The organism is Pseudomonas taiwanensis DSM 21245, assembly GCF_000425785.1.
Taxonomy (GTDB): domain Bacteria; phylum Pseudomonadota; class Gammaproteobacteria; order Pseudomonadales; family Pseudomonadaceae; genus Aquipseudomonas; species Aquipseudomonas taiwanensis.
The window spans coordinates 57672-113488 of the sequence record NZ_KE384450.1; the positions used below are offsets into that span (position 1 = coordinate 57672).

General features: G+C 62.9%; 52 protein-coding genes and 1 tRNA gene (2 of these 53 cut by a window edge). 31 read left to right on the forward strand and 22 right to left on the reverse strand.

Annotated elements, in window-relative coordinates; translation table 11 throughout:
* From H620_RS0119195 to H620_RS0119215, 5 genes are all read left to right on the forward strand, one after another.
* On the forward strand, positions 1-419 hold the 3' portion of the coding sequence (locus tag H620_RS0119195; RefSeq protein WP_023378124.1) for a uroporphyrinogen-III synthase. It extends 349 nt beyond the left edge of the window; only the last 419 of its 768 coding nucleotides appear in the window; the start codon falls outside the window, past its left edge; its stop codon occupies positions 417-419.
* A 45-nt stretch (positions 420-464) separates the two neighbouring features.
* On the forward strand, positions 465-1565 hold the full coding sequence (locus H620_RS0119200; protein WP_027907884.1) for a uroporphyrinogen-III C-methyltransferase: 1101 nt from the start codon (positions 465-467) through the stop codon (positions 1563-1565).
* Positions 1562-2800: a heme biosynthesis protein HemY gene (locus H620_RS0119205; RefSeq protein ID WP_023378126.1), complete on the forward strand. Its 1239-nt coding sequence runs from the start codon at positions 1562-1564 to the stop codon at positions 2798-2800. The genes H620_RS0119200 and H620_RS0119205 overlap by 4 nt, the downstream gene beginning before the upstream one ends.
* 221 nt (positions 2801-3021) lie before the next feature.
* Positions 3022-3525 carry a disulfide bond formation protein B gene (locus H620_RS0119210; protein ID WP_023378127.1) on the forward strand — a complete coding sequence of 168 codons (504 nt, stop codon included), beginning with the start codon at positions 3022-3024 and terminating at the stop codon, positions 3523-3525.
* A gap of 231 nt (positions 3526-3756) precedes the next feature.
* Positions 3757-4227 carry an Rsd/AlgQ family anti-sigma factor gene (locus tag H620_RS0119215; RefSeq protein ID WP_023378128.1) on the forward strand — a complete coding sequence of 157 codons (471 nt, stop codon included), beginning with the start codon at positions 3757-3759 and terminating at the stop codon, positions 4225-4227.
* A 9-nt stretch (positions 4228-4236) separates the two neighbouring features.
* Here the strand turns inward: H620_RS0119215 and H620_RS0119220 are convergent, their stop codons facing one another.
* A complete protein-coding gene (locus H620_RS0119220) occupies positions 4237-4902 on the reverse strand; it encodes an FKBP-type peptidyl-prolyl cis-trans isomerase (RefSeq protein ID WP_023378129.1) in 666 nt (221 codons plus the stop codon).
* 225 nt (positions 4903-5127) lie between these two features.
* Between H620_RS0119220 and H620_RS0119230 the strand changes: the two genes are divergently transcribed.
* Positions 5128-6270 (forward strand): AlgP family protein, encoded by a 1143-nt coding sequence (locus tag H620_RS0119230; protein WP_027907885.1) that lies wholly within the window; start codon positions 5128-5130, stop codon positions 6268-6270.
* On the opposite strand, the gene H620_RS0119235 is transcribed toward H620_RS0119230, so the two are convergent.
* A complete protein-coding gene (locus tag H620_RS0119235) occupies positions 6246-6728 on the reverse strand; it encodes a TIGR02444 family protein (protein WP_023378131.1) in 483 nt (160 codons plus the stop codon). The genes H620_RS0119230 and H620_RS0119235 overlap by 25 nt on opposite strands.
* A 50-nt stretch (positions 6729-6778) precedes the next feature.
* On the opposite strand from H620_RS0119235, the gene H620_RS0119240 reads away from it, so the two are divergent.
* The 3 genes from H620_RS0119240 to H620_RS0119250 all read left to right on the forward strand — a co-directional run bounded on the left by H620_RS0119240 (position 6779) and on the right by H620_RS0119250 (position 10030).
* Entirely contained in the window at positions 6779-8689 is a 1911-nt protein-coding gene (locus H620_RS0119240) for an ATP-binding cassette domain-containing protein (protein ID WP_023378132.1), read from the forward strand.
* The gene (locus tag H620_RS0119245) at positions 8689-9276 is read left to right on the forward strand and encodes a mechanosensitive ion channel family protein (protein WP_023378133.1); all 588 of its coding nucleotides are present in this window, start codon (positions 8689-8691) and stop codon (positions 9274-9276) included. Before H620_RS0119240 ends, H620_RS0119245 begins: the two co-directional genes overlap by 1 nt.
* 121 nt (positions 9277-9397) lie before the next feature.
* A complete protein-coding gene (locus tag H620_RS0119250) occupies positions 9398-10030 on the forward strand; it encodes a LysE family transporter (protein ID WP_023378134.1) in 633 nt (210 codons plus the stop codon).
* A gap of 58 nt (positions 10031-10088) precedes the next feature.
* Here the strand turns inward: H620_RS0119250 and H620_RS0119255 are convergent, their stop codons facing one another.
* The gene (locus tag H620_RS0119255; protein ID WP_023378135.1) at positions 10089-10841 is read right to left on the reverse strand and encodes a slipin family protein; all 753 of its coding nucleotides are present in this window, start codon (positions 10839-10841) and stop codon (positions 10089-10091) included.
* Positions 10842-10843: 2 nt separating this feature from the next.
* Positions 10844-12193 (reverse strand): NfeD family protein, encoded by a 1350-nt coding sequence (locus H620_RS0119260; RefSeq protein WP_027907886.1) that lies wholly within the window; start codon positions 12191-12193, stop codon positions 10844-10846.
* 173 nt (positions 12194-12366) lie between these two features.
* Between H620_RS0119260 and H620_RS0119265 the strand changes: the two genes are divergently transcribed.
* The 3 genes from H620_RS0119265 to H620_RS0119275 all read left to right on the forward strand — a co-directional run bounded on the left by H620_RS0119265 (position 12367) and on the right by H620_RS0119275 (position 13839).
* Complete coding sequence (locus tag H620_RS0119265) at positions 12367-12825, forward strand: aminoacyl-tRNA deacylase (protein ID WP_023378137.1); 459 nt, start codon at positions 12367-12369, stop codon at positions 12823-12825.
* A gap of 62 nt (positions 12826-12887) precedes the next feature.
* Positions 12888-13130: a DUF2789 domain-containing protein gene (locus tag H620_RS0119270; RefSeq protein ID WP_023378138.1), complete on the forward strand. Its 243-nt coding sequence runs from the start codon at positions 12888-12890 to the stop codon at positions 13128-13130.
* Positions 13131-13200: 70 nt separating this feature from the next.
* Positions 13201-13839, forward strand: coding sequence for a hypothetical protein (locus H620_RS0119275; protein WP_023378139.1), 639 nt, complete (start codon positions 13201-13203; stop codon positions 13837-13839).
* A 12-nt stretch (positions 13840-13851) separates the two neighbouring features.
* On the opposite strand, the gene H620_RS0119280 is transcribed toward H620_RS0119275, so the two are convergent.
* Both H620_RS0119280 and H620_RS0119285 read right to left on the reverse strand, forming a co-directional pair.
* On the reverse strand, positions 13852-14289 hold the full coding sequence (locus H620_RS0119280; RefSeq protein WP_023378140.1) for a CBS domain-containing protein: 438 nt from the start codon (positions 14287-14289) through the stop codon (positions 13852-13854).
* A gap of 207 nt (positions 14290-14496) precedes the next feature.
* A tRNA-Arg gene (locus H620_RS0119285) sits at positions 14497-14573 on the reverse strand.
* 275 nt (positions 14574-14848) lie between these two features.
* On the opposite strand from H620_RS0119285, the gene gabD reads away from it, so the two are divergent.
* The 3 genes from gabD to H620_RS26000 all read left to right on the forward strand — a co-directional run bounded on the left by gabD (position 14849) and on the right by H620_RS26000 (position 19185).
* Positions 14849-16291 (forward strand): NADP-dependent succinate-semialdehyde dehydrogenase, encoded by a 1443-nt coding sequence (gabD, locus tag H620_RS0119290; RefSeq protein ID WP_023378141.1) that lies wholly within the window; start codon positions 14849-14851, stop codon positions 16289-16291.
* Between the two features lie 177 nt (positions 16292-16468).
* Positions 16469-17746: a 4-aminobutyrate--2-oxoglutarate transaminase gene (gene gabT / locus H620_RS0119295; protein ID WP_023378142.1), complete on the forward strand. Its 1278-nt coding sequence runs from the start codon at positions 16469-16471 to the stop codon at positions 17744-17746.
* A gap of 137 nt (positions 17747-17883) precedes the next feature.
* Positions 17884-19185: a response regulator gene (locus H620_RS26000; protein WP_081669737.1), complete on the forward strand. Its 1302-nt coding sequence runs from the start codon at positions 17884-17886 to the stop codon at positions 19183-19185.
* Positions 19186-19230: 45 nt separating this feature from the next.
* Here the strand turns inward: H620_RS26000 and H620_RS0119305 are convergent, their stop codons facing one another.
* Entirely contained in the window at positions 19231-20208 is a 978-nt protein-coding gene (locus tag H620_RS0119305) for a GGDEF domain-containing protein (protein ID WP_027907887.1), read from the reverse strand.
* Positions 20209-20349: 141 nt separating this feature from the next.
* Positions 20350-21534: a delta-9 fatty acid desaturase DesA gene (desA, locus tag H620_RS0119310; protein WP_023378146.1), complete on the reverse strand. Its 1185-nt coding sequence runs from the start codon at positions 21532-21534 to the stop codon at positions 20350-20352.
* Positions 21535-21677: 143 nt separating this feature from the next.
* Between desA and dibA the strand changes: the two genes are divergently transcribed.
* Positions 21678-23573, forward strand: a complete 1896-nt coding sequence (gene dibA / locus H620_RS0119315; protein WP_027907888.1) for a phosphodiesterase DibA — start codon at positions 21678-21680, stop codon at positions 23571-23573.
* Between the two features lie 51 nt (positions 23574-23624).
* Here the strand turns inward: dibA and H620_RS0119320 are convergent, their stop codons facing one another.
* The 7 genes from H620_RS0119320 to rpiA form a co-directional block, all read right to left on the reverse strand.
* On the reverse strand, positions 23625-24269 hold the full coding sequence (locus H620_RS0119320) for a methionine ABC transporter permease (protein ID WP_023378149.1): 645 nt from the start codon (positions 24267-24269) through the stop codon (positions 23625-23627).
* The gene (locus tag H620_RS0119325) at positions 24259-25368 is read right to left on the reverse strand and encodes a methionine ABC transporter ATP-binding protein (protein WP_027907889.1); all 1110 of its coding nucleotides are present in this window, start codon (positions 25366-25368) and stop codon (positions 24259-24261) included. Before H620_RS0119325 ends, H620_RS0119320 begins: the two co-directional genes overlap by 11 nt.
* Position 25369: 1 nt before the next feature.
* The gene (locus tag H620_RS0119330) at positions 25370-26170 is read right to left on the reverse strand and encodes a MetQ/NlpA family ABC transporter substrate-binding protein (RefSeq protein WP_023378151.1); all 801 of its coding nucleotides are present in this window, start codon (positions 26168-26170) and stop codon (positions 25370-25372) included.
* Positions 26163-27551 (reverse strand): LLM class flavin-dependent oxidoreductase, encoded by a 1389-nt coding sequence (locus H620_RS0119335; protein WP_027907890.1) that lies wholly within the window; start codon positions 27549-27551, stop codon positions 26163-26165. Before H620_RS0119335 ends, H620_RS0119330 begins: the two co-directional genes overlap by 8 nt.
* The gene (locus H620_RS0119340; RefSeq protein WP_023378153.1) at positions 27551-28732 is read right to left on the reverse strand and encodes an SfnB family sulfur acquisition oxidoreductase; all 1182 of its coding nucleotides are present in this window, start codon (positions 28730-28732) and stop codon (positions 27551-27553) included. The genes H620_RS0119335 and H620_RS0119340 overlap by 1 nt, the downstream gene beginning before the upstream one ends.
* Before the next feature lie 88 nt (positions 28733-28820).
* On the reverse strand, positions 28821-30062 hold the full coding sequence (locus H620_RS0119345; protein ID WP_023378154.1) for an SfnB family sulfur acquisition oxidoreductase: 1242 nt from the start codon (positions 30060-30062) through the stop codon (positions 28821-28823).
* 252 nt (positions 30063-30314) lie between these two features.
* The gene (gene rpiA / locus H620_RS0119350) at positions 30315-30989 is read right to left on the reverse strand and encodes a ribose-5-phosphate isomerase RpiA (protein ID WP_023378155.1); all 675 of its coding nucleotides are present in this window, start codon (positions 30987-30989) and stop codon (positions 30315-30317) included.
* 132 nt (positions 30990-31121) lie between these two features.
* Here rpiA and ilvA point away from each other — a divergent pair, with 132 nt between their 5' ends.
* Together ilvA and H620_RS0119360 are read left to right on the forward strand one after the other, a co-directional pair.
* The gene (gene ilvA, locus H620_RS0119355; protein WP_023378156.1) at positions 31122-32636 is read left to right on the forward strand and encodes a threonine ammonia-lyase, biosynthetic; all 1515 of its coding nucleotides are present in this window, start codon (positions 31122-31124) and stop codon (positions 32634-32636) included.
* Positions 32637-32674: 38 nt separating this feature from the next.
* Positions 32675-33100, forward strand: a complete 426-nt coding sequence (locus H620_RS0119360; RefSeq protein ID WP_027907891.1) for a DUF2269 domain-containing protein — start codon at positions 32675-32677, stop codon at positions 33098-33100.
* Positions 33101-33167: 67 nt separating this feature from the next.
* Here H620_RS0119360 and H620_RS0119365 read toward each other — a convergent pair whose 3' ends face one another.
* Positions 33168-33824 carry a histidinol-phosphatase gene (locus H620_RS0119365; protein ID WP_023378158.1) on the reverse strand — a complete coding sequence of 219 codons (657 nt, stop codon included), beginning with the start codon at positions 33822-33824 and terminating at the stop codon, positions 33168-33170.
* 140 nt (positions 33825-33964) lie between these two features.
* Here H620_RS0119365 and H620_RS0119370 point away from each other — a divergent pair, with 140 nt between their 5' ends.
* Both H620_RS0119370 and ptsP read left to right on the forward strand, forming a co-directional pair.
* Positions 33965-34444, forward strand: coding sequence for an RNA pyrophosphohydrolase (locus tag H620_RS0119370; RefSeq protein WP_003249017.1), 480 nt, complete (start codon positions 33965-33967; stop codon positions 34442-34444).
* A gap of 22 nt (positions 34445-34466) precedes the next feature.
* Entirely contained in the window at positions 34467-36740 is a 2274-nt protein-coding gene (gene ptsP, locus H620_RS0119375) for a phosphoenolpyruvate--protein phosphotransferase (RefSeq protein WP_023378159.1), read from the forward strand.
* 69 nt (positions 36741-36809) lie between these two features.
* Here the strand turns inward: ptsP and H620_RS0119380 are convergent, their stop codons facing one another.
* On the reverse strand, positions 36810-37556 hold the full coding sequence (locus H620_RS0119380; protein WP_023378160.1) for an NRDE family protein: 747 nt from the start codon (positions 37554-37556) through the stop codon (positions 36810-36812).
* A gap of 130 nt (positions 37557-37686) precedes the next feature.
* Here H620_RS0119380 and H620_RS0119385 point away from each other — a divergent pair, with 130 nt between their 5' ends.
* From H620_RS0119385 to H620_RS0119395, 3 genes are read left to right on the forward strand one after another with little or no spacing between them, the layout of a single operon-like run.
* Positions 37687-38469, forward strand: coding sequence for a sulfite exporter TauE/SafE family protein (locus tag H620_RS0119385; protein ID WP_023378161.1), 783 nt, complete (start codon positions 37687-37689; stop codon positions 38467-38469).
* Between the two features lie 16 nt (positions 38470-38485).
* Positions 38486-39295 carry a prolipoprotein diacylglyceryl transferase gene (gene lgt / locus H620_RS0119390; protein ID WP_023378162.1) on the forward strand — a complete coding sequence of 270 codons (810 nt, stop codon included), beginning with the start codon at positions 38486-38488 and terminating at the stop codon, positions 39293-39295.
* A 48-nt stretch (positions 39296-39343) separates the two neighbouring features.
* Entirely contained in the window at positions 39344-40315 is a 972-nt protein-coding gene (locus tag H620_RS0119395) for a thymidylate synthase (RefSeq protein ID WP_027907892.1), read from the forward strand.
* 38 nt (positions 40316-40353) lie between these two features.
* Here the strand turns inward: H620_RS0119395 and cadR are convergent, their stop codons facing one another.
* Positions 40354-40797 (reverse strand): cadmium resistance transcriptional regulator CadR, encoded by a 444-nt coding sequence (cadR, locus tag H620_RS0119400; protein WP_023378164.1) that lies wholly within the window; start codon positions 40795-40797, stop codon positions 40354-40356.
* 83 nt (positions 40798-40880) lie between these two features.
* Between cadR and H620_RS0119405 the strand changes: the two genes are divergently transcribed.
* From H620_RS0119405 to H620_RS0119430, 6 genes are all read left to right on the forward strand, one after another.
* Positions 40881-43133 carry a heavy metal translocating P-type ATPase gene (locus H620_RS0119405; RefSeq protein ID WP_023378165.1) on the forward strand — a complete coding sequence of 751 codons (2253 nt, stop codon included), beginning with the start codon at positions 40881-40883 and terminating at the stop codon, positions 43131-43133.
* 9 nt (positions 43134-43142) lie between these two features.
* Positions 43143-44012: a LysR family transcriptional regulator gene (locus tag H620_RS0119410; RefSeq protein ID WP_023378166.1), complete on the forward strand. Its 870-nt coding sequence runs from the start codon at positions 43143-43145 to the stop codon at positions 44010-44012.
* Between the two features lie 124 nt (positions 44013-44136).
* Positions 44137-45195 carry a putative 2-aminoethylphosphonate ABC transporter ATP-binding protein gene (locus H620_RS0119415; RefSeq protein ID WP_023378167.1) on the forward strand — a complete coding sequence of 353 codons (1059 nt, stop codon included), beginning with the start codon at positions 44137-44139 and terminating at the stop codon, positions 45193-45195.
* A 1-nt stretch (position 45196) separates the two neighbouring features.
* The gene (locus H620_RS0119420) at positions 45197-46921 is read left to right on the forward strand and encodes a putative 2-aminoethylphosphonate ABC transporter permease subunit (protein WP_027907893.1); all 1725 of its coding nucleotides are present in this window, start codon (positions 45197-45199) and stop codon (positions 46919-46921) included.
* Positions 46922-46939: 18 nt separating this feature from the next.
* On the forward strand, positions 46940-47965 hold the full coding sequence (locus H620_RS0119425; RefSeq protein WP_023378169.1) for a putative 2-aminoethylphosphonate ABC transporter substrate-binding protein: 1026 nt from the start codon (positions 46940-46942) through the stop codon (positions 47963-47965).
* A 76-nt stretch (positions 47966-48041) separates the two neighbouring features.
* Positions 48042-48590, forward strand: coding sequence for a phosphonate degradation HD-domain oxygenase (locus tag H620_RS0119430; RefSeq protein ID WP_023378170.1), 549 nt, complete (start codon positions 48042-48044; stop codon positions 48588-48590).
* A 107-nt stretch (positions 48591-48697) separates the two neighbouring features.
* Here the strand turns inward: H620_RS0119430 and H620_RS0119435 are convergent, their stop codons facing one another.
* Positions 48698-50062 carry a GTPase/DUF3482 domain-containing protein gene (locus H620_RS0119435; protein ID WP_023378171.1) on the reverse strand — a complete coding sequence of 455 codons (1365 nt, stop codon included), beginning with the start codon at positions 50060-50062 and terminating at the stop codon, positions 48698-48700.
* Complete coding sequence (locus tag H620_RS0119440; RefSeq protein ID WP_027907894.1) at positions 50055-51446, reverse strand: DUF2868 domain-containing protein; 1392 nt, start codon at positions 51444-51446, stop codon at positions 50055-50057. Before H620_RS0119440 ends, H620_RS0119435 begins: the two co-directional genes overlap by 8 nt.
* Positions 51447-51500: 54 nt before the next feature.
* Here H620_RS0119440 and H620_RS0119445 point away from each other — a divergent pair, with 54 nt between their 5' ends.
* Positions 51501-52019: a dihydrofolate reductase gene (locus H620_RS0119445; protein ID WP_023378173.1), complete on the forward strand. Its 519-nt coding sequence runs from the start codon at positions 51501-51503 to the stop codon at positions 52017-52019.
* 103 nt (positions 52020-52122) lie between these two features.
* On the opposite strand, the gene H620_RS0119450 is transcribed toward H620_RS0119445, so the two are convergent.
* Positions 52123-53514: an L-cystine transporter gene (locus H620_RS0119450; protein ID WP_023378174.1), complete on the reverse strand. Its 1392-nt coding sequence runs from the start codon at positions 53512-53514 to the stop codon at positions 52123-52125.
* Between the two features lie 241 nt (positions 53515-53755).
* Here H620_RS0119450 and H620_RS0119455 point away from each other — a divergent pair, with 241 nt between their 5' ends.
* Positions 53756-54811 (forward strand): HAD family hydrolase, encoded by a 1056-nt coding sequence (locus H620_RS0119455; protein WP_023378175.1) that lies wholly within the window; start codon positions 53756-53758, stop codon positions 54809-54811.
* Positions 54812-54932: 121 nt separating this feature from the next.
* Here the strand turns inward: H620_RS0119455 and ilvD are convergent, their stop codons facing one another.
* Positions 54933-55817 carry the 3' end of a dihydroxy-acid dehydratase gene (gene ilvD, locus H620_RS0119460; protein WP_023378176.1) on the reverse strand. 957 nt of this gene lie beyond the right edge of the window, so 885 of the gene's 1842 nt are visible here — the last part of the coding sequence; the start codon falls outside the window, past its right edge — the gene reads right to left on this strand; it ends in the stop codon at positions 54933-54935.

The window sequence follows — 55817 nt, forward strand, 5'->3', positions numbered from 1 at the left end:
TGGCGCTCCCTGAATTGCGTGAAGCCATCGAGGCGTCTGCGCCGCGGGTTCTGATCGTTCGTGGCAAGGGAGGTCGCGAACTGCTCTGCGAGCGTCTTGGAGAGCAAGGTGCTAGTGTCGATTATCTGGAACTGTATCGTCGATGCCTGCCAGAGTATCCGGCGGGCACGTTGCTGCGTCGCATCGAAGCGGAACGCCTCAATGGGCTGATGGTCAGCAGTGGGCAAGGTCTTGAACATCTGCGGCAAATGGCGGGCGCCGACTGGGCCAAGCTCGCGCAACTGCCGCTGTTCGTGCCAAGCCCCCGAGTCGCCGAGCAGGCCAGGGCCGCTGGGGCTCAACAGGTTGTGGATTGCCGTGGCGCCAGTGCCGCGGCCTTGCTGGCAGCCGTGCAGCGCAGCGCTGCACCTGCCTCTTAAGGCGCTAAGCTCAGAGCGATGCGCCCCCATGCAAAGGATGGATACGTGAGCGAAACTGTCTTGTCCAACAATGATCAACCGTCGGCACAGGCGTCGGCGGATCCTGTCAGCACGACACCCACCAAACGTTCCGGTAATGGCCTGGCCCTGCTTGCTCTGCTGCTGGGTGCGGCCGGTGTGGCAGTGGGCGGCTGGGGTGTCTGGCAAGTGCGGCAGCTGCAAGGCAGCGAGCAAGGCCAGGGACAGCACCTGGAGGCACTGACCTTGCGCGCCGAGGCATTGCAGCAGCGCGAGCAGCAGATCAGCGCGCAGCTGGCCAGCCTGCCGGCAGCCAGCGAGTTGGAAGACCGCCGTCGTCTGGTGGCCCAGCTGCAAAGTGATCAGCAGCGCCTGAGTCAGCGTCTGGAGACCGTGCTCGGTGAGAGCCGCAAGGAATGGCGCCTGGCCGAGGCCGAGCACCTGCTGCGTCTGGCTACCCTGCGTCTGTCGGCGTTGCAGGACATCACCAGCGCCAAGGCCCTGGTCGAAGGGGCCGACGAAATCCTCCGCGAGCAGAGCGACCCGGGTGCCTTCGCGGCTCGCGAGCAACTGGCACGCAGCCTCGCGACGCTCAACAGCACCCAGCAGCCGGACCGCACCGGGCTATTCCTCAAGCTTGCCGCCCAACGTGAACTGGTGCAGCAGCTCAGTGCCCAGTCCCCAGAATTCGATAGCAACGCCGATGCGCTGGGCGCCTTGACCTCCGACGGCGATGGCGCCAGTCGCTGGTCGCAGTGGTGGGCAGAGATATCCAAGTATTTCCAGATCGACTTCAACGCCGATGAAAATGTGCGGCCCTTGCTGGCCGGGCAGTCGCTCAACCAGCTTCGCCTGGCCCTGAGCCTGACCATCGAGCAGGCCCAATGGGCGGCGCTCAACGGCGAGGCCAAGGTGTACGACCAGGCTCTGGACGATGCTCGCAGCGTGCTGCTGGCCAACTTCAATGCCGACAACCCACAAAGCAAGGCGATGCTCGAAAGCCTCAATGAACTGGCCGCACAGCCGGTCTCGGTCGTTACCCCTGACCTGAGTGAAAGCCTTGCTGCCGTGCAGGCCTACATCCAGCGCCGCCATCTGCCCGCCGAGGCTGAAGGGGGCAAACCATGAAGCGCGTCTACTTGCTGGCGGTGCTGGCCATCGTGGTCGCAGCAGCGCTGGGCATTGCTGTCGCCAAGCACAGCGGCTATGTGCTGATCTCCTACGGCAGCTTCCGCTATCAATCGGGGCTCTGGGCGGCTTTGGCAGCATTGCTCGTGATCGTTGCGCTGCTGTGGTTGCTGCGTTACCTGGTTGGCCTGGTGCTGACGTCTTCCGGTGTAGTCAACCCATGGTCGCGGCGCAATCGTAGTCGGCGTATCCGCCTGGCGGTCGAACAGGGTCAACTCGACCTCGCCGAGGGACGCTGGGCCAGTGCGCAGCGTCACCTGCATCGAGCCGCCGAGGCCGAGCGCCAGCCTTTGCTGTACTACCTCGGCGCTGCCCGCGCCGCCAACGAGCTTGGGCGTACGGAAGACAGCGACAACCTGCTGGAGCGCGCTCTTGAGCGTCAGCCCCAGGCTGAGTTGGCGGTGGCCTTGACCCATGCCCAGCTGCAGATGGACCGTGGCGACAGTGATGGCGCCCTGGAAACCCTGCTGGCGATGCACGAGCGCCACCCGCACAACGGCCAGGTGCTGCGTTTGCTGCAACGCCTGTATCTCGAGCGTGGCGACTGGTCGGCGCTGATCCGTCTGCTGCCTGAGTTGCGCAAGGGCAAGGTGCTGCCCGCCGATGAACTCGCCGCGCTGGAGCAACGCGCCTGGGGCCAGAACCTGAGCCTGGCAGCGACCCGCGGTGAAGATCCAGGCAGCGCGCGCCAGTCACTGGAACGGGCCTGGCAGCAACTGACCTCGGCACAGCGTCAGGAGCCGCAGTTGGTGCTGGCCTACGCCGAGCAACTGCGGCAGGTGGGCGCCCAGGGTGAAGCCGAGCAGGTGCTGCGCAACGCTCTGAAGCGCGAATACGAAAGCCACCTGGCCCGCCTCTACGGGCTGGTACGTGGCGATGACCCCGCGCGGCAGCTGCAAACTGCCGAGGGCTGGCTCAAGGCCCATCCACAAGACCCAAGCTTGTTGCTGACATTGGGGCGCCTGAGCTTGCAGAACCGCCTCTGGGGCAAGGCGCGCGATTACCTGGAGAGCAGCCTGCGGATGGAGCGCAACCCTGAAGCCTGTGCTGAACTGGCCCGTCTATTGGCAGGCCTGGGTGAAACCGAGCGCAGCAATCAGCTGTTCCAGGAAGGCTTGGGTCTGTTGGACGAGCGCCTCTTGGCCTTGCCGCTGCCGGAGAGCGTTCGCGCTTGACCGCCCCATGGGCCCGCGCCAAGGCGCGGGTTCACGGGCCGGGTAACTTATCTTCTTCTGTAAGCTGGTTCTGCAGTCCATTTCTTCGGAGTTTTCCTACTGCACGACTGGAAAATTCTCTGCTATTCAGCGACTTGTCACGCCTGTAGCGCCTTGAAACAAAGCGCGCGTTTCCTCTACCGTTTCAGGCCATGTCACTGACCCTGGGACTCTCACTGCCCATGCTGCCGGCCCGTTTGCGCACCTATTTCGTTCCTGCATGCCTTGCATCGTTGGCCGTGCTGCTGGCGTCTTTCCATCTGGAGCACGCGCTTGGGCTGGTTCCTTGCCCGCTGTGCTTCAGCCAGCGTCTGCTGCTTGGCCTCTATTCGCTCGCGGGCCTCTGCGCGGTGTTGCATTTCCCTGGGCCATCGGGGCAGCTTCGCTACTCACGGGCGATGCTCGCTTTCGCTGGCAGCGGGGCCTTGCTCGCCGGGCGGCATGTCTGGTTGCAAGGTGATGAGACGGTGCACGGTTGCCCGCTGCCGTTCCTGCAGGTGCTGGAGCGGTCCTGGAGCGAGGCTGCACGGCAGTTGCTGCTGGGAGGCCCTGACTGCAACTCGCTGACTTGGAGTTTTCTCGAGCTGACGCTGCCAGAATGGAGCCTCTTGGCCTTCCTGCTCCTGGCGGCGCTGCCCTTGAGCTGCCTGCTGGCGTATCGTTTCCGCACACTGAGCAAAGCTTGATCCAGAGCAAGGCCGACCCTGCAGCGCGACCAATGGTGCTGAGAAAGGGTATTAAACACTTGTATGAACTTTGTCCGCTGCGTACCTTGAAGCTCAGCACGCGCGGGAATAATCTCCCAGCACGCATACCGAAAACACAACTGCTCGATGCCGTCCTGCTGATGTCACCTTTGTGCTGCACGGTCGTGGTGCGAGGTGCAGCGGCATCTACCCAGAAGGGATGAGAACGCCATGCTCGATAGTTGTCAGAACGCTCAGGAACGCTGGGGTGGGGTTCACAAGCTGATCGACCGCTGGCTGAAAGAGCGCCAGGACCTGGTGCAGGCTTTCCGCAATTTGCGGGACGTCAAGCCAGCTTTTGCCGACAAGGACAAGAACCGCGATTTCTGCGCGATCCTGGTCGATTACGTTTCGGCGTGGCACTTCGAAGTGTGTGAGCAACTGGTCAGCGAGGCGAAGGCCTTCGGTGATGAGAAAGCGCTGAAGCTCGCCGAAGAAATCAACCCGCGGATCAACGACATCACTCAGATCGCCATCGCCTTCAACGACCACTGCGAAAAGGGCGAGTGCAAGGACACCGAGCGCTTTGCCGAGAAACTGGGCAAGCTGGGCAGCCTGTTGCACGAGCGCTTCGAACTCGAAGACTGCCTGATCGAAGTGCTGCATAACGCGCACAGCCAAGAGGATGTTGTCCAGGCCTGATGGCCTGGATCAGTTAGCCACCGACAGCAACTCGATTTCGAACACCAGTGGTGTGTAGGGCGCAATCAGATCACCTGCGCCCTCGGCACCGTAAGCTTTTGCCGAAGGGATCACCAAGCGCCATTTCGCACCTGTCTTCATGTGCGGTAATGCCACCTGCCAGCCTTCGATCACCGAGTCCAGGCTGAACCATTGCGGCTGCTGGTTCTGGTCGAACACAGAGCCATCCGGCAATCGGCCTACGTAACGCACCTGTACCTTGCCCCCGGCCTTGGGTTGAGCGCCTGTACCGCTTTGCAATTCACTGTAGAGCACGCCTTCTGGCAACTCGTGCACGCCAGCGCGTGCCCGTTCGTTGGCCATGAAGCGCGTTTCCACTGCCTGCAGTTTGTCCGCTTCAGCCTGCTCGACGGCGCTGCCTGCCTGTTCTTCATGCTGCTGGAGGATGGCCTGCATCCGCGCTTTGTCGAGCTTCAGCGGCTGGCCTTGATAGGACTGGCGCAGGCCTTCGATCAGGGCATCCAGCTGCAACCCGGGCATTTCCTGGCGCAAGCGCTCACCCAGGCTGGCGCCAAGGCTGTAGGCGAGATCCTGGTCGTTGGCAGGAGGGGTGTCAGGGTTGGCCAGGGCAGCGGTGGCCAGAAGGCAAAGGCCGAATAAAAGATGACGAGACATGCTCAACTCCTGCTCCAATGAGCGGGGAAGTATGCCAGCCCTGTTGTCGATGGATGTGTAAATATCAGCAACGATTTATTAAGCAACTACACTTGCACGGAGCTGCAAGATAACAACTTTGCCCAGGCATGCAACGCGGCGCCATCGATACTGTCAACATGCCCTAGCGGCGGTAGCAGCAGAAGCATAGTATGAGCCGCAATCTCGTCAGCCAGGAGGTAAACCATGTCGGCTAAGAAGAAGCCAGTCAGTACGCCGTTGCACCTGCTCCAGCAACTTTCGGGCAGCCTGCTCGAACATTTGGAAGACGCCTGCTCCCAAGCGCTGGCGGATGCTGAGAAACTGCTGGCCAAGTTGGAAAAACAACGCGTAAAGGCCCAGGAAAAACTGCATAACGGTCGCCTGAAGTTGCAGGACGCGGCCAAGGCAGGCAAAGCCAAGGCCCAGAGCAAAGCGCACAAAGCCATTGGCGAACTTGAAGAGTTGCTCGATTCGCTCAAAGACCGTCAATCGCAGACACGTACTTATATCCAACAACTCAAGCGCGATGCTCAGGAAAGCCTGAAACTGGCCCAGGGTGTTGGCAAGGTTCGTGAAGCCGTGAGCAAGGCGCTCGACCAGCGTGCAGTGGCCACTAAAGCCAAGCCTGCGGTTGCCAAGGCGCCGGCGAAGGCTGCCGCTAAACCAGCCGCTGCCAAATCTCCTGCCAAAGCGGCTGCTGCGAAAACCCCAGCCAGGACTGCTGCCGCCAAGCCAGCTGCTGCGAAAGCTCCAGCCAAGACTGCTGCCGCCAAGCCAACTGCTTCGAAAGCTCCAGCCAAGACAGCTGCCGCCAAGCCCGCCGCTGCGAAAGCCCCAGCCAGGACTGCTGCTGCCAAGCCCGCCGCTGCGAAAGCCCCCGCCAAGGCTGCTGCTGCCAAGCCCGCCGCTGCGAAAGCCCCCGCCAAGGCTGCTGCTGCCAAGCCCGCCGCTGCGAAAGCCCCCGCCAAGGCTGCTGCTGCCAAGCCAGCTGCTGCGAAAGCCCCAGCCAAGACTGCTGCTGCCAAGCCAGCTGCTGCGAAAGCTCCAGCCAAGGCGACTGCTACCAAGCCAGCTGCTGCGAAAGCCCCCGCCAAGGCAACTGCTGCCAAGCCGGCGGCTACCAAGGCGCCAGCCAAAGCCACTGCTGCCAAGCCAGCCGCTGCCAAAGCTCCCGTCAAAGCTGCTACCGCCAAGCCAACTGCTGCCAAGGCGCCAGCCAAGCCAGCCGTCAGCCAGGCACCTGAAGCCAAGCCGGCCTCACCCGCACCCGCGACCAATTCGGCCGCTCCCGCCCCATCGCCGGCACCTGTGAGTACTGCTGTTCAGGCGCCGTCCTCGGCGTCCTGAGTCCCTGCGGCCGCGACGCGCAATCGAACCAGCGCGTCGTGGCTTCGGGCCTGGTCCGGCACGAGCAGGGCCAGCCAATCCTCCGTACGCTCACCAGCGTCCGCGGGCCATTGTTGCGAACGCTGCTGCAAGCGTTCGAGCAGCGCCTTCTCTGCCTGCAGTTCCAGCCCCTTGACCTGTTCGCGCAGCGCCAGCAACTGCGGGTCGCTCGTCGCCGCTTCACGCCATTGCTGGCGAAGGTGGCGCAGTGGGGCCACTACCTCGCGTTGCCAGGGGGCGGCCAATTCACGCAAGGCACCCACGCGCGCGCGACTGGCTGCCACTCCACGTATTTGCAGCCAGGTGCCACACAGCAACAGGCAGACATCGGCCCCTGACGCTTGCAGTGCCAGGCAGGCCTGTTCCACACCAGGCCGGGCGTACAAAGCGAGGGCGTGATTCCATAGGTCGGTGTACATGATTCCACTCACGCCACGGGCCGAGGAAGCTGGTAGACTCCGCGACCATCATGATCAGACTATCCAACCTCACTTTACAGCGTGGTCCGCAGCGCTTGCTAGAAGGCGCCGAGATGACCCTGCACGCCGGTCACAAGGCCGGCCTGATCGGCGCCAACGGTGCCGGAAAATCCAGCCTGTTCGCCCTGCTGCGCGGTGAGCTATCGCCCGATGCCGGTGACTGCCAGCTGCCGGGCGACTGGCGCATAGCCCACATGCGCCAGGAGGTCGATACCCTCGACCGGGTTGCCGTGGACTATGTGCTCGATGGCGATGTCCGCCTGCGCAAGGTCCAGGCTGAACTCGCCGCCGCCGAGGCTGCCCACGACGGCACCGCGCTGGCGCGCCTGCACAGTGAGCTGGACAGCGCCGACGGCTATACCGCCGATGCCCGTGCGCGCAAGCTGCTTGCCGGCCTGGGGTTCACCAACGAGCAGATGGACCGCCGCGTAGGTGATTTCTCTGGTGGCTGGCGGATGCGCCTCAACCTGGCCCAGGCACTGATGTGCCCATCCGACCTGTTGCTGCTCGACGAACCGACCAACCACCTGGACCTCGATGCGATCCTGTGGCTGGAGGACTGGCTCAAAGGTTACCCCGGCACACTATTGCTGATTTCCCATGACCGCGATTTCCTCGACGCCGTGGTCGATCACGTTCTGCATGTCGAGCAGCGCAAGCTCAACCTGTACAAGGGCGGCTACACGGCTTTCGAGCGCACCCGTGCCGAACGCCTGGCGCAGCAGCAGCAGGCCTATGAGAAGCAACAGGCCCAGCGTGCGCACATGGAGAAGTACATCGCTCGTTTCAAGGCCCAGGCCACCAAGGCTCGCCAGGCGCAGAGCCGGATCAAGGCCCTGGAGCGCATGGAAGAGCTGTCGGCGGCACATGTCGATTCGCCGTTCGACTTCGTCTTCCGCGAGTCGGAGAAAATCTCCAGTCCGTTGCTGGACCTGTCCGAAGGGCGTCTGGGCTACGGCGACAAGGCGATCCTGGAAAAGGTCAAGCTGCAACTGGCGCCGGGTGCCCGCATCGGTCTGCTCGGCCCTAACGGTGCCGGTAAGTCGACCTTGATCAAGAACCTCGCCGGTGAGTTGCAGCCATTGGGCGGGCGCCTGGTGCGCGGCGAAAACCTGGCCGTCGGCTACTTCGCCCAGCACCAACTCGACTCCCTCGACGACAAGGCCAGCCCGCTGCTTCACCTGCAGCGGATTGCCCCGACCGAGCGCGAGCAGACGTTGCGCGACTTCCTTGGCGGCTTCGACTTCCATGGCGACCGTGTCGACGAGCCGGTGGTGAATTTCTCCGGTGGCGAGAAGGCGCGCCTGGCCCTGGCCCTGATCGCCTGGGAACGCCCGAACCTGTTGTTGCTCGACGAACCGACCAACCACCTCGACCTGGAAATGCGCCTGGCTCTGACCATGGCGCTGCAGGAGTTCGCCGGTGCCGTGGTAGTGGTCTCCCACGACCGTCACCTGCTCAAGAGCACCACCAACGATTTCCTGCTGGTGGCCGATGGCAAGGTCGACACCTTCGATGGCGATCTGGACGACTACAGCCGCTGGCTGGTCGATTACCGCCAGCGCAGCGCGCCGGTCAACAGCACGGTGGCCAACCCGGACAAGACCGACAAGAAGGCCCAGCGCCAGGCAGCAGCGGCCCTGCGTCAGCAACTGGCGCCGCACAAGCGTGCGGCCGAGAAGCTCGAGGCCGAGCTCAATCAGGTGCACAGCCAGCTGGCCGAAATTGAGACCGCGCTAGGCGATGGCGGACTGTACGACGCAGCACGCAAGGACGAGTTGCGTGACCTGCTGGGTCGTCAGAGCAAGCTCAAGCAGCGCGAAGGCGAGCTGGAGGAAGCCTGGATGGAAGCCCTGGAGACTCTGGAAAGCATGCAGGCCGAACTCGAGGCGCTGTCCTGATGGAGGAGCTGCGCTCGCTGTTGCCGGGGCAATGGATGGATACCTTCTGGCTTGGGCTGCAGATACTGCTGATTCTGGTCGTAGCGTTCGTCCTTCAGCGTATCGTGGCCCGTGGCCTCAGCCGCCTGGGCCAGCGTTACCCCTTGCCGCCGGAGCTGCTGATGCCTGTGCGTGGTGGTCTGCGCTGGCTGATCATGGGCAGTGCACTGCTGTTCGTGCTGGAGCGCATGGGGGTATCGGCGACGGTGTTGTGGACGGCGTTGTCCGGCTTCGTCGCCGTCGCTGCGGTGGCGTTCTTCGCCATGTGGAGCGTGTTGTCCAACCTGCTGTGTGCGGTGTTGATCTTCACCGTCGGGCCGTTTCGCATCGGTGATGTGGTCGAACTGGTCGATACCCTCGACAAACCTGGCGTCAAAGGTCGGGTGATCGCTATCAACCTGCTGTTCACCACGCTGATGGAAATGCCCGAGGCCGGTGGTGCGCTGGTGCAGGTACCCAATAGTCAGTTCTTCCAGAAGTCGGTACGTCGCTGGCGGGGAACCGAGGTGCAGTCCCTCCAGCAAGACGCTTCGGTCGAGGCGGACTGAGTTGTCCGAGGCGGCCGTGTCGTTGTGTTCCGGCGATACAAATCCTTCAGAAAGCACTGGTTATTTTTTCGCCAACACCTTAGCTTAATGTTTTGCAACAAATGTTCGAGCGAGGTGTGTGATGTCGATGGAAGTGTGGTTGGGCTTCTTTGCCGCGTGCTGGGTCATCAGCCTGTCGCCGGGTGCGGGGGCGATCGCCTCCATGTCCAGTGGGCTGCAGTACGGTTTCTGGCGCGGTTACTGGAATGCCCTGGGCCTGCAACTGGGCCTGATCATGCAGATCGCCATCATTGCCGCCGGTGTCGGCGCCATCCTTGCCGCCTCTGCCACCGCCTTCCAGGTCATCAAGTGGTTTGGCGTGTTCTACCTTGTCTACCTGGCCTATCGGCAATGGCAGGCGTTGCCGATGGACATGTCCGACGAGTCGGGAGTGCGCCCCATCGGTAAGCCGCTGAGCCTGGTGTTCCGTGGTTTTCTGGTGAACGTCAGCAACCCCAAGGCACTGGTGTTCATGCTGGCGGTACTGCCGCAGTTCATCAATCCGCACGCGCCGCTGCTGCCGCAGTATGTGGCGATCACCATAACGATGGTCACCGTCGACATGCTGGTGATGGCCGGATACACCGGATTGGCTTCGCGGGTGTTGCGCCTGCTGCGTACGCCGAAGCAACAGAAGCGCCTGAACCGCACCTTTGCCGGGTTGTTCATCGGCGCGGCGACTTTCCTGGCCACCTTGCGTCGTGCGCCGCTCTGATTGAGCGTGGGCTGCCGTGCAGCCCATCTCCTTGCACCGACCCGCGACTCGACCGTGTCTATTTCTGCCGGTCCATCAACCCCTTGAGCAGGTCCAGCGGCAAGGGGAAGACGATGGTCGAGCTCTTGTCTCCAGCAATCGTCCCCAGGGTCTGCATGTAGCGCAGTTGCATGGCCCCTGGCTCCTTGCTGAGCATCTGCGCGGCCTGCATCAGTTTTTCCGAAGCCTGCAACTCCCCTTCGGCATGGATCACCTTGGCCCGCCGCTCACGCTCGGCCTCGGCCTGGCGGGCAATGGCCCGGACCATCGACTCGTTCAGGTCGACATGCTTGATCTCGACGTTGGCTACCTTGATGCCCCAGGCATCGGTTTGCGCGTCCAGCACTTGGCGAATGTCCGAGTTGAGTTGCTCGCGCTCGGCCAGCAACTCATCGAGCTCATGTTTACCGAGCACAGCGCGCAGGGTGGTCTGGGCCAGCTGGCTGGTGGCGACGAGGAAATCCTCCACCTGGATGATCGCCTTTTGCGGGTCCAGTACGCGGAAGTACAGCACGGCGTTTACCTTGACCGAGACGTTGTCGCGGGTGATCACGTCTTGCGGTGGAACGTCGAGTACCACCGTGCGCAAGTCGACCCTGACCATCTGTTGTATCACTGGAATCAACAGGATCAGTCCAGGCCCTTTGACCTGCCAGAAGCGCCCCAGCTGAAACACCACACCACGCTCATACTCGCGCAGGATGCGAAACGCCGAGAGCAGCAAAACCGCCAGCAACATCAGCAGGGCACCGAAGCCCAATTGCATGAACATCATCATTCCCCTTGCGCCCCGGGTGCTGCAGCGCTCACATCCAGCATGACACCGTGACGGGCCATCACCCGGACGGACTGGCCGACTTGCAGCGGTGTCTTGCACTGGACTTGCCATTGTTCGCCCTGGGCCTGTACCGAGCCGCAGAACGGGTTGTCCGCCATCACTTGGGTAACCTTCACCAGGCTGCCGACCAGGCCGGCATCACCGCTGACCAGCGCCCGTCGTCGCGCCCTGAGGGCCATGCCCACCACGCCGCCGAGCAGCAGTGCCGAAGCCACTGCGAGCGTGACGATCAACGCCAACGGTATGCCGAAGCCAGGGGCGTCGGTATCCATCAGGATCACAGCGCCGACGACAAAGGCGACGATGCCGCCAAAACCGACCACGCCGAAACTGGGTAGGAACGCTTCGGCGATCATGAACGCAAGGCCGAGCAGGATCAGCGCCACCCCCGCATAGCTCACCGGTAGCAGCTGCAGGGCATACAGCGCCAGTAGCAGACATATCCCTCCCACCACTCCGCCTACCCCCGAGCCGGGGTTCATGAACTCGAACAGCAAGCCGTACACACCGATCATGATCAGAATGAGCGCTACGCTCGGGTTGGTGATGACCGCGAGCAGCCGGGTGCGCCAGTCCGGCAAGTGCTCGACAACGCGAGCTCCATCGGTTTGCAACGGGCGTGGCTGGTCAGCAGCCGTAAGTGTCTTGCCATCGAGCTGACGCAGCAGATCGGGCAGGTCACTGGCGACCAGGTCGACCACCTTCAGACGCAGCGCTTCACTGGCCGACAAGCTGACGGCCTCGCGCACGGCCTGCTCCGCCCAGGTCGCATTGCGTCCACGCAATTGCGCCAGGCCTCGAATGTAGGCCGCGGCGTCATTGACCTGCTTGCGTGCAAGAGCGTCTTCGTCACCACTGGGTTTGGCCTTGTCATCCTTGGGGGTACCTGGCGGCGCGCCGATTTGCACCGGCGTTGCGGCGCCAAGGTTGGTTCCCGGGGCCATGGCTGCCACATGGCTGGCATACAGGATGTAGGTACCAGCACTGGCGGCGCGGGCGCCGCTGGGGGCCACGTAACTGGCCACAGGGACAGGGCTCGCGAGAATAGCCTTGATCATCTGGCGCATCGCGCTGTCCAGGCCGCCAGGGGTATCCATGCGGATGACCACCAACTGCGCGCCTTGCTCATGGGCTTGTTCAAGGCTGCGAATCAGGTAATCGGCGCTGGCCGGGCCGATGGCATCGTCGATGCTCAGCAGCCAGACTGGAGCGGGCGCGGCAAGGCCGCTCTGGAAGGTGCCGAGCATCAGTAACAGACATAGCCAGCGCACGCAGCACCTGATCACCTGTCGTCACCTCGTCCACCTCTGTAAATGAAGTTTAGTCGTGCCTGTTGGGGTAAGGCCTAAACTTGGAGATTAGGGGCCGCGTCACCAAGGTATTTCGAAGCTGATCTTCAGCTCGTCGCGACGTAAGGCCGCTCCTGACAGAGACTTGGGGGGCGAACCGGAGGTGCATCATGCGTATGGCCAAGACCCTGCAGCAGCGCCTGGACCAGGCCAACTGCGATTACGACATCATTCCCCATCCACACTCCGCCACGAGCCTGGAATCGGCACGCACGGCCGGTGTACCCGCGGAACGGGTTGCCAAGTCGGTGATGCTTGATGACCGTCATGGCAACTACATCATGGCGGTGCTACCGGCCAACCGCCATTTGGACATGAGCAAGGTACGCATGTCCGGTGACTGGCAACTTACCCGCGAGAGCGGGCTACCGAGCCTCTTCGTCGATTGCGAGCGAGGCGCCGTGCCTGCGGTGGGCGATGCCTACGCTATAAAAATGCTCTTGGACCCCAACATCACCCGTCAAGGCGATGTCTACCTCGAAGCAGGCGATCACGATCACCTGATCCACATGAGCATGGAGCAATACCTCAAGCTCGTGCCGAGCGCCGAAGTGCGCGAGCTGTGCTGATGTTCTCAAACCAATGCCGGGCCGGCGTCGTGGACGGTCTGCCCGGCGCATGAGGAGGAATCATGGAAGCACCGATCCATCCATTCGCGGAATTGTTCAAGCAACTGGGTCTGCCGGACGATGCCGTGAGCATCGACCAGTTCATCGCCAGCCATTCGCCCTTGAAGAATGAGATAAAACTGGTGGATGCACCGTTCTGGACCGACGCCCAGCGGGCTTTCCTGCAGGACAGCATCATCGAAGATGCCGATTGGGCGGTCCCTTTCGACCAGTTGAACGAGGCCTTACGTCGCCCTCGTAAATAAAGCGCCGAGCGGCACCTGATGAGTGATTTGGCCGTTGCTATGCTCAGGAAAAACAAGAGGGGATAGCGCAATGAAAGATCCCTACGCGCCAGGCTTCTGGTGCTCCGTGACGATCCTGGGCACACTGACGGCCGGTTATTTCTACGGCATCCGCCATACCCAGCAGATGAACCAGGCGGTGCAGTTCCTCTATGCCGCCGCTGCGGTGACCGCGGCGGTTGCCCTGATGGGACTGGCCTGGATCGCCTGGCAGCAGTTGCACCTGAACAAGCGCGAGGTGGTTCAGGGGCGAACGTTGTTGACCATCTGGAACACCAAGGTTGCGCTGCGCCGTGTCGAGACTGTGTTCGACCGCTATTTCTGGGGTAGCTACTGGCACTCCGGGCGTACCTTCGAAGAGGTCATGGGCGAACTCAAGGGGACGCCACTGGAGCAGAGCCTGGATGCGCTCAAGCGCCAATGCCGGGCGCTCGACCGCGAAGTGCACGACCATCATCACCGCTGGCTTGCCAATGCCCGTGACCTGTCCAGCGTGGCGACGGCCATGGCCCGCGAGCGTTATCAGCTGGATCTGTGCGAGCCGTCTAGCACGGGCCATGGCAACACGGCAGTGCTGAATCGGGATCTTGAAGTGCTGGTGTACACCTGGTCGGCGCGCCTGCGCAGTTTCGACCATCAGCTGGACGAACTGGAGCGCGCTTACCATTGAATACCAAGGCGATCATTCGCCGCGGATGTATTGCTCCAGCTGCTTGATCAGGTTGGCCTGTTCGGCGATGGTTTCCTTGACCAGGTCACCGATCGACAACAAGCCCAGCAGTTCATCATTGCTGACCACGGGCAAGTGCCGCAGGTGCCGGTCGGTCATCAGGTTCATGCAGTACTCGAGGTTCTGCTTGGGCTCCACCGTGACCACCGGCGCGCTCATGATGTCGCGCACCGGCGTGGCAGCCGAAGAGCGGCCCTTGAGCACCAGCTTGCGGGCATAGTCACGCTCGCTGACGATCCCCACCACTTTGTCGTTCTCCACCACGGGCAGTGCGCCGACATTCTTTTCTGCCAGCAACTTCAGGGCGTCGAGCACCGAGTCGTCAGGGCCGATGGTGTAGACGGTCTGATGCTGGGACTTGGTCTTGAGGATTTGTTCGACGTTCTTCATACAGGCCTCTGCGGGTGGAAAAAGCGATCTGTCCGAGTAAATAAAGCATCCGGTACGAAGGCTTGCACGGCAATGCAGGAAACGGCATGGAGGCGATTGAAAAACGTCATGACGCGGCGCGCCTGTTTTCGGCCGGGCTCATTCGCGAGTGGCCTGTCAGGCGGCCAGAACGAAAAAGCCCCGGGAGTGATCCCAGGGCTTTTGATATGGCGCACTCGGCGGGATTCGAACCCACGACCCCTGCCTTCGGAGGGCAGTACTCTATCCAGCTGAGCTACGAGTGCAACGCGCACGCATAATACCCATCTGTGTCGATGACGTCCATCGCCTTGATCTGTGGCCATTTTTCCCCCAGTCGTCCGGCACCACGCTGTACCTGCAGGGGCCGGCTTGGCGGAGGTTGCACCGTGAAATTCCAGACGGGGTGTTCAACCGTTCGTTCTTTTTTTCGAACAGCCTATTGTCCAACACCCCAGCACCCGCTTAGCATTCGTTTGAGATTTCAAACGCTCCGTGCCACGGGCGCGCTTTTCAACAATCAACAATTCGGGAAGCCGACATGCAGCTCAAAGACGCTCAGTTGTTCCGCCAACAGGCCTTCATCAATGGTGAATGGCTGGACGCGGACAGCGGCCAGACCATCAAGGTGACCAATCCGGCCACTGGTGAAGTCATCGGTACCGTGCCGAAGATGGGCACCGCGGAAACTCGCCGCGCCATCGAAGCCGCCGACAAGGCCCTGCCGGCCTGGCGTGCACTGACCGCCAAAGAGCGCTCGGCCAAGCTGCGCCGCTGGTTCGAACTGATGATCGAGAACCAGGACGACCTGGCTCGCCTGATGACCACCGAACAAGGCAAGCCACTGGCCGAAGCCAAGGGCGAAATCGCCTACGCCGCCTCGTTCATCGAGTGGTTCGCCGAAGAAGCCAAGCGCGTGTACGGCGACACCATTCCGGGCCACCAGCCGGACAAGCGTCTGATCGTCATCAAGCAGCCGATCGGTGTCACCGCCGCGATTACCCCGTGGAACTTCCCGGCCGCGATGATCACCCGTAAAGCCGGCCCGGCCCTGGCCGCTGGCTGCACTATGGTGCTCAAGCCTGCTTCGCAAACCCCGTACTCCGCCCTGGCCCTGGTCGAGCTGGCCAACCGTGCCGGCATCCCGGCTGGCGTGCTGAGCGTCGTGACCGGCAGCGCTGGCGAAGTCGGCGGCGAGCTGACCGGCAACTCCCTGGTACGCAAGCTCTCCTTCACCGGCTCGACCGAAATCGGTCGCCAGCTGATGGAAGAATGCGCCAAGGACATCAAGAAGGTTTCCCTGGAGCTGGGTGGCAACGCCCCGTTCATCGTGTTCGACGATGCCGACCTGGACAAGGCGGTCGAGGGCGCGATCATCTCCAAGTACCGCAACAACGGGCAGACCTGCGTCTGCGCCAACCGTATCTACGTGCAGGACGGTGTCTACGACGCGTTCGCCCAGAAGCTGGCTGCCGCTGTCGCCAAGCTCAAGATCGGTAATGGCCTGGAAGAAGGCACCACCACTGGCCCGCTGATCGATGGCAAGGCTGTCGCCAAGGTCCAGGAGCACATCGAAGACGCCGTTGGCAAAGGTGCCAAGGTGTTGGCGGGCGGCAAGATCATCGAAGGCAACTTCTTCGAACCGACCATCCTGGTCGACGTACCGAAGACCGCTGCCGTCGCCAAGGAAGAAACCTTCGGCCCGCTGGCGCCGCTGTTCCGCTTCAAAGACGAAGCCGAAGTCATCGCCATGTCCAACGACACCGAGTTCGGTCTGGCTTCGTACTTCTACGCCCGTGACATGAGCCGCGTGTTCCGTGTTGCCGAGGCCCTGGAATACGGCATGGTGGGTATCAACACCGGCCTGATCTCCAACGAAGTGGCGCCGTTCGGCGGCATCAAGGCTTCCGGCCTGGGTCGCGAAGGTTCCAAGTACGGTATCGAGGACTACCTCGAAATCAAATACCTGTGCATCAGCATTTGATGTAAAGGCTTTACCTCTGCCAGCGGGGCGCGAGAGCGACGCCTCGCTGGTCTTTTTGACACTGCAGTACCTGGTGGCCAGGCCGTTCGCGACAGTCGATCAACGAATACTGATCGCGGGCAGCGCCAGCCACCCCCGAATAAGAGCGCCGTCAGAGTCGGCGCGAATGAGGGCATTATGAGCAAGACCAACGAATCCTTGATGCAACGTCGTGTAGCCGCCGTCCCACGTGGCGTTGGCCAGATCCACCCGATCTTCGTCGAAAGCGCGAAGAACTCGACCGTGATCGACGTTGAAGGCCGCGAACTGATCGACTTCGCTGGCGGCATCGCCGTACTGAACACCGGCCACCTGCACCCGAAAGTGGTCGCGGCCGTGCAAGAGCAGCTGACCAAGGTCAGCCACACCTGCTTCCAGGTCCTGGCGTACGAGCCCTATGTAGAGCTGTGCGAAAAGATCAACAAACTGGTTCCAGGTGACTTCGCCAAGAAAACCCTGCTGGTGTCCACCGGTTCCGAAGCTGTCGAGAACGCCGTCAAGATCGCCCGCGCCGCCACTGGCCGTGCTGGCGTCATCGCCTTCACCGGCGGCTACCATGGCCGCACCATGATGACCCTGGGCCTGACCGGTAAAGTCGTGCCGTACTCCGCTGGCATGGGCCTGATGCCAGGTGGCATCTTCCGCGCCCTGTTCCCGAGCGAGCTGCACGGTATCAGCGTTGACGACGCCATTGCTTCGGTCGAGCGTATCTTCAAGAACGACGCCGAGCCGCGCGACATCGCCGCGATCATCCTCGAGCCAGTACAAGGTGAAGGCGGCTTCCTGCCAGCGCCGAAAGAGCTGATGAAGCGTCTGCGCGAGCTGTGCGACAAGCACGGTATCCTGCTGATCGCCGACGAAGTACAGACTGGCGCTGGCCGTACCGGTACCTTCTTCGCCATGGAACAGATGGGCGTTGCGCCTGACCTGACCACCTTCGCCAAATCCATCGCCGGCGGCTTCCCACTGGCCGGTGTCTGCGGCAAAGCCGAGTACATGGACGCCATCGCCCCGGGCGGCCTGGGCGGCACCTATGCCGGTTCGCCGATCGCCTGCGCCGCGGCCCTGGCCGTTATTCAGGTGTTCGAGGAAGAGAAGCTGCTGGACCGCAGCAAGGCTGTTGGCGAGCGCCTGACCGCTGGCCTGCGCAAGATTCAGGAAAAGCACCCGATCATCGGTGATGTTCGTGGCCTGGGCTCGATGATTGCTGTCGAAGTCTTCGAGAAGGGCACTCACACCCCGAACCCAACCGCGGTAGCCCAGGTGGTTGCCAAGGCGCGCGACAAGGGGCTGATCCTGCTGTCCTGCGGTACCTACGGCAACGTTCTGCGTATCCTGGTTCCGCTGACCGCCGAAGACGCGCTGCTGGACAAAGGCCTGGCAATCATCGAAGAGTGCTTCGCTGAACTCGCTTGATGTGACCTGCGTCAGAAAAAAACCCGCTTCGGCGGGTTTTTTTTGTGCCAAGAAAACGCCGGTGGCGCTATGTTTGTCGGAGGACTTGCCTTGGAAGCTGCAACGGATTGCGTGTCAGGGATATTCAGGAGTTGGCCATGAACGCTGCAGACCCCACCCCACCTTGCGTATTGATTGCCGAGGGCGACCCTTGGGTGCGCGATATGCTCAGCGAAATGCTGCTCAGTGTCCGCTGCGATGCTCGTCTGCAAGTGTGCGCCGATGGCGCCCAGGCGCTGACTGCACTGTCCAGCAAGCCCGACCTGATCATTGCGGCCCGTGAGCTGGCAGGTGTCGATGGTCTTGACCTGCTGCGCAAGGTCCGCGCCAAAGGCCCGGAGTTGCCGTTCATTCTCATGAGCAACCGCAGCGACAGCGCCAGTGTGCGCGAGGCCTTGCCATTGCACCCCACGGCCTACCTGAGCAAACCACTGAACCTCGATAGCCTGCGCAAGCGCCTGGAAGCGTTGCTGTTGGAAGTTGGCGAACAGATCGCTTGCCCGGTTCAACCCTTGCAGCCGGGTATCACGCTGAGTGCCTTCCTGGAGCAGCGCCGTGCCACCGCTGATGGCGGCCCCCTGTTCGCTGACGTGGAGCTTGCGATCAAGCGAGCGCTGAATCCACAGGGGTTGGACCTGAAGGTGCTCGAAGCCGAAGTGCGTGACGATCCGCAAATTACCGCGGTGCTGATCGCCGCTGCCAACAGCGCCGCCCTGCACCGCGATGCCCCGGTGCAAACCCTGTTGCAGGCGTTGAACAAGCTGGGCAGCACGCAGAGCATGAACCTGATACTGGGTATGACGCTCAAGCGCAGCGCGCGCCTGAGCGACCCGTTGCTGGCGAGCCAGGCCACGCACTTCTGGAAGCTGTCGCTGCACAGCGCTGAGTATGCCCGCAGCTTGGCGCGCATGCTCGAGCTCGATGAAGAGCGCTGTTATTGCGCAGGCTTGCTGCATTGCCTGGGCGACCTGGCTGTATTGCGCTGCCTGCAGGAGTGGCGACTGGGGGGAGGCGCACTGGACGAACATCAGGTGCAGCAGTCGCTTGATGAGTTCGGTGCGGCGTTCGGCTCGGCGTTGCGCACCCGTTGGCGCTTGCCGCTGAGTCTGCGCGAGCTGATTGCAGCCATCTACCAACTGGGTGGGGGGGTGTACTCGCGGGAGATCCTGGCCATGAACCTGGCTGGGCAATTGGCGCGGTTGCCTGGGGACCAAGGGCTGGAAAAGCTGGCCAGTAGCAAGACCGCCCGCCTGCTCAAGGTCGGCTTGCCCGAGTTGAACCGGCTGCGCAAGTTGGACAGTGCCGAGGTGAAGCCGAAGGAGGACGTGACGGTTGAGGTGGCTGTAGCAATTGCTGATGAAGAAGAGCCCTCATCCAACGAGGGAGAGTCTCTGGCCTGACAAACCGGAGTCGCAGTACGGGCCAGGCGCTGGTGGCTTGCCGGGTCATCCCATCACTATCTGGTTCTTGCCTTGCCGCTTGGCCTGGTACATGGCCGCATCCGCCCGGGCGAATACGCTGTCCAGCGATGCATCTTCATCGGTCAGCCCGGTCAATCCCTGGCTGATGGTCACGCCATAGGTGTGATCGCCATGGGTGAAGCTCAATCGCTGAATCTCTCGCTGCAGGCGCTCGGCGATCTGCTCCGCCATCTGCGCCGTGCAGCCTGGAAACACCGCGGCGAACTCCTCGCCGCCAATACGCCCGAATACGTCGCCGCGCCGTAGAACGGCTTTGCCGCTATCGGCGATGCGCTGCAGGACTTGGTCGCCTTCCTGGTGGCCGTAGCTGTCGTTGATCTGTTTGAAGTCGTCGATGTCCAGCAGCAGGAAGGCCAGTGGTGTGCCAGCCTCGCGGGCACTGGCGAAGGCCTGGTTGGCACAGTCGAAGAAATGCCGGCGATTGCTGCTCTGGGTCAGCACATCAGTGGTGGCCAGGCGCTGCAGTTCGCCTTCCAATTGCTTCTTTTCGGTGATGTCCTCGGCGATGCCGACGATGATCACGCGTTGCTCGCCATCACGCTGCTGATTGATGTAGCACTTGTCGCTAAGCCAGCGTACTTGGCCGTCGGCATTGATGATCCGATACTCGCGGTCTTCCATCGAGCCTTTGAGCAGCACCTGGGCCAGACTGCGTTCGGCGTGCTCCAGGTCATCCGGGTAGATGCTGTCGCGCCACTCGTTGTAGTCGGCCAGCACCAGGCTGGCCGGTCGGCCGAAGATGCGTTCGTAGGCTGGGCTGACGTACAACACTTGACGGGCTTCCCAGTCGAAAGCCCACAGCACTGCGTTGACGCTGTCGAGCAGCGAGCTGAAGAGCTGCTCACGCTCGCTGAGGCGGGCGACTTCACCTTGCGCATGCAGCAGAGCCAGCAGGGTCTGGGCGGCTTCCGGTGGTTGGGATGAATGGTTGGGCTTGGCCATGTGCACGAAGCAGTTCTCGACATGAAAGCGTGCGGCCACAGACCGGCCTGCCACGCGGGCGATGTGCCGATTTGAGTTCAAGTGCTGGCGGGAAGTTCCAGGCAAACGCCCCGCTGGATGGGGCGTGCCGATCAACGGTTATCAGGCGCCGGTAGGGCGCAGGGAGTAGGTCTTGAGCTGCGCTGCGAAGTCGTGCAGCGCGTGGATACCACTGGCCTCGGCCTCATGCACCCAGTCCTTGATGGCGGCAAGCATGTCATGGCCGTTGGCGCTGGTCCGGGCCCAGATCTGCTGCAGGGCCAGGCGCTTCTCGTAGATGGTCTTCAAGGCCTGGCTATGGGCGAGCATGGACTCGATGCGCGCGTGGTGGCGATCTTCCAGCAAGCTGGTTTCCCGCGACAGCAGGCGTTTGGCGCGGCGGAAGTGGTGGCGCACCGAGGCGTCCACCTTGGCCAGCTCTTGCTTGACCAGCGGGCCGATCACCAGCTTGCGGTACTGAGCCATGATCTGGAAGCGGTTGTTGAGGATGGCCATGGCGGTATCCATGTCCAGGCTGGCCTTACCCTCGACCCGGTGGGCGATAGGCGCGACCCGTTGTACCTTGGCCAGGCGCAGCAGGCAGAACAGGCGGATCCAGGCCCAGCCCATGTCGAATTCCCAGCGCCTGACCGAAAGCTTGGCCGAGTTAGGGTAGGTATGGTGATTGTTGTGCAGTTCTTCCCCGCCAATGACGATGCCCCATGGCACCAGGTTGGTGGCGGCGTCGCGGCATTCGAAGTTGCGGTAGCCGACGGCATGGCCCAGGCCGTTCACCACGCCTGCGGCCCAGAATGGAATCCACATCATCTGAACTGCCCAGACGGTGATGCCGAGGGTGCCGAACAGCAGCAGGTCGATGACGGCCATCAGCGCGATGCCGCCCAGCTTGTAGCGTGAATAGAGGTTGCGCTCGATCCAGTCATCCGGGCAGTTCTTGCCGTAGATGCGCAGGGTCTCGGGGTTGCGCGCCTCTTCCCGGTAGAGCTCCGCACCTTTGCGCAGCACGGTGCCCAGGCCCTTGTAGACCGGGCTGTGCGGGTCTTCAGGGGTTTCGCACTTGGCGTGGTGCTTGCGGTGGACGGCGGTCCATTCGCGGGTATTCTGCGCCGTGGTCAGCCACAGCCAGAAGCGGAAAAAATGCTTGAGCGCACCGTTGAGCTCCAGGGCGCGGTGGGCGGAGTAGCGGTGCAGGTAGACGGTGACGCTGACGATGGTCACATGGGTCATCAGCAAGGTGATGGCGACCAGTTGCCAGGCCGACAAGTCGAGCAGGCCGTTGTACCACATAGGTTTGGAAACCCTCGAAAACAGGGAAGGGCCTGATTATCCCTTGGTAGGGAAATAAAACCAGTCACCCTTTCAGATAGGAAGTCACGACATGTTTCAGCCTTTATAATGCCCCATCCTTTTTCATGGGCTTTGCACCCGACATGTCTGTTTCTGTTCGCGACGCCTTGCGCATGGCTGCGCTCTACGTGGTGCTCTCGATCCTCTGGCTGGTGATGTCCGAGGTGGTGTTGCACAGTATGTCTGAAGACCCGCTGGCGTTGACCGTGGGGCGGCAGATCAACGTCGTGCTCTGGGTGCTGGTCAGCGCTGCGCTGATTTTCGTCTCCCGCGCCCGCCTGCTCAATTTCATCGGGATGGGCGCCCGCCTGCGCAGCGAGGACCGTGAGCGCTTGCGCATGGCGGCCGCGGTGTTCGACAGCACCCTCGAAGGTGTGTTGGTCACCGATCGTCAGGGCCTGATCGTGCACGTCAATCGTGCGTTCATGCGCATTACCGGCTATCAGCAGGACGAAGTGCTCGGCCAGCGGCCCAGCAAGTTCAAGTCCGGACGCCACGGCGCGCCGTTCTACCAGCAGATATACGCCACTTTGGCACAGAAGGGCGAGTGGAGCGGAGAAATCTGGAACCGGCGAAAAAGTGGCGAGATCTACCCGCAATGGCAGACGATCTGCGCTATTCGCGACGATGGTGGTGACCTGACTCATTATGTTGCCGTGTTCAGCGATATCAGTGCGATCAAGCATTCCGAGCAGGAGCTTGCCTACGTGGCTCACCATGATCCGCTCACCGGTCTGCCTAATCGTTTGCTGTTCAACGACCGTGCCGCCCAGACCCTGGGTGCCGCCCAGGCCAACAAGCGCGGTTGTGGGTTGCTGCTGCTGGACCTGGACCACTTCCAGAGCATCAACGACGGCCTGGGCCACACCATTGGCGATCAGTTGCTCAAGCTGGTCGGCGAGCGCCTGGTCGAAGTGTTGGGCAATGGCGTGACCCTGGCGCGCCTGGGTGGCGACGAGTTCGGCGTGTTGTACGAAAACTGTCAGCAGGTCGGCCAGGCCGGCAAGTTGGCTCAGCGCATCATCGAACGGATGCGCGAACCGTTCACCTTCGACGGCCATCGCCTGTTCATCAGCGCCAGCGTCGGTATCAGCCTGTTCCCCAACGATGCGCTGAGCGCAGAGCAGCTGTTGCGCAATGCCGACTCCGCGCTGTTCAAGGCCAAGAGCAACGGCAGGGCCTGCTATGCGTTCTATACCGAAGAGTTGACCGCTCACGCCCAGCATCGGGTGGAAACCGCCGGCGAGTTGCGGCGGGCCCTTGAAGAGCAAGAGCTGCGGGTCTTTTTCCAGCCAGTGCATGACCTGTTCACATCGAAAATGGTCGGGGTCGAGGCACTGGTCCGCTGGCAGCACCCTCAGCGTGGCCTGGTACCGCCAGGCGAGTTCATCCCGATTGCCGAGCGCACGGGGCTGATCGCCGAAATCGATGCCTGGGTGTTGCACCAGGCCTGCCGGCAGATGGTGCAGTGGCAGGTTGAAGGGCGGCAGTTGGCGTTCGTCGCGGTGAACATTTCCAGCCGCCTGTTCAGCCAGAACGACCTGTATCGGCAGGTGGCCGAGGTGCTGCACGAAACCGGGCTGAACCCGGCTTTGCTGGAGCTGGAGGTGACCGAAAGCGCGGTGATGGAGGACCCGGAGGTCGCCTTGGAGCAACTGCACCGCTTGCGTGAGCTCGGTCTGAACCTGGCCATCGACGACTTCGGCACGGGTTACTCATCGCTGCTGCGGCTCAAGCGCCTGCCGGTACAGAAGCTGAAGATCGACCAAGGCTTCGTCGCCGGCCTGCCGCTCGATGACGATGACATCGCCATTGTCCGGGTGATCATCGCCCTGGCCCGCAGCATGGGCATGCAAGTGCATGCCGAGGGCATCGAGCAGCCCGAGCAGGCGCGGTTCCTGCTCGAACAGCAGTGTCAGCTGGGGCAGGGGTACTGGTTCGGACGCCCAGTGCCCGCGCGGGATCTGCACTGGGGTTGATCCCTTTGCTGGCAAGCCAGCGCCCTATGGGAGCCGGCTTGCCAGCGAGACTCACCGCTTGTTCAACCCTTTCGCCAGCCGATCTCCACCCAGCTGGATCAGCGCCACCAACGCTACCAGCAAGGCGATGACGGTCAGCATGATCTGGCTGTCGAAGCGCTGGTACCCGAACCGATAGGCGATATCCCCCAGCCCGCCAGCGCCGATCGCCCCGGCCATGGCCGAGGAGTTGATCAAGGTGACCAGGGTAATGGTAAATCCGCCGACGATCCCGGGTAACGCCTCGGGCAGCAGCACATGCCAGACGATGTGCCAGCGGCGGCAACCCATGGCCTGGGCTGCTTCCACCAGGCCATGGTCAACCTCGCGCAGGCTGACTTCGGCAATACGGGCGAAGAATGGTGTAGCAGCGATGGTCAGTGGCACCACGGCTGCCCACACGCCATAGGTTGTGCCGACCACCAGGCGGGTGAAGGGGATCAGTGCGACCATCAGAATCAGGAACGGGATCGAGCGGAACAGGTTCACGAACGCTCCTGTCACCCGGTTCAGCAGCGGCGCCTCGAAGATTCCGCCCTTGTCGCTGGTGACCAGCAGCACCGCCAGGGGCACCCCTACCAGCAGCGCGATCAATGAAGACACACCGACCATCAGCAACGTGTCGAGCAAACCTTCCAGCAAGCGATCAAACCACATGGCCCAGCACCTCCACGTCTTCTGCCCAGAGGCAGGCACGCTCCAGCAAGTGGTGAGTGTCGTGCGGCGAACCCTGCACCGACAGGATCAGTTGCCCCAAGGCCTGCTCGCCGATGGTTTCCACACCGCCCTGGAGTAACCGCACACGACCACCCAGGTCATTGAACAGTTCGGAAAGCGCGGGCTCGCCGATGACGGTCAGCTTGAGGACCACTGCACTGTTACGTCCGGCCGGGGCCGACCTGAGACTGGCCTGCAGCGCTGCGGGAAGCTTGGCCTGCAATGGCGCCAGCAAGGTCCGTGTGACTTCGTGGCGGGGAGAGCCGAACACCTTCCAGACTTCACCCTGCTCGACAACTTCGCCGCGTTCGAGCACCACCACGCGATGGCAGATGTCACGGATCACCGCCATCTCATGGGTGATCAGCACCACCGTCAGGCCCAGGCGCAGGTTGATGTCGCGCAGCAGTTCGAGGATCGAGGCCGTGGTTTCCGGGTCCAGCGCCGAGGTGGCCTCGTCGCACAGCAGGATCTCGGGGTCATGGACCAGCGCCCGGGCGATGCCGACCCGCTGCTTTTGTCCCCCGGACAGCTGCGCCGGGTAGACATGATGCTTCTCGCCAAGGCCCACCAGTTCCAGCAACTCGCGTACTTTGCGCTGGCGCTCGGCCCTGGCCACGCCGGCCACCTTCAGTGGCAGTTCGACGTTCTGCCACACGGTCTTGGCCGACATCAGGTTGAAGTGCTGGAAGATCATGCCGATGCGTCGACGCAGCGCAACCAGGCGATCCTCGTCGAATGGGGCGATGTCCACCTGGTCGATCAATACCCGGCCCTGGCTGGGTTGCTCCAGGCGATTGATGGTACGCAGCAGTGAGGACTTGCCTGCGCCACTGCGTCCGATGATGCCGAAGATCTCACCGCGGCGGATGTTCAGGTCGATGCCCTGCAAGGCCGGTTGCGCCTGGCCGGGGTAGGTCTTGCCCAGGCCAATGAAGCGCACGTGGGCTTCATTGACGTCCGGGCGCAGGGCCTGCTCGCGTGACGGTGGTGGCGAGGTGTCGGTGATGGGCGCCTTGAAGGCGCGGGCCTGGCTCATGTCAGCCTTCCCAGCCGGCCTGGTAGAGCTTGCCGTGCGCCTTGTTCAGCGCCGCGCGCACGGTCGGCGAGTGCTGGTAGATGTCGACGAACTTGGCCAGGCGTGGGTCGTTCTTGGTTTGCGGACGAATGACGAACTGGATGACGTATTCCTTGTTCTCCAGGCCATCGAACAGCAGTGCCGAAGTGGCGTCGAAACTGTTGGCCAGGCGGATGTAGGCAGGGTAGCCCTGGACCAGGTCGGCATCGTCATAGGCACGCACCAACTGGACGGCCTCGACCTGGAGGATTTTCAGCTTTTTCGGGTTGGCGACGATGTCGTCTTCGGTGGCCTTGTAGCCAACGCCCGGCTTGAGGGTGATCAAGCCAGCCTTGGCCAGCAGTTGCAACCCGCGTCCGCTGTTGATCGGGTCATTGGCAATGGCCACGCTGGCGCCTTCGGGCAGTTCGGCGAAGCTTTTGTATTTTTTCGAGTACAGCCCGACGTTGTTGATGATTCCCGGTGCGTACGGCACCAGGTCAAATCCAGCGGCGGCCTTGGCGTTCTCCAGGAAAGGGATGTGCTGGAAGTAATTGACGTCGATGTCGCCGCTGTTGAGGCTGACGTTGGGTGCGATCCAGTCGCTGAACTCGATCAGCTTCACTTCCAGGCCTTGCTTGTGCGCCTCTTCCACGGCGGCCTCCAACGGAATCGCGAAGGCTGCGGTGGTGCCGATCTTCAGAGGCTCGGCGGCGAGCAGCGAGCTGGACAGGCCAAGGGTCAGGGCGATGGCCGCGACGGGCCGGAACAGTTTCTCAAGCATGGTGCAGGACTCCAGTCGGAGCAGGGGCGGTTGAGCGGTAATTCGAGCCAGGGTGGCCGTCGGGCAAATAGGGGTGAGCGCTGTCGAACAGCTTCTCGCGCAGGGTGCCCTCGGCGTAGGCAGTCTTGTAGCGGCCTCGTTGTTGCAGTTGCGGGACCACCAGGTCGATGAAGTCTTCGAAACTTTCCGGGGTGACGGTACGGGTCAGGTTGAAACCATCCAGACCGGTCTCGTCGATCCAGGCGATGAGCTGCTCTGCGACCTGTTCGGCAGTGCCGACCAGGGTCACGTAGCGTCCGCCCAGAGCGTGCTGCTGCAACAGGCGGCGGCGGGTCCAGGCGTTCTCCTGCAACTGGCGGGTGGCCGACTGGATGGCATTGCCTTTGCTGAAACCGATGGGCTGGTCCAGCGCATAGGCGGCGAAGTCGATCCCGGTGGAGGCCGCGAAGTGCGCTACACCCGCTTCGGGGCTGGCGTAGCGCAGGTATTCGGCATGCTTGGCCTGCGCCTGGTCTTCGGTGGGCGCGACGATCACGGTGATGCCCATGAACACCTTGATGGACTGGGGGGCGCGGCCGGCGACCTGGGCCGCTGCGCGCACCTTGTCGACCTGGGCGCGGGTGCCGGCCTTGTCCTGCCCGCTGATGAACACGCATTCGGCATGATTGCCGGCAAAGGCCAGGCCGCGAGGCGAGCTACCGGCCTGGAACAGCACCGGGGTGCGCTGCGGCGAAGGCTCGCACAGGTGATATCCCTCGACCTGGTAGAACTCGCCTTGGTGCCGAACTTTACGCACTTTGTCTGGCCGGGCGTAGATACGCTGTTCGCGGTCTTGCACCACGGCATCGTCGTCCCAACTGCCTTCCAGTAGCTTGTACAGCACCTGTAGGTATTCATCGGCCTGGTCGTACCGGCGGTCGTGCTCAGGCTGCTGCGCAAGGCCCATGGCGCGGGCGGCGCTGTCGAGGTAGCCAGTGACGATGTTCCAGCCGACCCGGCCATTGCTCAGGTGGTCGAGGGTCGAGAGGCGTCGTGCGAACAGGTACGGCGCCTCGTAGGTAAGGTTGGCGGTCAGGCCGAAGCCCAGGTGGCGGGTCACCGCGGCCATGGCCGAGACCAGCAGCAGTGGGTCGTTGACCGGTAGCTGGATGGATTCCTTGAGCGTCAGGTCCAGCGAACTGCCATAGATGTCGTAAGTGCCGACGATGTCGGCGATGAACAATCCGTCGAATAGCCCGCGTTCGAGCAGCTTCGCCAGGTCGGTCCAGTATTCCAGGGTCTTGTAGCGTGTCGAAGTATCCCGGGGGTGGGTCCACAGCCCGTGGTTGATATGCCCGACGCAGTTCATGTTGAAGGCATTGAGCAGAATCTGCTTGGCCATCAGATGGTCCCCCGGCGCGGCGGGTTCGTGTCGTTCAGGTAGTAGTTGCCGATGGCGTGGTACTTCCAGCGCACCGGGTCATGCAGGGTATGAACCCGGGCATTGCGCCAGTGGCGGTCGAGGTTATGTTCGGCGAGGGTGGCCTGGCTACCGGCCAATTCGAACAGCGTGGTGCCGGCGGCGAGGGAGATTTCGGTGCTGATCGCCCGTGCCTCGGCCACGGCGATCGACGCAGCGGCGACGGTGTCGGCGTTGCTGTCGTCGCGGGCGCGGTCGAGGTATTCCCCTGCGCGCTCCAGCAGGGCTTCGGTGGCGTGCAGGCGGATCGCCAGGTGACCGAAGCTTTTCAGGGTCAGCGGATCGTCAGTGGCTTTGTCGAGGCCGGAGTCGACCCAGGGCCGGCTGCGGGTGCGCACGAAGTGCAGGGCATCCTCATAAGCGGCGCGGGCGATACCGGTGTCGATGGCGGCATGAAGAATCTGGGCCAGCGGGCCGACGGGTGTCGGCCGCTCGAAGGCGCTGTCGAACGGCACCACGTCGTCGGCGCGCACGAACACGTTGTCGAACACCACCGAGCCGCTGCCGGTGGTGCGCTGGCCGAAGCCACTCCAGTCGTCGATCACCTGCAGCCCTCGGCTATTGGCAGGGACGAAGGCCAGGTGCTGAGTACCGTGCTCATCGACGACCGAGGTGGGGATGCGCTGGGCATAAAGCGCACCAGTGGCGTAGAACTTGCGGCCATCGATACGGAAACCTTCGCCATCGCGGGTGAGGCGAGTGGTGCGGTCGTGGGCGGTCTTGGTACCCAGTTCGGCCAAGGCATTGCCAAAGCGCTGACCTTTGAGAACTTCACCGTAAAGGCGTCTTTGCTGCTCAGTGCTGCCATTCACGCGCAGCACTTCCAGGGCGTAGAAGTGGTTTTGCGGGATCTGCCCAAGGGAGGCGTCGGCCTGGGCGATTCGGGCGATGACCTTGGCCAGCGTGACGTTGGATACGCCCGCGCCGCCGAAGGCTTTGGGCACGCTGATGGCCCACAGGCCAGAGCGGCTGAACAGATCGAGCTCGGCGTGGGGCAGGCGGCGTTCGCGGTCGCGCAGGGGGCTGTCCTGGCGCAGTTTCTGGGCAATTTCTTCAGCGACGGACAATGCCTGGGCATCGCTGGTGATGATCGATGTCGTCATTTTGTTCTCCGGGGTGGAGCCGCGTGCCACGCCATCGGCGACAAGCCAGCGCCTACAGGGCACCGGCGGTTCGGCGATGGGGGGCGAATCAGATCCAGGAATGCCGTGCAGGCAGGGTGCCGTTAAGGTGGTACGCGCCCACCGCGTGGTACTTCCAGCGCACCGGGTCATGCAGCGTGTGCACCCGGGCATTGCGCCAGTGGCGGTCGAGGTTGAACTCGGCGAGGGTGGCGCGGCTGCCGGCCAGTTCGAACAGTTTCTCGCTGGCCTGCAGCGAAATCTCGGTGGTCAGTACCTTGGCCTCGGCCACGGCGATAGAGGCACGGGCTGCCGCTTGGGCGTCGATCGGTCCGGCGTTGACCTCGTCAAGCACTCTGGCCGCCTTGCGTAGCAGGGCTTCGGCGGCGTGCAGCTCGAGTTTCAGGCGGCCGATGTCGGCGATCACATAAGGGTCGTCGCTGGCGCGCTCGACCTTGGCTTCGATCCATGGCCGGGATTTATCGCGCACGAAGGCGATTGCATCTTCGATCGCCGCTTCGGCGATGCCTGCGTCGATGGCGGCCTGGATCAGTTGCGACGCAGCCCCTTGAATGTTGGGGATGTCACGCTGGCGCCAGTTGTCGATGACCAGGTCGGCCTCCACCGGCACCTCGTCGAGCAGCACGGTGCCGCTGGCGGTGGTGCGCTGTCCGAAGCCCGACCAGTCGTCGACGATGCGCAGCCCAGGGCTGCCCCGGCGTACGAATGCCAGGCGCTGTCGGCCTTCGTCGTCCAGTGCCTTGACGGCAACCCAATGGGCGAACAGGGCACCTGTGGAATAGAACTTCTCGCCGCTGACGCGGTAGCCGTCACCTGTGCGGGTGATCCTGGCCTTGAGGGTCAGGGTATCCTTGGTGCCGCGTTCAGGCCCGGCATTACCGATACGCCAACCGTCGAGCACGCTGCGGAAGATCACCGCCTGCTGGGCTTCGCTGGCGGTCAGACGCAGCAATTGCAGCATGCCGAACTGGTTCTGTGGGATCTGCCCCAGAGCCGGGTCGGCGGCGCTGATCAGGCGGAATACCTCGGCGATGGTTTCGAAGGAAACGTCCGGGCCGCCATAGGCCTTGGGCACACTGATGCTACCCAGGCCGCTGCGGGTGAACTGTTCGATCTCGGCCCACGGCAGCTTGCGTTGCTGATCGCGGCGCGAGGCCTGCTCGCGAGCGATCGCAGCCAGTTCACGGGCGGCTTGCAGAGCTTCGGCGTCGGTACGCAGCACCTTGGCCGGCAGCAGCAGTGGCGAGCTGTCGAGGTCGCTGTGAAATTGGGTATTTGGCTGGCTGGACATCAGTGCCGCTCCTTGGCTGCACTCAATGCCCTGGCGTTGCGCACTGGGGTGATTGTGACCCTGACCATTCCTTACCTCACAAAATAGAAACGTCGCTTCAGCTGAACGCGACAAACATTTGTTGGTCCGGTGGTCCGGTATATATACCCTAATGGCTTATCAGAGGTTTATGAACTAACTCTTTGGAATATGCATAGAAGGCGGGGTGAAGACGGCGCAGGCCCTGAACGTAGAGCCTGCGCCGCCCAGCTGTTACTCGGCTTTCAGGCTTTTCACGCCTTCTGCAGTGCCCAGCAGCAGCAAGTCGGCGGGACGGGCCGCGAACAGGCCGTTGGTGACGACGCCGACGATCGCGTTGATCTGGCGCTCCAGCTCTACCGGGTTGGTGATCTGCAGGTTGTGCACATCCAGGATCACGTTGCCATTGTCGGTCACCACGCCCTCGCGGTACACCGGGTCGCCGCCCAGCTTCACCAGCTGGCGCGCGACATGGCTGCGGGCCATTGGGATGACTTCGACTGGCAGCGGGAAGGCACCCAGCACCGGCACCAGCTTGCTGGCGTCGGCGATGCAGATGAAGGTCTTGGCCACGGCGGCGACGATCTTCTCGCGGGTCAGGGCCGCACCGCCGCCCTTGATCAGGTTCAGGTGCGCATCGCTTTCGTCGGCGCCGTCGACGTAGAACTCCAGTTCGCTGACGCTGTTGAGCTCGTACACCGGAATACCATGGCCCTTCAGACGCTGGGCGGTGGCCTCGGAGCTGGCGACCGCGCCATCGAAGGCGGTCTTGTGCTGGGCCAGGGCATCAATGAAGAAGTTGGCGGTCGAACCGGTTCCGACGCCGACGACGCTCTTTTCATCCAGCTTGGGCAGAATGAAGTCGACAGCGGCCTGGGCGACGGCCTGTTTGAGTTGGTCCTGGGTCATGCGGGCTCCGAAAGGGGCAGGGCGGTTTCAAAGTTGCCTAGTATAACGGCTCGGGCGGCTTTGCTGTGGTCGCCCGACGTAGCGCTGGGGTAGACTCCCAGCCCTTGTCCCGCGGCCAGTGATGCTTTCCCGATGCTCGAACAGTACGTCAAGAAGATCCTCACCTCGCGCGTCTACGACGTTGCGGTCGAAACCCCGCTGCAGAGCGCCGGGCAGCTGAGCAAGCGCCTGAACAACCAGGTGCTGCTCAAACGTGAAGACCTGCAGCCGGTGTTCTCCTTCAAGATCCGCGGGGCGTACAACAAGCTGGCGCAGTTGAGCGCAGAAGAACTGGCCCGTGGCGTTGTCACCGCCTCCGCCGGCAACCACGCGCAGGGTGTAGCCCTGGCGGCCCGCGAGCTGGGCATCAAGGCCACCATCGTGATGCCCAAGACCACCCCGGAGATCAAGGTCGAGGGCGTGCGTTCGCGGGGCGGCAAGGTGGTGCTTCACGGCGATTCGTTCCCCGAGGCGCTGGCTTATTCGCTCAAGCTCGTGGACGAGAAGGGCTTCGTCTACATCCACCCTTACGATGACCCGCACACCATCGCCGGCCAAGGCACCGTGGCCATGGAAATCCTGCGCCAGCACCCCGGCCAGCTGGACGCGATCTTCGTGCCTGTGGGCGGCGGCGGTCTGATCGCCGGTATCGCGGCCTACGTGAAGTACCTGCGCCCCGAGATCAAGGTGATCGGTGTCGAGCCGGACGACTCCAACTGTCTGCAGGCAGCGATGGCGGCAGGCGAGCGCGTGGTGCTGCCCCAGGTGGGGCTGTTCGCCGATGGCGTCGCGGTAGCCCAGATCGGTCAGCATACCTTCGACATCTGCCGTCACTACGTGGACGAGGTGGTGACCGTCAGTACGGATGAAATCTGTGCAGCAATCAAGGATATCTACGACGATACCCGCTCGATCACCGAACCTGCTGGCGCATTGGGCGTTGCGGGCATCAAGAAGTACGTCGAGCTCAAGGGCGTGAGCGGCCAGACCCTGGTGGCCATCGATTCGGGCGCTAACGTCAACTTCGATCGTCTGCGCCACGTGGCCGAGCGTGCCGAGTTGGGTGAAAAGCGCGAAGCGATCATCGCCGTGACCATTCCCGAGCGGCCAGGCAGCTTCAAGGCCTTCTGCGAGGCCATTGGCAAACGCCAGATCACCGAATTCAACTACCGTCGCCACACTTCCGATGAGGCGCACATCTTCGTGGGCGTACAAACCCATCCGGAGAACGACCCTCGGGCGGCCTTGGTGCAGCATTTGAGCGATCAAGGTTTCCCGGTAACCGACCTGACCGACAACGAACTGGCCAAGCTGCACATTCGCCATATGGTCGGCGGCCATTCGGCAGGCGCCAGCGATGAGATCGTGCTGCGTTTCGAGTTCCCTGAGCGGCCCGGTGCGCTGTTCAACTTCCTCAACAAGCTGGGCGGGCGCTGGAACATTTCGATGTTCCATTACCGTAACCATGGCGCTGCCGATGGACGCGTGGTAGCCGGTTTGCAGGTACCGGAAGATGAGCGCCATTTGGTGCCGGCGGCCTTGGCCAAGATCGGTTATCCGTACTGGGACGAGACCGACAACCCAGCATACCGGCTGTTCCTGGGTTGAGCGGCTAAGCTAGACCTATCGCTCAAGGACGTGAAGACATGGAACACCTGACAACGCTCAAGACCCTGCACATCGTCGCCACCGCCCTGTTGTTGCTGGGTGCGCTGGGGCTGGCGGTCTGGACCATTGTGGCGCGCCGGCAGGGCGATACCCAGGCGTATGGCAAGCTGTTGCGCCGGCCGTTGGTGTTCGTCTGGCTGCTGATGGGGGTGTGCTTGGTGAGCATGCCGTTCAGCGGGTGGTGGCTGGTACACCTGGTCGGCTGGCCGCTGGGGCAGACCTGGCTGCTGGCGTCCAGCGTCATCTACACCTTCGGCGCGTTTGCCGTGTGGTGGTTGCTGGTGCGTCTGAATCGCCTGCGCAAGGCCGAGGTGGTGGGTTTGAAGTTCACCCTGGCGCTGGCGGTATTCAGTGGGGTGTGCTTGCTGTCCATCGCCGGGCTGATGGGGGCCAAGCCGATATAAGGCAGCTTCGCTGCGCTGGGGGAGCGGCTTTGTGTCGCGAAGGGGCCGCATAGCGGCCCTGTCGGTCTCAATCCCTGAGCGACAACACCTGCCACCCACGCCGCTCCGCCTCCGCCCGCAGTTTCGGATCCGGGTCCACGGCCACCGGCCGCTCAACCTGCTCCAGCAAGGGCAGGTCGTTCATCGAGTCGCTGTAGAAGCTGCTGCCCTGCAGGTCATAGCCGTTCTCCAGCATCCAGCGCTTCAGACGCGTCACCTTCCCTTCACGGAAACACGGTATATCGGTACTGCGCCCGGTGTACCGGCCGTCGATGATCTCGCATTCGGTAGCCAGCAGGGTGCGTACACCCAGGCGGCGGGCGATGGGTGCGGTGACGAACCGGTTGGTGGCGGTGATGATCAGCAGGTGATCGCCGGCCTCGCGGTGCTGGCGCAGCAGAGCCTCGGCCTTGGGCAGGATGATCGGCTCGATGCAGTCGCGCATGAAGTCGCGGTGCCATTCGTCGAGCTGGGCAGGCGCCGTGGCAGCGAGGATTTCCATGGAAAAGGCCAGGTACGCCTGCAGGTCCAGGGTGCCGGCCAGGTAGTCCTGGTAGAAACCGTCATTGCGTTGTTTGTAGGCGACCGGGTCAAGGATGCGCCGTTCGCACAGGTAGTCGCCCCATGCATGGTCGCTGTCGCCACCGAGGAGGGTATTGTCCAGGTCGAATAAAGCCAGGCGCATCGCGGTCACTCAGGTCTGCCACAAGGAAGCCCGCAGAATACGGAGTTTTCACCTCGCTGCACATAAGCTTGGTGGGCGCGTTGCTGCGCTCGTGAGCTTTGTGGAACAATGCGGTGACATGCGTTTGCGAGGTTGCTGCCGTGATCGACCCGGATGGTTTTCGCCCTAACGTCGGGATCATTCTCACGAATGATGCCGGGCAGGTGCTATGGGCTCGGCGGATCAACCAGGATGCCTGGCAATTTCCCCAGGGCGGTATCAACCCTGATGAAACGCCGGAAGATGCCCTGTACCGCGAGCTGAACGAAGAAGTTGGCCTTGAACGCGACGATGTGGAAATTCTTGCCTGCACCCGTGGCTGGTTGCGTTATCGTTTACCCCAACGCCTGGTACGTACCCACAGCCAGCCGTTGTGTATCGGCCAGAAGCAGAAGTGGTTCCTGCTGCGCCTGGTGAGTAACGAACAGCGGGTGCGGATGGACCTGACCGGCAAGCCAGAGTTCGACGGCTGGCGCTGGGTCAGTTATTGGTACCCGCTGGGCCAGGTGGTGACATTCAAGCGCGAGGTCTACCGACGCGCCCTGAAAGAGCTAGCACCGCGTCTGCTGACGCGCGACTGACGACGGAGTTCGACCCCGAGCCATGCTCAATACGCTGCGCAAGATCGTCCAGGAAGTGAACTCCGCCAAAGATCTCAAGACGGCGTTGGGTATCATTGTCTTGCGCGTCAAGGAGGCCATGGGCAGCCAGGTCTGCTCGGTCTACCTGCTCGACCCGGAAACCAACCGTTTCGTGCTGATGGCCACCGAGGGCTTGAACAAGCGCTCCATCGGCAAAGTCAGCATGGCCCCCAACGAAGGTCTGGTCGGCCTGGTCGGCACCCGCGAAGAGCCGCTGAACCTGGAAAACGCCGCCGACCACCCCCGTTACCGCTACTTCGCCGAAACCGGCGAGGAAAAATTCGCCTCCTTCCTTGGCGCGCCAATCATTCACCACCGCCGCGTGGTGGGGGTGCTGGTGATCCAGCAAAAGGAGCGCCGCCAGTTCGACGAGGGCGAAGAAGCCTTCCTGGTCACCATGAGCGCGCAACTGGCCGGGGTAATTGCCCATGCCGAGGCCACAGGCTCGATCAGGGGGCTGGGGCGCCAGGGCAAGGGTATCCAGGAAGCGCGTTTCGTCGGCGTGCCGGGCTCGCCAGGCGCTGCAGTCGGGCGTGCCGTGGTCATGCTGCCGCCCGCTGACCTCGAAGTGGTTCCCGACAAGGCGGTCGACGATATCGACGCCGAGCTCAATCTGTTCCAGAACGCGCTCGAAGGCGTGCGCGAAGACATGCGCAAGCTGTCCGCCAAGCTGGCCACGCAGCTGCGCCCGGAAGAGCGCGCGTTGTTCGACGTCTACCTGATGATGCTCGAAGACGCCGCCCTTGGCGGTGAGGTAACCGAAGTCATCAAGACTGGCCAATGGGCTCAGGGCGCGCTGCGCCAGGTGGTCGGCGAGCACGTCAGCCGCTTCGAGCTGATGGACGATGATTACCTGCGCGAGCGCGCATCCGACGTCAAAGACCTCGGTCGACGCCTGCTGGCTTACCTGCAAGAGGCCCGCTCGCAATCGCTGGTCTATGCCGACAATACCATCCTGGTCAGTGAAGAGCTGACCCCGGCCATGCTCGGCGAGGTGCCGGAGGGCAAGCTGGTAGGGTTGGTGTCGGTACTGGGCTCGGGCAACTCCCACGTCGCGATCTTGGCTCGGGCCATGGGGATCCCGACGGTGATGGGTCTGGTCGACCTGCCGTATTCCAAGGTCGACGGCATCGAAATGATCGTCGACGGCTACAAAGGCGAGGTGTTCACCAACCCCAGCGACGTGCTGCGCAAGCAGTACAGCGATGTGGTGGAGGAAGAGCGCCAGCTCGCCCAGGGCCTTGACGCTTTGCGCGAACTGCCCTGCGTGACCCCCGATGGCCACCGCATGCCGTTGTGGGTCAACACTGGTCTGCTCGCCGATGTTGCTCGTGCCCAGCAGCGCGGCGCCGAAGGTGTAGGGCTGTACCGTACCGAAGTACCGTTCATGATCAACCAGCGCTTCCCCAGCGAGAAAGAGCAGCTGGCGATCTACCGCGAACAGTTGGCGGCGTTCCATCCGCTGCCGGTGACCATGCGGACCCTCGACATCGGCGGTGACAAGGCCCTTTCATATTTTCCGATCAAGGAAGAGAACCCGTTCCTGGGCTGGCGCGGCATTCGCGTCACGCTCGACCACCCGGAGATCTTCCTGGTTCAGACCCGCGCCATGCTCAAGGCCAGCGAGGGCCTGAACAACCTGCGCATCCTGCTGCCGATGATCTCGGGCATTCATGAGCTCGAAGAAGCCCTGCACCTGATCCACCGGGCCTGGGGCGAGGTCCGCGACGAGGGCACCGATGTACCGATGCCACCGGTCGGCGTGATGGTCGAGATCCCGGCTGCGGTGTACCAGACCAAGGAGCTGGCGCGGCAGGTGGACTTCCTGTCGGTGGGCTCCAACGACCTGACCCAGTACCTGCTGGCGGTCGATCGCAACAACCCGCGTGTCGCCGACCTTTACGACTACCTGCACCCAGCGGTGTTGCAGGCGTTGAACACCGTGGTGCGCGACGCCCATGGCGAAGGCAAGCCAGTGAGTATCTGTGGCGAGATGGCCGGTGATCCGGCGGCGGCGATCCTGTTGATGGCCATGGGCTTCGACAGCCTGTCGATGAACGCTACCAACCTGCCGAAGGTGAAGTGGATGCTGCGCCAGATCAACATGAGCAAGGCCAAGGAGCTGCTGACCGAGGCCATGGGTCATGACAACCCGCAGGTTATCCACAGCTCGTTGCAGCTGGCGCTGAAGAACCTTGGGTTGGCGCGGATGATCGGCCCGAACAAGGCGCTCTGATTGATGTGTCCCTATCGCCGGCTAGCCGGTTCCAACGGCCTTCGGGGCCTGGCTTGCTGGCGATAGGCATCAGACTTCGAGGGTAACTTCCCCCAAATGCCCACCAAACGGGCCGAAACTGCGCTCGAACAGCCGTCTTCTGCCATGATCGTCCACGATCAGTACCGTACTGGCGCGTGTTCCGTAGCTCTGGCTGGCGATGAACACACTCGACAGCAACTTCTCGGTCGCCAGTCCCACACCCGTCTCAGGCAGTTCGCCATCCGCCGCGGGTTCGGCATCGGCCAGCAACGCCAGCATGCGTTGTGGGTCCGCTGATTCCAGTAACGCCTCCAGGCCGTTTCGCGCCTTCACCAGCTTCGGCCATGGCGTATCCAGCCCGGCATTGGACAGCCCATACACACCGGGGGCCAGCAGTCGGGGCTCTGCTTCGCGGGCATGCAGGTAACCCAGTCGCTGACCGTCACCGACCAGTAAGTTGAACCCCGAATACTGCCCGCTGCGGCTGGCGACTTGGTCGAGATACCCTTCGAGCCCCTGATCACCCTGCAGAAACGCCGCCACCAGTTCACCCCGGCTGCGCGCCCCCAGCGGCTGGCTAGGGTCGCGGATGTTGGTCAGCGCGGCGAAGCGCCCCTGGGGTCCCACGCCCAGCCAGGTGCCCCCGGCCTCCAGGTCGCGACCGGCATACACGCCGGGCGCATCATCCCAGCCCGCCAGGGCCAGTGCGGGACGGGCATAGAATTCGTCACGGTTGGCCGCGACGATCAGCGGCAGGGGGTGTCCGGGCCGCCAGGCGAATACGATCAGGCACATCGGTTGGGCCTCTGTGTTTTTAGCCACTCTACCCATTGCGGCCGTGTCGATCCATCCTGTCACAGACTTCACTAGAGCCCCGAGCCCGGCTTCCGTTACCATGCCGGATTGTTTTTCTTGGGGGCGACGAATGGAGTTCGTACTCTATCTGCTGTTGGGCGCGTGCGCCGGCGTGCTGGCCGGGCTGTTCGGCGTGGGCGGCGGCATCATCATCGTGCCGGTGCTGGTGTTCAGCTTCACCCTGCAGGGCTTCGACCCCTCGGTGCTGACCCACCTGGCGGTCGGCACTTCACTGGCGACCATCGTATTCACATCGATCAACGCCGTGCTCGAGCACCAGCGTAAAGGCGCGGTGCAATGGCCGATTTTTGCCTGGATGACCCTCGGCATCCTCATCGGGGCCGGTATCGGTGCCAAGACGGCTTCGCTCATCCAAGGTCCGCAGTTGCAGAAGATCATCGGTGTGTTCGCCCTGATCGTCGCCGTACAGATGGCCCTGGACCTGAAACCCAAGGCCAGCCGTGGCATCCCCGGCAAGCCCGCATTGGTCGGTGCTGGCGGTGTGATCGGCTGGGCCTCGGCCATTTTCGGCATCGGTGGCGGTTCGCTGACCGTGCCGTTCCTGACCTGGCGCAGCCTGCCCATGCAACAGGCAGTGGCGACCTCCTCGGCGTGTGGTCTGCCGATTGCGGTGGCCAGCGCCCTGAGCTTCATGTGGCTGGGCTGGCGCGAGGAACATTTGCCGGCCCATAGCCTGGGCTACGTGTACCTGCCGGCACTGGTCGGCATTGCCGTCACCAGCATGTTTTTCGCCCGCTACGGCGCGCGTCTGGCGCACAAGCTTTCGCCACGTTTGTTGAAACGCCTGTTCGCAGCACTGCTGTTCTGCGTCGGCCTCAGCTTTTTGATTTGAATCGAGAGGAAGTTCCATGCTGCCTTACCCGCAGATAGACCCCGTGGCCGTGGCCATCGGGCCGCTGAAAATCCACTGGTACGGCCTGATGTACCTGATCGGCATCGGCGGCGCCTGGCTGCTGGCTTCGCGCCGTCTGAACCGCTTCGACCCCACCTGGAGCCGTGAAAAGCTCTCGGACCTGGTGTTCTGGTTGTCGATGGGGGTGATCGTTGGCGGGCGCCTGGGCTACGTGTTGTTCTATGACCTGCACCAGTACCTGGCCAATCCGACGTTGATCTTCGAGGTGTGGAAGGGCGGCATGTCGTTCCATGGTGGCTTCATTGGCGTGATGTTGGCGGCGCTGTGGTTCGGCAAGCGCAATAACAAGTCGTTCTTCGAACTGATGGACTTCGTCGCCCCGCTGGTACCGATTGGCTTGGGCGCCGGGCGTATCGGCAACTTCATCAACGCCGAACTGTGGGGCAAGGCCACCGATCTGCCTTGGGCGATGGTGTTCCCACCGTTCAGCGACCCGGCCCAGTTGCCGCGTCACCCGTCGCAGCTTTACCAGTTCGCCCTCGAAGGTGTGGCACTATTCGTCATCCTCTGGCTGTACTCGCGCAAGCCGCGCCCGACCATGGCCGTTTCCGGCATGTTCGCGCTGTTCTACGGTATCTTCCGTTTCATCGTGGAGTTCGTGCGGGTACCCGACGCCCAGCTTGGCTACATCGCCTTCGGCTGGTTGACCATGGGCCAGTTGCTTTGCGTGCCGATGATCGCCGGCGGCATCTTCCTGATCTGGTGGGCCTACAACCGTAAACCGACGGCCAAGGCCACCGTTTGATTTTCACGGCAGGGGCGATCCCCCTGCCGTTCTTGTTACAGGTAAGCCATGAAACAGTATCTAGATCTGGTCCGTGACGTCATCGAGAACGGCACCTTGCAAGGCAACCGCACCGGTATTCGCACCATCAGCCTGCCGGGCGCCATGCTCAAGTTCGACCTGCAGAAAGGCTTCCCGGCCATCACCACACGCAAGCTGGCGTTCAAGTCGGCCATCGGCGAGATGGTGGGTTTCCTGCGTGGCGTGAAGAGCGCCGGTGAGTTCCGCGAGCTGGGCTGCAAGGTCTGGGACCAGAACGCCAACGAAAACGCCCAGTGGCTGGCCAACCCATTCCGCCAGGGGTATGACGACCTCGGCGAGATCTACGGCGTGCAATGGCGCAAGTGGCCGGGCTACAAGCGCGTTCCGCTGAGCAACCCGGCAGCGATCGAGATGGCTGAAAAGCAGGGCTTTCGCAGGATCGCCCAGGACGAGGAAGAGGGCCAGGCGTTCGTCATCCTGTACAAGGCCATCGACCAGGTGCGTCAGTGCCTGGACACCATCGCCAACGACCCGGGCAGCCGTCGCATCTTGTTCCATGGCTGGAACTGCGCCCAGCTGGATGAAATGGCCCTGCCGCCGTGCCATCTGCTGTATCAGTTCCACCCCAATGTCGAGACCAAGGAAATTTCCCTGACGCTCTACATTCGTTCCAATGACCTGGGCCTGGGAACGCCGTTCAACCTCACCGAGGGCGCGGCCCTGCTGTCGTTGTTCGGCCGCCTGACCGGTTATACCCCGCGCTGGTTCACCTATTTCATTGGTGATGCCCATGTGTACGAGAACCACTTGGACATGCTCAACGAGCAGCTCAAGCGCGAGCCGCTGGAAGCACCCAGACTGGTCATCAGCGACCGCGTGCCGGCGTTCGCCGAGACCGGCAAGTACGAGCCGGAGTGGTTGGAGAAGATCGAGCCGAGTGATTTCTGGCTGGAAGGGTATGAACATCATGCGCCGATGACGGCGCCGATGGCAGTCTGACGGCCCCATCGTCTGCACCGGCCTCTTCGCGGGCACTTCTAGTGCCCGTGACTGCGCCCCACGTGCGAATGCTCGGTTTCTGGCACCGACACCGCCCCGTTCACTTCCAGTTGCTGCAAGATCGCGCATTCGTTTCCCTGTGCGTTGCAGCGCTGTCGCAGTTCCACCAACTGTTCTTGCAACGCCACCAGGCCATCGATTCGCGCCTGCACATGCGCGATATGCTCATCGATCAGCGCATTGACGCTGCCGCAAGAACCTTCCGGGCTGTCGCGAAGGCTTAGCAGGCTGCGGATCTCGTCCAGGGTCATGTCCAAGGTACGGCAGTTGCGGATGAACGTCAGTCGCTCGACATGCGCCTGGGTGTACAGCCGGTAGTTGCCGTCCGTACGAGCGGGCTCTGGCAGCAAGTGCTCTCGTTCGTAATAGCGGATGGTCTCCACGGCGCAGTCGGTGGCTTTGGCCAGTTCTCCGATCTTCATCACGAAATCTCCAGCGTGTGGCTTGACCCTATAGTGGCTACAGGGTGTTCACTTGGCAACAGGCGCATTTTAAGGACGACCTCATGAACCAGCCTGTCAGCCACGAACACACGCACGACCATGCCCACGGCCAGGGTGGCGATAGCCACTGCCACGATTCCCATGCTCACAGCTGCTGCGGCGCCAGTGCTGCGCCCGCGTTCGTGCAATTGACCGAAAAGGCCAGTGATGATGCGCAGTTCAGCCGCTTTCGCATCGAGGCCATGGACTGCCCGACCGAGCAGACGCTGATCCAGGACAAACTGGGCAAGCTGGCCGGTATCGAGCAGTTGGAATTCAACCTGATCAACCGCGTGCTGGGTGTGCGCCACACGTTGGGTGCAACAGCCGACATCGAACGGGCCATCGACAGCCTGGGCATGAAGGCCGAGCCGATTGCTGCCCAGGACGATGCCACGCCAGCCACGCCACAACCGGCCAAGATCCGCTGGTGGCCTCTGGCATTGTCAGGTATTGCCGCGATCGCCGCCGAAATCGTGCACTTTGGCGCACTGGCCCCGGAGTGGGCAGTAGCCGCATTGGCGCTGGCAGCCATTCTTGGCTGCGGTCTGGGCACTTACAAGAAGGGCTGGATCGCCCTGAAAAACCGTAACTTGAACATCAACGCGTTGATGAGCATTGCGGTGACGGGCGCCGTACTGATCGGGCAGTGGCCCGAAGCTGCCATGGTGATGGTGCTGTTTACCATCGCCGAGCTGATCGAAGCGCGTTCGCTGGACCGCGCGCGCAATGCCATTGGCGGGTTGATGCAACTGACTCCGGACATGGCAACAGTGCAGCAGGCGGATGGCCAGTGGCGCGAGGTGGCGGTGCGTGAGGTGGCTCTTGGCGCGCGGGTTCGGGTACGCCCCGGTGAACGCATCGGCCTGGACGGTGAAGTGACCAGCGGCCGATCCAGTGTCGATCAAGCACCGATCACCGGCGAAAGCCTGCCTGTGGAAAAGACCGTGGGCGACAAGCTGTTCGCCGGCACCATCAACCAGGCGGGGGCGCTGGAGTTCCGGGTAACTGCTGCTGCCGGGCAGTCGACCCTGGCGCGGATCATCAAGGCCGTCGAGCAAGCGCAAGGCGCGCGCGCCCCTACCCAGCGTTTTGTCGACCGTTTTTCGCGTATCTACACGCCGGCAGTGTTTGCCATCGCCTTGGCTGTGGCACTCATCCCTCCGCTGCTCATGGCTGGTGCCTGGTTCGACTGGGTTTACCGCGCCCTGGTGCTGCTGGTGGTGGCCTGCCCGTGCGCCCTGATCATCTCGACCCCGGTGACCATCGTCAGCGGCCTGGCGGCAGCCGCGCGCAAAGGCATCCTGATCAAGGGCGGCGTTTACCTGGAGGGTGGACGCCATCTGGATTTCCTGGCCCTGGACAAGACCGGCACCATCACCCACGGCAAACCGGTGCAGACCGACGTCAAGGTGCTGGAACCGACGTTCGAAGACCGCGCACAAGCCCTGGCCGCCAGCCTGGGCGAGCGCTCTGACCACCCGGTTTCCCGCGCTATCGCCCAATACGGCAAGGAGCAAGGCCTGGCCATGAGCGAGGTGGATGATTTTGCCGCGCTGGCCGGGCGTGGCGTGCGAGGCACCATTGCCGGTGAGGTCTACTACTTGGGCAACCACCGCCTGGTAGAGGAGCTGGGGCTGTGTTCGCCCGAGTTGGAATCCCAGCTGGATGCGCTGGAACGCCAGGGCAAGACCGTGGTCCTGCTACTCGACCGCTCTGGCCCGCTGGCGCTGTTCGCCGTGGCGGACACCGTCAAGGACAGCAGCCGCCAGGCCATCGAAGAGCTGCATGGGTTGGGCATCAAGACTGTCATGCTCACGGGTGACAATCCGCATACCGCGCAAGCCATCGCCGCCGTGGTAGGGATAGACCGTGCCGAAGGTAACCTGCTGCCCGCCGACAAGCTGAAAACCATCGAAGCGCTGTACGCCCAGGGTCATCGGGTGGGTATGGTCGGTGACGGCATCAACGACGCCCCGGCCCTGGCCCGCGCCGAGATCGGTTTTGCCATGGCGGCAGCCGGTACCGACACTGCCATCGAGACTGCCGATGTGGCACTGATGGACGATGACTTGCGGAAAATCCCGGCCTTCGTCAGGCTGTCGCGCCACAGTGCGGCGATCCTCATGCAGAACATCGTTCTGGCATTAGGCATCAAGGCGATATTCCTGGCGATCACCTTCGCCGGCATGGCCACCCTGTGGATGGCGGTATTCGCCGACATGGGCGTGAGCCTGCTGGTGGTGTTCAACGGCTTGCGCCTGTTGCGCAAATAGAGGACATGCATGCTGAGTTCGGAGCTGAAAGCCTTCTACATGGTGGCCCGTCTGGGCAGTATCACCTTGGCGGCGAAGAAGCTTGGGCTCAGCCAGCCCACGGTCACCACGCAAATCCGTAACCTGGAAGGCCAGTACGCCGTGGAGTTGTTCTACCGTGGCGGGCGGCGCCTGGTTTTGAGCGAGGAGGGCGTGCGCCTGCTGCCGATGGTCAAGGCATTGCTGCAGCAGGAGGCCGACATCGAGTTCGAGCTGCGCAACAGCGGCCAAGCCCAAGGCAGCTTGCGCCTCGCGGCTACCGCGCCGTTCTACATTCTTGACCTGGTAAAGATCTACCGCGAACGCTTGCCGCAGGTGGAAGTCGCGGTGGAGATCGGTAACTCGCAGCAGGTACTGGAAATGCTTGAGGACTACCGGGTGGACATCGCCGCATCGTCGCAACTGGTAGAAGATCCGCGACTGGTTCGGCGGGTCCTGGGGAGCGATCCGCTGGTGGTGGCGGTGCACCGTAGCCACCCGTTGGCCCATCGCCAGACGGTATCGATCGAGGCGGTGGCCGGGCATTGCCTGCTGGTACGCGAGAAAGGCTCGACCACCCGCAAACTGACCGAGCAGATGATGCAGGAGGCGGGGGTGAAGGCCGGGGCACTGTTGGAAATCGGCAGCCGCGAGTCGATACGCGAGGCGGTGCTGCGCAATATCGGCATCAGTGTGATTGCCCGCCACGAGGTGCCGCACAACCCGGAACTGCGGGTGCTGGCGCTGGAGGATGCGCCAGTCATGCACGAGTACCTGTACTGCCTCAAGGAGCGGCGCCAGGCCAGGTTGCCAGCGGCCTTCCTTGGTGTAGCCCAGGAAGTGGCCGGTTCACGCTTCTGAGGATCTTGCAGGAGCGGTCGATACAAAATCTGCCTATGCCACTATCACCGGCTTTTGCCTGAAAGCCACAGAACCTTCGCACAGCATTCCTAGCATGGCCCCATCTCTTCGATGAGGCCCTGCCATGACCCCCACCAACTCCGGCGCACCACTGAAAGTGCGCAACATCCACAAGCGCTTCGGTGCCTTCACGGCGCTCAACGATGTTTCGCTGGACATCACCGCCGGCGAACTGGTGTGCCTGCTTGGCCCATCCGGCTGTGGCAAGACGACGCTGCTGCGTTGCATCGCCGGGCTGGAGCGTCAGGACCGTGGTGCGCTTTACGTCGGCGAGCGCGATATCTCCGAGCTGCCACCCCAGGCCCGAGACTACGGCATTCTGTTCCAGTCCTACGCACTGTTCCCCAACCTTACCGTCGAAGCCAACATCGCTTACGGCCTTGCTGGCAGTGGTCGCGAGCAGGTCCGCCAGCGGGTGGCCGAGATGCTCGATCTGGTAGGCCTTTCTGGCAGTGAGAAGAAGTATCCCGGGCAGCTCTCCGGTGGCCAGCAGCAACGGGTGGCCCTGGCCCGCGCACTGGCGCCGTCGCCATCGCTGTTACTGCTGGACGAGCCGATGTCGGCACTGGACGCCCGGGTGCGTGAGCACCTGTGCACCGAACTGCGCGAACTGCAACGCCAGTTGGGTATCACCACGTTGATGGTTACCCACAACCAGGATGAAGCCATGCTGATGGCCGACCGCATTGCGGTGATGAACAACGGCCAGGTCGAGCAGTACGCCACCCCGCAGGAAATCTACGACCAGCCGGCCACGCCGTTCGTCGCCGAGTTCGTCGGCCAGGGCAACTGGCTGCCATTCCAACGCCGCGACGACAGCCATGCCCTGGTCGGCGGCCTGGACATGCGTCTGGCGCCAGGTTCGGCCCAGGCCAGCAGTGGCCGGCTGTTCTGCCGCCCGGAGGCCATCACGGTGAACCCAGTGGTACACGAAGACAACGTGTTCCCCGCCAGGGTCCGCGAGATCACCTTCCTCGGTAACCGCTGCCGCATGAGCTTCGAACTCAAGGCACTGCCAGGCCATGCCCTGCTGGCCGAACTGACGCCCGAGGTGATGCCACGCCTGGGTTCGCAGGATATCTGGGTGGCGTTGCCACCGCAGAGCCTGCAGGTGTTTGCCTGAGATGGCCGTGCCAATGTCCCTGCCGCTCAACCAGGGCAAGGCCGCGCCGCGTGCTGGCGTCGCCCTGAGCGACCGGTTGTTCGTCGTCGGCGGCAAGAGCCTGCTGCTGATCCTTCTGGTGCTGGCCGTGCTGATGCCGCTGTTGGCGATCTTCTGGCGTGGTTTCAGTGGTGATGCGGGTCAGGGCGGTGGCTTGCTGGCGGCCCGTGAACTGTTCGCCAGCGACAACTTCCACTGGTTGCTGGGCAACAGCCTGTCGGTGGCCTTCACCGTCGCGGTCATCGTCGTGCCGCTGGCCTACCTGTTTGCCTTCGCCTTGCAACGCACGTTGATCCCGGGCAAAGGCCTGTGGCGAGGGATTTCGCTCTTGCCGCTGCTGGCCCCGTCGATGCTGCCAGCCATCGCATTGGTCTACCTGTTTGGCAATCAGGGCCTGCTGCGCGGGTTGTTCGACGACAACATCTATGGCTTCTGGGGCATCGTGCTGGGCGAGGCGATCTACACCTTCCCGCATGCGCTGATGATCCTGCTGTCGGCATTGTCGCTGGCCGATGCTCGCCTGTTCGATGCCGCCTCGAGCATGGGCGCCGGTCCGTGCCGGGCATTTACCAGCATCACCTGGCCGGCCACGCGCCACGCTGTGTTCGCTGCGTTCTGCCTGGTCTTTACCCTGACCATCACCGACTTCGGCGTACCGGTCGTGGTCGGTGGCGACTATCAGGTGCTGGCGCTGGAGGCTTACAAGGCCGTGGTCGGCCAGCAACAGTTTGGCCGTGGCGCGCTGATCGGCATGGTGCTGCTGCTACCAGCCCTGTTCAGCTTCAGCGTCGATGCCTGGCTGCGCCGGCGTCAGGGCCAGGCCATGAGTGGCCGTGCCCAGGTATTCGAACCCAAGCCGTCGCGTGGCCGCGATGCCTGCTGCCTGGCCATCGTGCTGCTGGTGTGTGCGGCATTGCTGCTGGTGATCGGCATGGCAGTGTACTCATCGCTGGTCACCTTCTGGCCCTACAACCTGTCGCTGTCGCTGCGTCACTACAGGTTCGAAGACACCGCCGGTGGCGGCTGGCTGGCCTATCGCAATAGCGTGACCATGGCCATTTGCACCGCGCTGATTGGCAGCGTCGTGATATTCACCGGTGCCTACCTGATGGAGAAGACCCAAGGCCAACGCCTGCTCAACCAAGCGCTGCGCCTGCTCAGCTTCATTCCCATGGCCGTGCCGGGACTGGTGCTGGGGCTGGGCTACGTATTCTTCTTCAACCTCAACGGCAACCCGCTGCATGTGTTTTACGGCGGCATGGGGTTACTGGTGGTGTGCACCATTGCCCATTACCTGACCACCGCGCAGATGACCGCGACCACTGCCCTGCGTCAGCTCGACGGTGAGTTCGAGGCGGCTGCGCTGTCGTTGAAGGCGCCGCTGTGCAAGCACTTCCTGCGGGTGACCGTGCCAATCTGCCTGCCGGCGCTGCTGGACATCATCCGCTACCTGTTCGTCTCGGCGATGACTACCGTGTCGGCCGCGATCTTCCTGTATAGCCCCGATACCCTCCTGGCCGCCGTTGCCGTGCTGAACATGGACGACGCCGGCAACGTGGGGGGTGCCGCCGCCATGTCCACCTTGATTCTGCTGACCAGTGCCAGCGCTTCACTGTTGCTGGCCACAGCCTCACGCGGCCTGCTGCGCCGCTCCCAAGCCTGGCGCCAACGCGCCGCGACCGCCTGACCTGTAAGGACCCAACCCATGTACAAGCACCTTGCACTTGCCGCAGCCGTTTCCGCCATGTTCAGCCTGCAGGCCTCGGCCGCGGGTACCCAGCTGATGGTTTACACCGCCTTGGAGGCGGAACAGCTCAAAAGCTACAAGCAGGCCTTCGAACGGGCCAACCCGGACATCGAGATCAAGTGGGTTCGGGACTCCACTGGCATCATTACCGCCAAGCTGCTGGCCGAGAAAGACCGTCCGCAAGCCGACGCGGTATGGGGCCTGGCGGCGTCCAGCCTGGCCATCCTCGACCAGAACGGCATGCTCGAAGCCTATGCCCCGAAAGACCTGGGCAAAATCGCCGCCAATTACCGCGATGCCGCCAACCCCCCTGCCTGGGTGGGCATGGACGTGTGGGCCGCGACCATCTGCTTCAATACCATCGAGGCCCAGAAGCAGGGCCTGAGCAAGCCGGTGAGCTGGCAGGACCTGACCAAGCCGGAGTACAAGGGCAAGATCGTCATGCCCAACCCCGCTTCGTCGGGTACCGGCTTCCTCGACGTGAGTGCCTGGTTGCAGACCTTTGGCGAGCCGCAAGGCTGGGCCTACATGGATGCGCTGCACCAGAACATCGGCCAGTACGTCCACTCCGGTTCCAAGCCGTGCAAGCTGGCGGCGGCAGGCGAGTTCCCGATCGGTATCTCGTTCGAGTACCCGGCCGTGCAGCTCAAGCGCCAGGGTGCGCCGCTGGACATCGTGTTGCCGAAGGAAGGCCTGGGTTGGGAAATCGAGGCGACGGCGGTGATCAAGGGAACGCCCAAGGCAGATGCGGCCAAGCGTCTGGCTGATTTCTCGGCAAGCCCAGCGGCCATGGAGCTGTACAAGGAAAACTTCGCCGTACTGGCTGCGCCGGGCATCGCCAAGCCGCAGACCGAGTTGCCGGCGGACTATGAACAACGCCTGATCAAGAACGACTTTGCCTGGGCTTCGAAGAACCGTGATCAGATTCTGGCCGAGTGGCGCAAACGCTATGACGGCAAGTCGGAAAAGGTGGCCCAGCAGTAACCACCTGCCCTTTCTCGGGCGCAGCGGTTTTGTCCGGGAAATGGCCAGCAACCCATCAAGCCAGGAGAAAACAGTCATGCCCACCCCAGCGCAGATCGTGGACAGCACCTTCGCCCTTTATGAGCGGCACGGCAGCGACGACTACATCGGCGAAGCCATCACCCAGCTCGAACACATGTCCCAGGCTGCGCAACTGGCCATGGCCGAAGGGTTCGACGATGAAGTCGTGCTGGCGGCGTTCTTCCATGACATCGGCCATCTGTGTGGCGGTGACGCCAGCATGGGCGGCTATGGGGTGGTTAGCCACGAACGTATCGGTGCCGAGTATTTGCGCCGCTGTGGCTTTAGCGAGCGCATGGCGCGGCTAGTTCAGTTTCACGTGGAGGCCAAGCGCTACCTGACCTTGCGGCAACCGGGGTATTACCAGCGGTTGAGCGAGGCGAGCCGGCGGACCTTGGAATATCAGGGAGGCGTGATGAGCGACTCGCAAGCCGATGCGTTCGAACGGGACCCGCTGTTCGACGTGAGCCTACGGATGCGGGAGTGGGACGAAAAGGCCAAGGAGGTCGGAGTGCCGGTGATCGACCTCCATGTGTTGAGGCAGAAGGCGCTGGCGCTGCTTTAAGGAATGGGCACTTGTGCTCGGCTCTTCGCGGGTAAACCGTTCCTACAGGTTCAATGCAACCCCTGACTGTAGGGGCGGGTTTACCCGCGGAGGGGCCAGGGCGCCTCTCAAAATTGCGAAACCAGCGCCTCCAACTGTTCCTGCCGTTCAGCCTGATTCAGCTTCGCCCCCGGATTGAGGGTCGACCATTGCGGGTGCGCCCGCGCCTTGCTCAAGGCTTCTGGCAACTTGCCCTCGCGCCAGGCCTTTTCATCCAGCTCACCCAGGCGGATGCTGTCTTGCGCGGCATGCCCGCGGTTGTCCAACGCCACCATCAACTGCTGCTGACGCAAGGCCAGCAAGCGTAATACCGTGTCGTCCACGGTCAGCTCGCGCTTGCCCTTGAGCTTGCCCATCAACCGCGACCCATAGTTGCGCGCGGTCTGTAGCGCGCCTCCGGCTATTGCCCCGGCCAATGCCGCCGCGCCCAGGGTGAGGCCGCCAACCAGCAAATCGACTCCGGCACCGGCTGCAGCGCCGGCAGCCACGCCGCTGCCCAGGCGAACACCGAGTAATTTCAAGGTTTCGGGGTTGAACAGATCGTCACCCCAGCGGCCATCCAGTAATGGAAGTTCGCCCGCATGGGCATCCTCACGGCGGAAGGCATACAGCTTCAACAAGGCTTCGACGCAACGCTGTTCACGTTGACGTATATCTTGTCGCAGCGCCTCTATGGCTCGGGCTTCGGCGGCCGGCTCGGCCGCGACACTGCGGCGGCAGGCGGCGCAGTCCAACAGCAGTTCGGCGATCAGACGTTTGCCGCTTTGCTGGCGAGCCAGGCGCTGTGCCTGCTGGTCGTCGATCAAGCGCTGCAAGGCTGGGCGGGCCTCCTCCAACAACAGGGCCAGGCTTTCGTACAAGCGGCGTTCACCGTCTTCGGGCGGGGCCACGCTATCGAACCGCACCAGTGCGTGCAGGCCCAGTCGGGCCAGGGCTTCACGCCACTGCGGTTCGCGGTGTTGGTGGCTGGCGACGAAGTTGAGCACGGGCAAAAGCGGCTTGCCACAGCCGGCCAACACCTCCAGTTCGTCTCGGTACTTGGCCAGCACCGGTTCGCGGGCGTCGATCACGTACAGACCGGCATTGCTGGCCAGCAACTGACGCAGGACCTTGGCCTCCTGCTCGAAGCGCTGGCGCGCTTCGCTGCCCTGAAGAAACCGTTCCAGTCGGGCCGGGCCGTCGAGGCGCTCGCCGGGGCGTTCCAGGCGCTCCAGGTAGTCGAGCAGGGCGATGGCATCTTCGAGGCCCGGGGTGTCGTAGAGCTCAAGCAGCGGCTGGCCATCCACGGACAGGCGTGCGCCTTCGACGTGGCGGGTGGTGCTCGGTCGATGGGATACTTCGCCGAAGCCGACATCGCGGGTGAGGGTACGCAGCAATGAGGTCTTGCCCACATTGGTGTGGCCTACCACGGCCAGTTTCAATGGCTCAGTCATGGCCTTGCTCCAGCCAGGTCAGGGGCGAAGTGTCGGCGTGTGGCAGGCCCAGGCGATCCAGGGCTTCATGCCAGTCGCCCAGTCGTTCGGCATCCAGTGCCTCGCCCGGTGCTGCTTGCAGCAGCCAGATGCGCGTGGCCCCGGCATTGCGTGCCAACTCGGCAAGCAAGGCGAGGCTGCCGCGGTCCGGCGAGCGGCGGGGGTCGCAGGCGACGGCCAGGCGGGCCGGGGGGAAACGGCTCAACTGTTCGAGCAGGCGGTTGCGCGACTCGCGGCTGTCGAGCACGCCAGCATCGGTGACGGCCTTGGGCAAGACGGGAGGCCAGGGGCGCTGGTCATCGAGCTCCAGCCCTACCAGCAGCGCGCCGCCATTGCCGCGCTGAGAGTGGCCCGCTTCGAAGTGCGGCAGGGTGTCGGGGGCAGCATCCTGCACACCGATACGCTCGCTACGAGGCATCAGCACTTCGCGCAGTTGCGCATAGCCTGGCAAACTCAAGTCCAGGGTCAGGCGTTCGCGACCCTGGCGCCAACGCCACAGGCAAAGCCCGGCCAGTAATAGCCGAGGGAGCAGGCCATAGACCAGCACCACGCCTAGCAACCAGCTGGCCCAGGCCTGACGAGCGACCTCCAGGGCCGGTAGTGTGTCGCCGCTGGCTCGAATCATGGTTTCGTCTGGCGTGGCGAAGCCCAGAAGCGAGGGCAGGGCACCCAGTACCTGGGTCAGGTGAATGAATGGCTCGGCGGCCAGCAAGGTGGTTTCCCAGACGAAGCCATAGCGTCGGGTGGCGAGCAAGGCGAGCAGCATCCCCAAGGCGCTTAGCATTGCCAGCAGCCATAGTCCGTGCACCAGCAGGCCAAGCAGCCAGCGATTCAGGCGTTGGCGTTGCAGCAGCACCATCAGGGCGGGCGCCAGATGCGCGGCCTTGGCATCGCGAGCGAAGCGCTCACTGAGCCAGAGCCAGAGGCGCCCAAGGCTGGCGCCATGTTCACCGCTCAGGGTGAAGCCAACAGCCCAGCCCACCAACATCAGCAGGTTCAGCCCGAGCAGGCTGCCCAGCGCCCAGAACACATTCACCGCCCGCTGGCCATCACCCAAGGCCGCCAGCGCCAGGCCAGCGCCGCTGAATACAGCCATCAGCAGCAGAGCCAGCAGCGCCAGGCGGGCGCCTTGCTTCCAGTGGTGCAAGGCAGCGGTCATGCCATCGCGCTCGGCAAGGAACAAGGCGCGGCGCTCGATGCGCACCGCCAGGTCGCCGCCTTGCTGGCGGGCGTGTCGGTTGGCTTCCTGGTCCTCCAGGGGGCCGGCGTGTTCCTCGCGCAGGCGCACCGCTTCGGTGAGCCAGCGCTTGTCGAGTTCGGTCGGTCCAGTCACAAGGTCTTCCATTGCACGGTTCAGGGCAGAAGCATAACCCACGGCGGGTTTGCTATCCTCGCCGGCATGACTACCTCACTCCCCCTCAGCCTGATCGCGGCGCTCGCCGAGAACCGTGTGATCGGCATCGACAATTCCATGCCCTGGCATCTGCCGGGGGATTTCAAGTATTTCAAGGCCACCACCCTGGGCAAGCCGATCATCATGGGGCGCAAGACCTGGGATTCTCTGGGGCGGCCGCTGCCGGGGCGCTTGAACATCGTCGTCAGCCGCCAACCTGGCCTGCAGCTGGCGGGTGCCGAGGTGTTCGCTTCGCTGGAAGCGGCGTTGGCCCGTGCCGAGCAGTGGGCGCGTGAGCAGGGCGTCGATGAGCTCATGCTGATCGGCGGGGCGCAGCTGTATGGGCAGGCGCTCGAAAAGGGGCTGGTCAGCCGGATGTACCTGACCCGGGTGGAGCTGTCTCCGCAAGGGGACGCGTGGTTCCCCGAGTTCGACAAGGCGCAGTGGGCTCTGCGCTCGAGCGATCCGCAACCCGCAGAGGGCCAGGGGCCGGCGTACCATTTCGAGGTCTGGGAGAAGGCCTGAGGGTTGGGCTTTCGGTCTTGTGACGGGGCTATGGCCTACACCCCCCCCCCTACATCAATGGCGGTGTAGGGGCGGTTCGCGGGCGATCAGCGCTATGAACGGCTCAGGAGTGACTCAGCTCTGCATGCTGATCACCTGCCAGCACATCCTTGTTGGTCTCTTTCAGTAGCTGACTGGTCACCACACCAGCAGTCATCGAGCCATTCACGTTCAGCGCCGTGCGGCCCATGTCGATCAGCGGCTCGACCGAAATCAGCAGCGCCACCAACTCCACTGGCAGTCCCATGGCCGGCAGCACGATCAGCGCCGCGAAGGTCGCACCGCCGCCGACGCCGGCAACGCCTGCCGAACTCAAGGTAACGATGGCCACCAGCGTGGCGATCCACAGGGGGTCGAAGGTGTCGATGCCCACGGCGGGTGCCACCATCACCGCGAGCATCGCTGGATAGAGACCGGCGCAGCCGTTCTGGCCGATGGTCGCACCGAACGAGGCGCTGAAGCTGGCGATCGACTGCGGTACGCCCAAACGGCGAGTTTGCGCTTCGATGTTGAGCGGGATGCTGGCTGCACTGGAGCGGCTGGTGAAGGCGAAGGTGAGCACCGGCCAGACCTTGCGCAAGAAGCGCAGCGGGCTGACGCCGGTCATGGCAAGGATGATACCGTGGACCACGAACATCAGGCCCAGGCCGATGTACGACACCAGTACGAAGCTGCCCAACTTGAGGATGTCCTCCAGGTTGGAGCTCGCCACTACCTTGGTCATCAGGGCCAATACGCCGTAGGGCGTCAGTTTCATTACCAGGCGCACCAGGCGCATTACCCAAGCCTGTAGGGTGTCGATGGCCGACAGGGCGCGCTGGCCTTTTTCAGCGTTGTCCTTGATCAGCTCGAGCGCGGCAAGGCCGACGAACACGGCGAAGATCACCACACTGATGATCGAGGTTGGTTTGGCCCGGGCCAAGTCGCCCACCGGGTTGCTGGGGATGAACGAAAGCAACAACTGCGGGATGTTGAGGTCGGCGACCTTGCCTGCATAGTCGCTGTGGATGGCTTGCAGGCGCGCGCTCTCTTGGGCGCCAGCTACCAGGCCCTCGGCGCTAAGGCCGAACAGGTTGGTCAGGGCGATACCGATCAGTGCTGCGATGGCCGTGGTCAGCAGCAGCGTGCCGATGCTCAGCACACTGATGCGACCCAGCGAAGAGGCATTGTGCAGGCGAGCCACTGCGCTGAGGATCGAGGCGAAGATCAGCGGCATGACGATCATCTGTAGCAAGCCAACGTAGCCGTTGCCGACCAGATCGAGCCAGCCCAGAGTGGCTTTGAGAACCGGGTGACCTGCACCGTAGACAGTGTGCAGCGCCAGGCCGAAGACCACGCCTAGCACCAGCCCCAGCAAGACTTTCTTCGCCAGGCTCCAGTCGGTGCGGCGGGTTTGTGCCAGGCCCAGCAACAAGGCCAGGAATGCCAGCAGGTTGAGTAACAGCGGCAGATTCATTGAAGCTCCAGGAAAAAGCAGAAGAGGCATCGCCTCTGTGAGCGATTGCGAACAGAAATGCTAACAGCCTGAAAACAAACGAATTTATATCTAAAAGTAATTTGGATAGTCGCTAATGGAATAACACTGTGTCGCTGGTGGCAATCAACACGGCGTTTGCAGCTGTGTGAAGGTCGTTGTGGGCCTGGGGTCTTGTTGCTTCCTGAACTAGTTTTCTTCGGTCATTTCAGGAGATCCGCACATGAAGTTCGCTCCGAAAGCTCTGGCCATCGGCCTTTCTTTGTTATTCAGTGTCGAAACCTGGGCCACCGAGCTCAAGCATTGGCCGGCCGAGGCGGCCAAACAGCTCGATTCGATGATTGCCGCCAACGCCCACAAGGGTAATTACGCGGTGTTCGACATGGACAACACCAGCTACCGCTTCGACCTTGAGGAGTCGCTGTTGCCGTTCATGGAGAACAAGGGGCTGCTCACCCGCGACAAGCTCGACCCTTCCCTCAAGCTGATCCCGTTCAAGGACACCGCCGAGCACAAGGAAAGCTTGTTCAGCTACTACTACCGCTTGTGCGAAATCGACGACATGGTCTGCTACCCCTGGGTGGCGCAGGTGTTCTCCGGGTTCACCTTGAAAGAGCTGAAGGTCCAGGTCGATGAGCTGATGGCCTTGGGCAAGCCGATTCCCAGCACCTATTTCGAAGGCGACCAGGTAAAAGCCATCGAGGTACAGCCGCCCAAGGTGTTCACCGGGCAGACCGAGCTGTACAACAAGTTGATGGAGAACGGTATCGAGGTGTACGTGATCTCGGCCGCCTCGGAAGAGCTGGTACGCATGGTGGCTTCAGACCCCAAGTACGGCTACAACGTGAAGCCTGAGAACGTCATTGGCGTGAGCCTGCTGCTCAAAGATCGTGCAAACGGCCAGCTGACCACCGCGCGCAAACAGATTACCGAGGGGAAATACGATGCCAAGGCCAACGAGGGCCTGGAACTGACGCCTTACCTGTGGACCCCTGCCACCTGGATGGCGGGCAAGCAGGCGGCGATTCTCACCTATATCGACCAGTGGAAGAAGCCAGTGCTGGTGGGCGGCGACACCCCGACGAGCGATGGCTACATGCAGTTCCATGGGGTGGATGTGAACAAGGGTGGAATCCACCTGTGGATAAACCGCAAGGCCAAGTACATGGACCAGCTCAACGGGATGATCTCGAAGAACGCGGCGGCGCAGGCCAAGGAAGGCCTGCCGGTGACGGCGGACAAGAACTGGGTGATCGTGACGCCGGAGCAGATTCAGTAAGGGGCAGACCCACTCCATCGCTGGCCAGTCAGCGCCGACAGAGGGTGACGCACCCTATGTCGAGGCCTTGGCAGGCAAAAAAAACCGGCGCACCAAGCGCCGGTTTTTTTGCCGCGGAGCCTTACAGCCCTTCGAGCATCGCTTTGTTGCGCACAGCACCCTTGTCGGCACTGGTCGCCAGCAACGCATAGGCCTTCAGTGCGGTAGTGACCTTACGGGGACGCGCTTCGACCGGCTTCCAACCCTTCTTGTCCTGCTCGACGCGGCGCTCGGCCAGCTCTTGGTCACTGACCAGCAGGTTGATCGAACGGTTGGGGATGTCGATCAGAATCTTGTCGCCATCGCGCACCAGGCCAATTGCACCACCGGCAGCCGCCTCTGGCGAGGCGTGGCCGATCGACAGGCCCGAGGTACCGCCAGAGAAGCGGCCGTCGGTGAGCAGGGCGCAGGCTTTGCCCAGGCCCTTGGACTTCAGGTACGAAGTCGGGTAGAGCATTTCCTGCATGCCCGGGCCGCCTTTCGGGCCTTCGTAGCGGATGATGACGACGTCACCGGCTTTCACTTCGTCGGCGAGGATGCCGCGAACGGCGCTGTCCTGGCTTTCGAAGATCTTCGCGGTGCCTTCGAACACGTGGATCGACTCGTCGACACCGGCAGTCTTCACCACGCAGCCGTCGAGGGCGATGTTGCCGTACAGCACGGCCAGGCCGCCTTCTTGCGAGTAAGCGTGCTCGACGCTACGGATGCAGCCTTCGGCGCGGTCGTCGTCCAGGGTTTCCCAGCGGGTCGACTGGCTGAACGCGGTCTGCGTCGGAATGCCCGCCGGACCTGCCTTGAAGAAGGTGTGCACGGCTTCGTCATCGGTCTGGGTGATGTCCCACTTGGCGATGGCTTCTTCCATGCTGCGGCTGTGCACGGTCGGCAGGTCGGTGTGCAGCAGGCCGCCACGGGCCAGCGAACCGAGGATGCTGAAGATGCCGCCAGCGCGGTGGACGTCTTCCATGTG

Excerpts from the sequence above, each read along its gene's own strand:
- H620_RS0119410 (WP_023378166.1), top strand. The coding sequence starts at position 43,143 with ATGCTGAGTTCGGAGCTGAAAGCCTTCTACATGGTGGCCCGTCTGGGC.
- H620_RS0119305 (WP_027907887.1), bottom strand. The coding sequence starts at position 20,208 with ATGGCCAAGCCCAACCATTCATCCCAACCACCGGAAGCCGCCCAGACC.
- H620_RS0119255 (WP_023378135.1), bottom strand. The coding sequence starts at position 10,841 with ATGTTCATGCAATTGGGCTTCGGTGCCCTGCTGATGTTGCTGGCGGTT.
- H620_RS0119450 (WP_023378174.1), bottom strand. The coding sequence starts at position 53,514 with ATGAATCTGCCGCTGTTACTCAACCTGCTGGCATTCCTGGCCTTGTTG.
- H620_RS0119335 (WP_027907890.1), bottom strand. The coding sequence starts at position 27,551 with ATGGCCAAGCAGATTCTGCTCAATGCCTTCAACATGAACTGCGTCGGG.
- H620_RS0119215 (WP_023378128.1), top strand. The coding sequence starts at position 3,757 with ATGCTCGATAGTTGTCAGAACGCTCAGGAACGCTGGGGTGGGGTTCAC.
- H620_RS0119415 (WP_023378167.1), top strand. The coding sequence starts at position 44,137 with ATGACCCCCACCAACTCCGGCGCACCACTGAAAGTGCGCAACATCCAC.
- H620_RS0119430 (WP_023378170.1), top strand. The coding sequence starts at position 48,042 with ATGCCCACCCCAGCGCAGATCGTGGACAGCACCTTCGCCCTTTATGAG.
- H620_RS0119210 (WP_023378127.1), top strand. The coding sequence starts at position 3,022 with ATGCTGCCGGCCCGTTTGCGCACCTATTTCGTTCCTGCATGCCTTGCA.
- H620_RS0119420 (WP_027907893.1), top strand. The coding sequence starts at position 45,197 with ATGGCCGTGCCAATGTCCCTGCCGCTCAACCAGGGCAAGGCCGCGCCG.
- dibA (WP_027907888.1), top strand. The coding sequence starts at position 21,678 with ATGTCTGTTTCTGTTCGCGACGCCTTGCGCATGGCTGCGCTCTACGTG.
- H620_RS0119435 (WP_023378171.1), bottom strand. The coding sequence starts at position 50,062 with ATGACTGAGCCATTGAAACTGGCCGTGGTAGGCCACACCAATGTGGGC.
- lgt (WP_023378162.1), top strand. The coding sequence starts at position 38,486 with ATGCTGCCTTACCCGCAGATAGACCCCGTGGCCGTGGCCATCGGGCCG.
- gabT (WP_023378142.1), top strand. The coding sequence starts at position 16,469 with ATGAGCAAGACCAACGAATCCTTGATGCAACGTCGTGTAGCCGCCGTC.
- ilvA (WP_023378156.1), top strand. The coding sequence starts at position 31,122 with ATGCTCGAACAGTACGTCAAGAAGATCCTCACCTCGCGCGTCTACGAC.
- H620_RS0119425 (WP_023378169.1), top strand. The coding sequence starts at position 46,940 with ATGTACAAGCACCTTGCACTTGCCGCAGCCGTTTCCGCCATGTTCAGC.
- H620_RS0119365 (WP_023378158.1), bottom strand. The coding sequence starts at position 33,824 with ATGCGCCTGGCTTTATTCGACCTGGACAATACCCTCCTCGGTGGCGAC.
- H620_RS0119245 (WP_023378133.1), top strand. The coding sequence starts at position 8,689 with ATGGAGGAGCTGCGCTCGCTGTTGCCGGGGCAATGGATGGATACCTTC.
- H620_RS26000 (WP_081669737.1), top strand. The coding sequence starts at position 17,884 with ATGAACGCTGCAGACCCCACCCCACCTTGCGTATTGATTGCCGAGGGC.
- H620_RS0119440 (WP_027907894.1), bottom strand. The coding sequence starts at position 51,446 with ATGGAAGACCTTGTGACTGGACCGACCGAACTCGACAAGCGCTGGCTC.
- H620_RS0119380 (WP_023378160.1), bottom strand. The coding sequence starts at position 37,556 with ATGTGCCTGATCGTATTCGCCTGGCGGCCCGGACACCCCCTGCCGCTG.
- H620_RS0119345 (WP_023378154.1), bottom strand. The coding sequence starts at position 30,062 with ATGTCCAGCCAGCCAAATACCCAATTTCACAGCGACCTCGACAGCTCG.
- H620_RS0119265 (WP_023378137.1), top strand. The coding sequence starts at position 12,367 with ATGCGTATGGCCAAGACCCTGCAGCAGCGCCTGGACCAGGCCAACTGC.
- desA (WP_023378146.1), bottom strand. The coding sequence starts at position 21,534 with ATGTGGTACAACGGCCTGCTCGACTTGTCGGCCTGGCAACTGGTCGCC.
- rpiA (WP_023378155.1), bottom strand. The coding sequence starts at position 30,989 with ATGACCCAGGACCAACTCAAACAGGCCGTCGCCCAGGCCGCTGTCGAC.
- H620_RS0119455 (WP_023378175.1), top strand. The coding sequence starts at position 53,756 with ATGAAGTTCGCTCCGAAAGCTCTGGCCATCGGCCTTTCTTTGTTATTC.
- H620_RS0119205 (WP_023378126.1), top strand. The coding sequence starts at position 1,562 with ATGAAGCGCGTCTACTTGCTGGCGGTGCTGGCCATCGTGGTCGCAGCA.
- H620_RS0119385 (WP_023378161.1), top strand. The coding sequence starts at position 37,687 with ATGGAGTTCGTACTCTATCTGCTGTTGGGCGCGTGCGCCGGCGTGCTG.
- H620_RS0119280 (WP_023378140.1), bottom strand. The coding sequence starts at position 14,289 with ATGAAGAACGTCGAACAAATCCTCAAGACCAAGTCCCAGCATCAGACC.
- H620_RS0119445 (WP_023378173.1), top strand. The coding sequence starts at position 51,501 with ATGACTACCTCACTCCCCCTCAGCCTGATCGCGGCGCTCGCCGAGAAC.
- H620_RS0119275 (WP_023378139.1), top strand. The coding sequence starts at position 13,201 with ATGAAAGATCCCTACGCGCCAGGCTTCTGGTGCTCCGTGACGATCCTG.
- H620_RS0119325 (WP_027907889.1), bottom strand. The coding sequence starts at position 25,368 with ATGAGCCAGGCCCGCGCCTTCAAGGCGCCCATCACCGACACCTCGCCA.
- H620_RS0119340 (WP_023378153.1), bottom strand. The coding sequence starts at position 28,732 with ATGACGACATCGATCATCACCAGCGATGCCCAGGCATTGTCCGTCGCT.
- H620_RS0119360 (WP_027907891.1), top strand. The coding sequence starts at position 32,675 with ATGGAACACCTGACAACGCTCAAGACCCTGCACATCGTCGCCACCGCC.
- H620_RS0119250 (WP_023378134.1), top strand. The coding sequence starts at position 9,398 with ATGTCGATGGAAGTGTGGTTGGGCTTCTTTGCCGCGTGCTGGGTCATC.
- H620_RS0119230 (WP_027907885.1), top strand. The coding sequence starts at position 5,128 with ATGTCGGCTAAGAAGAAGCCAGTCAGTACGCCGTTGCACCTGCTCCAG.
- H620_RS0119320 (WP_023378149.1), bottom strand. The coding sequence starts at position 24,269 with ATGTGGTTTGATCGCTTGCTGGAAGGTTTGCTCGACACGTTGCTGATG.
- H620_RS0119220 (WP_023378129.1), bottom strand. The coding sequence starts at position 4,902 with ATGTCTCGTCATCTTTTATTCGGCCTTTGCCTTCTGGCCACCGCTGCC.
- H620_RS0119240 (WP_023378132.1), top strand. The coding sequence starts at position 6,779 with ATGATCAGACTATCCAACCTCACTTTACAGCGTGGTCCGCAGCGCTTG.
- H620_RS0119405 (WP_023378165.1), top strand. The coding sequence starts at position 40,881 with ATGAACCAGCCTGTCAGCCACGAACACACGCACGACCATGCCCACGGC.
- H620_RS0119270 (WP_023378138.1), top strand. The coding sequence starts at position 12,888 with ATGGAAGCACCGATCCATCCATTCGCGGAATTGTTCAAGCAACTGGGT.
- cadR (WP_023378164.1), bottom strand. The coding sequence starts at position 40,797 with ATGAAGATCGGAGAACTGGCCAAAGCCACCGACTGCGCCGTGGAGACC.
- gabD (WP_023378141.1), top strand. The coding sequence starts at position 14,849 with ATGCAGCTCAAAGACGCTCAGTTGTTCCGCCAACAGGCCTTCATCAAT.
- H620_RS0119235 (WP_023378131.1), bottom strand. The coding sequence starts at position 6,728 with ATGTACACCGACCTATGGAATCACGCCCTCGCTTTGTACGCCCGGCCT.
- H620_RS0119395 (WP_027907892.1), top strand. The coding sequence starts at position 39,344 with ATGAAACAGTATCTAGATCTGGTCCGTGACGTCATCGAGAACGGCACC.
- H620_RS0119330 (WP_023378151.1), bottom strand. The coding sequence starts at position 26,170 with ATGCTTGAGAAACTGTTCCGGCCCGTCGCGGCCATCGCCCTGACCCTT.
- ptsP (WP_023378159.1), top strand. The coding sequence starts at position 34,467 with ATGCTCAATACGCTGCGCAAGATCGTCCAGGAAGTGAACTCCGCCAAA.